29 protein-coding genes are annotated in these 57,128 nt (G+C 40.2%); 20 read left to right on the top strand and 9 right to left on the bottom strand.

The window, feature by feature from the left end; genetic code table 11:
• Positions 1-22: 22 nt before the first annotated feature.
• Entirely contained in the window at positions 23-10,120 is a 10,098-nt protein-coding gene (locus ESV85_RS20320; RefSeq protein ID WP_223276068.1) for an HYR domain-containing protein, read from the top strand.
• 208 nt (positions 10,121-10,328) lie between these two features.
• The gene (locus tag ESV85_RS20315; RefSeq protein ID WP_146920888.1) at positions 10,329-12,170 is read left to right on the top strand and encodes a M1 family metallopeptidase; all 1,842 of its coding nucleotides are present in this window, start codon (positions 10,329-10,331) and stop codon (positions 12,168-12,170) included.
• A 66-nt stretch (positions 12,171-12,236) separates the two neighbouring features.
• Here the strand turns inward: ESV85_RS20315 and ESV85_RS20310 are convergent, their stop codons facing one another.
• Both ESV85_RS20310 and ESV85_RS20305 read right to left on the bottom strand, forming a co-directional pair.
• Positions 12,237-12,413, bottom strand: coding sequence for a histone H1 (locus ESV85_RS20310; protein WP_146920886.1), 177 nt, complete (start codon positions 12,411-12,413; stop codon positions 12,237-12,239).
• Between the two features lie 101 nt (positions 12,414-12,514).
• Entirely contained in the window at positions 12,515-13,765 is a 1,251-nt protein-coding gene (locus ESV85_RS20305) for an aminotransferase class I/II-fold pyridoxal phosphate-dependent enzyme (RefSeq protein WP_146920884.1), read from the bottom strand.
• 178 nt (positions 13,766-13,943) lie between these two features.
• Here ESV85_RS20305 and ESV85_RS20300 point away from each other — a divergent pair, with 178 nt between their 5' ends.
• From ESV85_RS20300 to ESV85_RS20290, 3 genes are read left to right on the top strand one after another with little or no spacing between them, the layout of a single operon-like run.
• On the top strand, positions 13,944-15,440 hold the full coding sequence (locus ESV85_RS20300) for an acetyl/propionyl/methylcrotonyl-CoA carboxylase subunit alpha (RefSeq protein ID WP_146920882.1): 1,497 nt from the start codon (positions 13,944-13,946) through the stop codon (positions 15,438-15,440).
• A 1-nt stretch (position 15,441) separates the two neighbouring features.
• Complete coding sequence (locus ESV85_RS20295) at positions 15,442-16,752, top strand: DUF1015 domain-containing protein (protein ID WP_146920881.1); 1,311 nt, start codon at positions 15,442-15,444, stop codon at positions 16,750-16,752.
• Positions 16,721-17,308 carry a Maf family nucleotide pyrophosphatase gene (locus ESV85_RS20290; RefSeq protein WP_146920893.1) on the top strand — a complete coding sequence of 196 codons (588 nt, stop codon included), beginning with the start codon at positions 16,721-16,723 and terminating at the stop codon, positions 17,306-17,308. The genes ESV85_RS20295 and ESV85_RS20290 overlap by 32 nt, the downstream gene beginning before the upstream one ends.
• 106 nt (positions 17,309-17,414) lie before the next feature.
• Here the strand turns inward: ESV85_RS20290 and ESV85_RS20285 are convergent, their stop codons facing one another.
• From ESV85_RS20285 to sdaAB, 3 genes are read right to left on the bottom strand one after another with little or no spacing between them, the layout of a single operon-like run.
• Complete coding sequence (locus tag ESV85_RS20285; RefSeq protein WP_146920879.1) at positions 17,415-18,728, bottom strand: efflux RND transporter periplasmic adaptor subunit; 1,314 nt, start codon at positions 18,726-18,728, stop codon at positions 17,415-17,417.
• Positions 18,729-18,731: 3 nt separating this feature from the next.
• On the bottom strand, positions 18,732-20,069 hold the full coding sequence (locus ESV85_RS20280; protein ID WP_146920877.1) for a TolC family protein: 1,338 nt from the start codon (positions 20,067-20,069) through the stop codon (positions 18,732-18,734).
• 19 nt (positions 20,070-20,088) lie between these two features.
• Complete coding sequence (sdaAB, locus tag ESV85_RS20275) at positions 20,089-20,766, bottom strand: L-serine ammonia-lyase, iron-sulfur-dependent subunit beta (RefSeq protein ID WP_146920875.1); 678 nt, start codon at positions 20,764-20,766, stop codon at positions 20,089-20,091.
• 167 nt (positions 20,767-20,933) lie between these two features.
• Between sdaAB and ESV85_RS20270 the strand changes: the two genes are divergently transcribed.
• From ESV85_RS20270 to ESV85_RS20215, 12 genes are all read left to right on the top strand, one after another.
• A complete protein-coding gene (locus ESV85_RS20270) occupies positions 20,934-21,746 on the top strand; it encodes an aminotransferase class IV (protein ID WP_191322072.1) in 813 nt (270 codons plus the stop codon).
• Between the two features lie 118 nt (positions 21,747-21,864).
• Positions 21,865-23,508 (top strand): sodium/sugar symporter, encoded by a 1,644-nt coding sequence (locus ESV85_RS20265; RefSeq protein WP_146920872.1) that lies wholly within the window; start codon positions 21,865-21,867, stop codon positions 23,506-23,508.
• Positions 23,509-23,521: 13 nt separating this feature from the next.
• Positions 23,522-25,024, top strand: coding sequence for a xylulokinase (locus ESV85_RS20260; RefSeq protein ID WP_146920870.1), 1,503 nt, complete (start codon positions 23,522-23,524; stop codon positions 25,022-25,024).
• Positions 25,025-25,067: 43 nt separating this feature from the next.
• Positions 25,068-26,381 (top strand): xylose isomerase, encoded by a 1,314-nt coding sequence (xylA, locus tag ESV85_RS20255; RefSeq protein ID WP_146920868.1) that lies wholly within the window; start codon positions 25,068-25,070, stop codon positions 26,379-26,381.
• A gap of 152 nt (positions 26,382-26,533) precedes the next feature.
• A complete protein-coding gene (locus ESV85_RS20250; RefSeq protein WP_146920866.1) occupies positions 26,534-30,631 on the top strand; it encodes a two-component regulator propeller domain-containing protein in 4,098 nt (1,365 codons plus the stop codon).
• Positions 30,632-30,739: 108 nt separating this feature from the next.
• Positions 30,740-31,738, top strand: coding sequence for a glycoside hydrolase family 5 protein (locus ESV85_RS20245; protein WP_146920863.1), 999 nt, complete (start codon positions 30,740-30,742; stop codon positions 31,736-31,738).
• Positions 31,739-32,175: 437 nt separating this feature from the next.
• The gene (locus ESV85_RS20240; RefSeq protein WP_146920861.1) at positions 32,176-35,334 is read left to right on the top strand and encodes a SusC/RagA family TonB-linked outer membrane protein; all 3,159 of its coding nucleotides are present in this window, start codon (positions 32,176-32,178) and stop codon (positions 35,332-35,334) included.
• Between the two features lie 18 nt (positions 35,335-35,352).
• Positions 35,353-37,017, top strand: coding sequence for a RagB/SusD family nutrient uptake outer membrane protein (locus tag ESV85_RS20235; RefSeq protein WP_146920860.1), 1,665 nt, complete (start codon positions 35,353-35,355; stop codon positions 37,015-37,017).
• A 30-nt stretch (positions 37,018-37,047) separates the two neighbouring features.
• Entirely contained in the window at positions 37,048-38,313 is a 1,266-nt protein-coding gene (locus ESV85_RS20230; protein WP_146920858.1) for a glycan-binding surface protein, read from the top strand.
• Between the two features lie 184 nt (positions 38,314-38,497).
• Positions 38,498-41,785 carry a VCBS repeat-containing protein gene (locus ESV85_RS20225; protein ID WP_146920856.1) on the top strand — a complete coding sequence of 1,096 codons (3,288 nt, stop codon included), beginning with the start codon at positions 38,498-38,500 and terminating at the stop codon, positions 41,783-41,785.
• Between the two features lie 47 nt (positions 41,786-41,832).
• Positions 41,833-43,581 (top strand): glycoside hydrolase family 9 protein, encoded by a 1,749-nt coding sequence (locus ESV85_RS20220; protein ID WP_146920854.1) that lies wholly within the window; start codon positions 41,833-41,835, stop codon positions 43,579-43,581.
• Between the two features lie 188 nt (positions 43,582-43,769).
• Entirely contained in the window at positions 43,770-45,671 is a 1,902-nt protein-coding gene (locus ESV85_RS20215; RefSeq protein ID WP_146920852.1) for a sialate O-acetylesterase, read from the top strand.
• Between the two features lie 62 nt (positions 45,672-45,733).
• Here the strand turns inward: ESV85_RS20215 and ESV85_RS20210 are convergent, their stop codons facing one another.
• A complete protein-coding gene (locus tag ESV85_RS20210; RefSeq protein ID WP_146920850.1) occupies positions 45,734-46,801 on the bottom strand; it encodes an alpha/beta hydrolase in 1,068 nt (355 codons plus the stop codon).
• A 180-nt stretch (positions 46,802-46,981) separates the two neighbouring features.
• Here ESV85_RS20210 and ESV85_RS20205 point away from each other — a divergent pair, with 180 nt between their 5' ends.
• Positions 46,982-47,554, top strand: a complete 573-nt coding sequence (locus ESV85_RS20205) for a hypothetical protein (protein ID WP_223276067.1) — start codon at positions 46,982-46,984, stop codon at positions 47,552-47,554.
• A 598-nt stretch (positions 47,555-48,152) separates the two neighbouring features.
• Complete coding sequence (locus ESV85_RS20200; protein WP_146920848.1) at positions 48,153-53,504, top strand: CHAT domain-containing protein; 5,352 nt, start codon at positions 48,153-48,155, stop codon at positions 53,502-53,504.
• Between the two features lie 5 nt (positions 53,505-53,509).
• Here ESV85_RS20200 and ESV85_RS22605 read toward each other — a convergent pair whose 3' ends face one another.
• The 3 genes from ESV85_RS22605 to ESV85_RS20190 all read right to left on the bottom strand — a co-directional run bounded on the left by ESV85_RS22605 (position 53,510) and on the right by ESV85_RS20190 (position 54,823).
• Positions 53,510-53,782 carry a glycoside hydrolase family 99-like domain-containing protein gene (locus ESV85_RS22605; RefSeq protein WP_223276066.1) on the bottom strand — a complete coding sequence of 91 codons (273 nt, stop codon included), beginning with the start codon at positions 53,780-53,782 and terminating at the stop codon, positions 53,510-53,512.
• Between the two features lie 10 nt (positions 53,783-53,792).
• The gene (locus ESV85_RS22600) at positions 53,793-54,032 is read right to left on the bottom strand and encodes a hypothetical protein (RefSeq protein WP_223276065.1); all 240 of its coding nucleotides are present in this window, start codon (positions 54,030-54,032) and stop codon (positions 53,793-53,795) included.
• Positions 54,033-54,283: 251 nt separating this feature from the next.
• A complete protein-coding gene (locus tag ESV85_RS20190; protein WP_146920846.1) occupies positions 54,284-54,823 on the bottom strand; it encodes a GNAT family N-acetyltransferase in 540 nt (179 codons plus the stop codon).
• Positions 54,824-55,603: 780 nt separating this feature from the next.
• Between ESV85_RS20190 and ESV85_RS20185 the strand changes: the two genes are divergently transcribed.
• A partial coding sequence (locus ESV85_RS20185) for an MBG domain-containing protein (RefSeq protein WP_146920844.1) occupies positions 55,604-57,128 on the top strand: 1,525 nt, incomplete at its 3' end.

The following is a 57,128-nucleotide window of genomic DNA, read 5'->3' as shown; positions in this document are numbered from 1 at the left end:
CGCCACAGCAGGCTCACCAGCTTTGATTGCCAACAACCATATTCATTCGAAGGCGGGTAGCTATTCGGTGTACTTTGCCGCCAACCAGTACCAGAGTTTTTACCATAACAACATCAATACGACAGGCGGAGCTCAGGGGCTTTATTACAGTGGTTCGGGAGCAGCAGGCAATAAAATCAAGAACAACATCTTCAAGTCGAACACGGGTTATGCGGTGAACGTGGCCAACTCGACTGGTTTGGATGAGATGGATTACAATGACTTTTTTACCTCAGGTGTTTATCTGGGAAGATGGTTAACCAGCAACGTTTCAGATTTAACAGCTTGGAAAACCGCATCTAATAAAGACACAAATTCTTTAAATGTAGACCCGCAGTATGTTTCTGCTACCGATTTATTAGCCCAAAGCCCAAGTTTAACAGAAGCTGGAGTTGATCTTACGCAGGTTGTGTCTGTAGATATCGATGGCAATCCTAGAACAGCTCCAGTAAGTATTGGGGCAAATGAATTTGCGATAGCAGGGGAACCTTTGATAGGGGATTATACACTTGATCCTGCTGGAAGTGGGGCACGAAACTTCACTTCTTTTGCAGCTGCTTCAGAAGCTTTGACGCTAAATGGAATTGCAGGAGCGGTCCGTTTTTTAATCGCTGATGGTACTTACACTGGACAAGTTAATTTGGGATCGGTTTCAGGTACCTCCGATACTTTTACCATCACTTTTGAATCAGCAAATGAAAATCCAGACCTAGTATTAATCAGCCATACGGTGGACTATACCTTGAAACTTGATAATGGTGAACATTATATTTTTAGGAATCTGACTTTTGAAACTTCTGGAATAGCTCAGGTTATTCAAGTAAGAAATAGGGCAACAGATTTACTTTTTGAAGGATTAAAAATACAAAGCCCAGTTTCTACAGGAACCAGTACTTCAAAGAAGGCGCTTGATATTGCTCCTTCATTTGGTCAAAATATCCGGGTTTTAAATAACACGATAACGGGGGGAGTTTACGGTATTTATATCACCTCGAATGGTAGTAATAACCGAATGTCAGGAACACTAGTAAGCGGGAATACACTAAACGAAATAGGTTTTAGAGGCATTTATCTCAACAATCAGTTAAACCCAGAAATTACTGGAAATACGCTTAATACCAGCTCTACCGAGGATCAGATTTCAATTTATGCTGAAAATGTTTCGGAAGGATTATTGGTAAAAAATAACCGAGTTGTTAGCGGAAAAGGTAATGCCCTCAGGTTGGTAAATATTGCTGGTTCGGCTTCTATTTCAAATTTGGTTTATAATAATTTCTTCTACTCCGAGGGCCCAAATCGAGCAGTTTACTTGTCCACGTCAAGCTATCTTCAGTTCTATCATAATTCCATCTGGAATCAATCAGCAGGTGCAGCACTTGAATATGTCTCTGGAGGAAATAACAATAAATTCATCAACAATATTTTCCAATCTGGAACAGGTTACGCCTTGAAGTTGTCTACGATATCAGCTATTGAGGAAAGTAATTTTAATAACCTTTTTACTGCAGGAAGTAATCTGGGAATATGGGGAAATACCATAGTTTCTAATCTTGCTACTTGGAGAAGTACTTCTTCTAAAGATTTGAATTCAGTTACTGTTAATTCAGACTTTTTCTCTAGTTCTAATTTGATTCCTCAGAATGAGGCGTTGGCAGCTAATGGATTTGATCTGACTGCGATTGTTTCAGAAGATATTGAAAGTAATCCTCGGACCCTTCCAGTAAGTGTGGGAGCAGTGGAGTTTACTGCAGTTAATGGATTGGATATTTCGGTAAATGAGATAATTGATCCTTCATCTGATTGCACTTTGACAGCAGAAGAGGCTGTTTCTATCCGAATAGAGAATGTGGGGACTACTTTTGCCGAAAACTTAGTAGTAGCTTTTTCAATCAACGGAACTGAGATAGTCCAAGAGACTTTGCCGGTTGGAATAGTACTTTCTCCTGGTGAAATATATGCTTATACTTTCACTCAAAAAGCTGACTTAAGTTCAAAAGGAGATTATCAGATAGCCGCTTATCTGGTAGGTACAGATGAAAATTCGATTAATGACCGAGCTGAAAAGAATATTACGCATTACCCGGATATTGTAGCTTCGGTTACTCCGGATCAAACAATATGTAAGAATGTTACAACTACTCTAGTTGCAACTGGAGGAACATCCTATCGCTGGAGTAATGGAGCTACCTCCTCATCAATCATAGTAAGCCCAACAGAATCTACCGACTATTCGGTGATTGTCACCAATGGAAATGGTTGTTCGGTGGAATTATTTATTACAGTAGAAGTTGCTGATATACCAACTTTAGCATTTGTTGGGGATGAGGGATATGAGAGTGATTTTGTATCTCCAACAGTTGGAACTAACGAAACGGACTTTGTCTTCCGAGTAATGTATTCAGAGGTAAATGGATCTCTTCCTGATTCGGGTTATCCAAAAGTGGTGATGACCTCTGCTTTGGAAACGCTTGAATTTTCAATGCTAGAAGAAGATGCAGCGGATACCGATATCACAGACGGGAAGGTTTATACCGTAACCGTTTCTGGATTAACGAATGATGCGGATTGGAACACCCAAATTCGAGCTTCTAATGAAGGGGGTTGTTTTGCTTCTCCTCTGTTTAGTAACCGTCCATTAGTGACAACTGATTTCTTGGACATCGCAATTTTTGCAAATGATATTTTGTTCAGTGATGATGAGCCAGCTATAGGTGAGACTTTCACGATTACTGCCAAAATCACAAATACCTCTGATTACCTAGCTGAGAATTTCGATATCTATATTTTTGATGATCAAACATTGATCAAAACTGATCAGATTAGTTCAGTGGGAGCTCAGTCTTTCACAAACTATTCTTTTGATTATGCCTTTACAGGTTCTGGATTTCATGAAGTCAAAGTGGTGCTTGACTCTGCACAAAACTTACTGGAGAAAAACGAGCTAAATAACTTCGCAATTCGCTTCTATGCGCTTCCTGAAGGGATTTCAGTCTCTGCTAATACAAATAAATCGACTTATGTAGTAGGGGAGAATGTGACAATTACTGGCTTAGCTTCATTTATTGGTTTGGATCCAGCGGTTACACCAAAAGTTAAGAATGCAGTGGTTAGATGGGTAGTGAGCGACGGAAGAATCCGAACTACTTATACTTCCTCTCAGGGAACTTTCAATACCACTTTCTCAGGATTCCCTGTTACTGGAAATTATACTGTCAGCGGAGAAGTGGATGATGGCCGTTTTGTTAAGTCATTTGGACCTTTGGCTGTCTCAGTAGTTGAAGACCCGAATATTACTTTGAAGCCAGATCTTGTCAGTGACATTTCGGTAAATTTTGGTCCAAGAAATTATTTTCTGGCTGGAGAAACGGTCACTGGTACGGCAAAAGTGATTAATGAAGGAGATGCCATCGCGGAGAATTTTGTGGTAAGGTATAGTTCCTGTGACGGGCTTCTTGGGGAATTTGTGGTGACATCCTTGAATCCTGGTGAATTCATAGAATATCCATTTACCACGATTCTGACCACCATCAATGCCTGCTCAGGTCCTAATTGTTTTGTACAAATGATAGTGGATCCTTTCAATCAAGTCTCAGAAAAAATTGAATACAATAATACAACTACCCAAAGTTTCAGGAACTATAGCTCGACTCCAGAATTAAGCCCTGTCATTTATGGAAATACAACTTTCAACTTGGAGGACTCCTATGCGTTCAGCATTCGGGTAAATAATAACGGGGGAATTTCTACACCAAGTACGGTTAATGCGAACGTGTATTTGGATGGGGTTTTATTTGACTCTAGAGCGGTTCCAGTCATCAATCGATGTGGAGCTGCAAACTTTTCACTATCCAATCTTTTCACCACTACGGAAGATCATGTGATAGTAGTCAAAGTTGATGAGCCAATTGGATCTGGTGAAATAGTAGAAGGGGATGAGACAAATAATGTTTACACAAAAACCATAACCTACCTTCCCAAAAAGCCGGATTTAAGAACAAGCAATTATTTGCTTTCTGTCAGCCCAAAACTTCCGCTTCCGGGGCAAAGCTTTACGATTACAGCAAAATTCTCCAACAATGGATATACTGATGTGCTAGATTCATTCGAGAATAAATTTACGATTGTCGAAAATGGAATTGAGCGAACAGAAACTTCGATCTATTCGGGAGGAATGGCAAAAGGTAAGATTGATTCTGTTCAACTAGTTTCTTCAATAGCTGCCTATGGAAATCATAACTTGAGTTTTAAGACTGATAATCTGAACGAAATAGAAGAGGTGTCCGAATCTAATAATTTGGCCACCGTCCCTCTCTGCGTTGATTTGAGTCCTTCAATTATAAGTGTGTCTGGAGTTTGGAGAGGTGGTTTCCAAGTTTATACTGTTCAAAACCTGTATGCCTACATCCAAAACACCGGTTTATTTATTCCAAATAATGTAAATGTCAGGTTCTATTTAGATAATGACCTGATAGGGGAAACCTTCATCAATGAAGTTCCTTCTTCATATACGGGGTATGGAAATTTGGTATCTATACCTCACATATTTACAGAAGCAGGTACTTTTACCTTAAAAGTTGTGGTGGATGAGACAGGGGATTTCACCGAATGTAATGAAACTGATAACTCTTACTCAAAGCAAATCACGATCAACACACCGGGCCCTGATTTAAGGGTGTTAGTTCCATATATATCACCTTCTAAAATTAATCCTGATTTAGGTGAGCAAATCAATGTGTTTGTATCATTTGATAATATCGGAATTGTTCCATCGGGTCCATTCAAAGTTCGTTTGAATGTGGATGGAGTTCAGCTTGGAGATGATGTGTTAGTTTCTGGAGTTGCTGCAGGAGAAGATGGAACAGTTGCAATCACTCAACCATACAGCAGTGCTATAGGGGGCTTAAAGAACCTAGAAGCAATCATTGATGTCGAGGAAGTCCTAGATGATGCAAACAGGTTAAACAATACTGCCATACGTTCAATTTTTGTTGGAGATGCTCCAAACCTTTACTTCGAAGGTATAGTGTTAAGCAGTGATTGTCCTGCAAATGGAGAGTTAATTACTGTGGACTTAACAGTAGGAAACGAGGGAGACATTGGCACAGAAGGCACACTTATTTTGTACCATAAAATTGGCGCTGAGCTTCAGGAAATAGGAAGACAACAGGTAAACGTTGGTCCTAAGAGCACTGAAATTGCAATATTTGAAGTCACCGTCCTGAGTAACACATTTGAATTATATGCGGAAATAAGTGATGCATATCCTTACGAATATAATCTGGATGACAATTCAATTACCAAAGGCTATTGTGAGAATTTACAATTCACGCTGACCTCCTCAGTAGTCGGATCAGGTTTGATTAGAAGAAGTCCAAATGAAAATAATTTTGACGCTGATTCACAGGTTGTTTTAACAGCTGTTCCTGCAGTGGGTTGGATTTTCAAGCAATGGTTGGGAGATGCGAGTGGCACTTCAGATGAGGTCACTCTCACCATGGATTCCAATAAAGATGTGATCGCTGAATTCGAGGAGATTTTCAGAATTGATGTCAACATTACTAATGAATCCTGTGTAGATGCGGCTAATGGAAAGCTTGAAGTAATAGTTTTCGCTGGCACTGGGCCTTATACCTTTGAGTTGTACAAGGAAGCTATCCTAATCAGCACTTCAAGTTTACCATTATTTGAAAATCTATCTGCTGGTATTTATGAGGTAAAAGTGATTGATTCCAACGCTAACATAGTTTCGGAATTTGCTGAAATAGTTGTGAGTGATTTAGAAGCTCCAACTATCAATGTTAAACAGAATATAACGGTCTATCTCAATGATTTAGGTTCAGGCACTTTAACTGTAGCTATGGTTGAAAATGGATCCGTTGATAATTGTGGAATAGCTGAGTATTACTTTGGAGATGGTGTTAGTACAATTGACTTCGATTGCTCTAATGTTGGATCAGAGAATTTAGTGAATTACAAAGTCGTGGATACCAATGGGAATGTGACGACAAAGGTTGTTTCAATAATTGTATTTGATCAAGTATTGCCAACCATCACGAATGTTCCTGCAGACATTGTAGTAGACAATGATGCTGGAACTTGCGATGCAGTGGTCACTTGGACTGCACCGGATGCAACTGACAATTGTGGAATTGATACGTTCACTTCAAACATTTTACCTGGAGCGACCTTCCCAGTTGGAGAAACTACGGTAACTTATACTGCTACAGATATTCATGGCAATGAGGAAACTGCCAGCTTCACTGTAACTGTTACAGACAATCAATTACCGGTGATCACCACGAATGGAAATCAGAATCTGGTTACCGAAGCAGGACTTTGTGAAGCAAGCTTTACGGCAACTGCCTCTGCAGCGGATAATTGTTCTGTAGGCGAACCAACCGGTGTAAGAAGTGACGAACTTGAATTGACCGATGCTTACCCTGTTGGAGAGACTACGATCACTTGGAATGTGTCAGATGTAAATGGGAATGCTGCGGATGCAGTCATTCAGACTATTACTGTTACAGACAATCAATTACCGGAGATCACCACGAATGGAAATAAGAATTTGGTTGCTGGAGTAGGTCTATGCGAAGCAAGCTTTACGGCAACTGCTTCGGCTTCGGATAATTGTTCTGTAGGCGAACCAACCGGTGTGAGAAGTGACGAACTTGAATTGACCGATGCTTACCCTGTTGGAGAGACTACGATCACTTGGAATGTGTCAGATGTAAATGGGAATGCTGCGGATGCAGTCATTCAGACTATTACTGTTACAGACAATCAATTACCAGTGATCACCACGAATGGAAATCAGAATCTGGTTACCGAAGCAGGACTTTGTGAAGCAAGCTTTACGGCAACTGCCTCTGCTACGGATAATTGCTCAGTTGGTGACCCAACAGGAGTTAGAAGTGATGAACTTGAATTGACCGATGCTTACCCTGTTGGAGAGACTACGATCACTTGGAATGTGTCTGATGTAAATGGGAATGCTGCGGATGCGGTAATTCAGACTATTACTGTTACAGACAATCAACTTCCAGTTATTACTTGTCCAGCCGATATCAGTACCACGGTTGGATTTGGGGAAACTGGAAAAGTGATCAACTATGATTTACCGATAGCGACGGATAACTGTGGTATCGCTAGTTTAGAATTGATCAGTGGGCAAGCTACTGGTACTTTCTTCCCACTTGGATCTACAATAGTAATATACCAAGCAACTGATGTTTCTGGAAAAATAAGAGAATGCAGTTTTACAGTTAATATCACTGAAAGTGATGATAACGAGGATCCAATTATAAGTGATTGTCCTAGTGGAATCACTGTGAAGATAGATCCAGAGAACTGTGGAGCATTGGTTAGTTGGACTGAACCAACAGCTACAGATAACAGCGGATCAGTGATTTTGACTAGCAATTTAGAGCCAGGAACAATATTCCCAGTTGGAGTCACCACAGTAATTTACACCGCTATTGATGGTGCAGGTAATGAGGCTACTTGTAGCTTTAATGTCACTGTTACTGATTCCGAGATCCCTGTAATCACCACGAATGGAGATCAGATCCTTGTTGCTGAAGCTGGACTTTGCGAAGCAAGGTTTACGGCAATTGTTTCTGCTGCTGATAATTGCTCTGTCGGTGAACCAACCGGTGTGAGAAGTGACGAACTTGAATTGACCGATGCTTACCCTGTTGGAGAGACTACGATTACTTGGAATGTGTCTGATGTAAATGGCAATGCTGCGAATACGGTAATTCAGACTATTACGGTCACAGACTCAGAGAAACCTATGATTACGAATGTGCCTGAAAACATTGTAGTAAATAATGCAGAAGGAGCCTGTGGTGCAGTTGTTAGCTGGATTGAACCAGATGCATCGGATAACTGTGGAATCGAAACCTTTGAATCTAATCTGGTTAATGGATCTGTCTTTGATGTTGGAACTACTACTGTTACCTATTTAGCGAAAGACATTCATGGCAATGAAGAAACTGTAAGCTTCACAGTGAAGGTGAATGATGCAGAATTGCCAACAGTAATTACGCGAAATAGAACTTTCAATATTAATGAAGGAGAGACTTTAACACTTACTGAACAAGATGTAAATGATGGATCATTTGACAATTGCGGTATTCTGTCCTTAATGTTGGATAAGTATACTTTCTCAAGTCTCGAGGATGGTGATAATATAGTGGTACTAACTGCAACAGATGTTAATGGAAATGATAATAGTGCGACAGCAATCGTAACAATAACTCTAAACGAAATTGATTTAGATGGTGATGGATTTACTATTAGTGAAGGAGATTGTGACGATTCAAATAAAACAGTTTATCCGGGAGCACCTGAAGTATGCGACGGCATTGACAATGATTGCGATGGTTTTGTGGACGATGAAGATTCGGATGCTGTTGGGCTGACATATTACTTGGATCAAGATGGAGATGGTTATGGAGATGCGTCTAATTCAATTGAGTCTTGTGCTGTACCTCCAGGATATGTGGCCAATGCTGATGATTGCGACGATTCTGATGAATTGAAAAATCCAGGAATAGCTGGAAGTTGTAACTCAGATCCATGTTCCGAAGTGCTTGAAATCATAAGTATTTCTGGACCATTGGATCCAAATGCAGTAAATACTGAAATCCGAGTTTCTGCAATAGTCAATGGAAGCATAGTGGAAGCATATTGGGATTGGGATGATGGGACCATCACTAGCATTACTGACTTCAATTCAGATTTTAGTGCTGACCATAGTTATGTTGATGCTGGTGTGTATCAAATTACATTATTTGTAAAAGATGAATGTGGTAGAGAAATAGATCGCTCTACCGATTTGGCAGTGATCTATGATCCAGAGGGAGGGTTTGTAACTGGTGGAGGAACTATCTGGTCACCTAAAGGTGCATACCTTCAGGATTTGAATGCAGAAGGTAGAGCCAACTTCGGCTTTGTAGCTAAATACAGAAAGGGCAGTAACAAGGTTGATGGCAATACAGAATTCCAGTTTAAAAATGGTGGCCTGAATTTTAATAGTTCGTCCTATGATGATATGTCACTGGTGATTGCAGGTTACAAAGCCTTGTATAAGGGGCATGGAACTATTAATGGACAGACAGGCTATTCATTTATGGTTTCTACTGTGGATGGCGGCAAAAAAGATGTGACTGAAGTAGATAAATTTAGAATTAAGATCTGGCAGAGTGCAACTTCTGAGATTATTTATGATAATCAATTTGGTGCTTCAGATAAGGATGATGCTACAACGGATCTGACAGGTGGAAGTATTGTTATTCATAACCCTCAAAAAGGAAAGAACAAGTCAATCAATAGCTCTGAATTAGTTGTAGTTAATTGGAATACCTCACAAAAAGTTCTTGAAAATAAACTAGCTGAGATCTTAATAGAGTTTCCTCAAAAAACTGTGCTTTGGGACATGGATCAATACGATCCAATCCTAGAAGGAGTCCAATTTGTAGAAGGTGTCTTGACAGATTTGGAGCTAGATGGATTACCTGAAAATGTTCAGGTTTCATTGCTTGTTTTGGAGAAACCTTCCCCGACTGATATACTTCTATCTAATGTTATTATCCCAATAGATGTTGCAGAAGGTGATATAATTGCAGTTTTGGAAACTGTTGACTCAGCTGATGATATCCATACCTATGAATTAGAATCTGATTCAAACTTCAAAATTGAAGAGAATCGATTGATATGGAAAGGAGTGGAGGATGAGTTGAATTCTACCACTATTCAAATTTCAAGCAGGGATATAGTTGGTAATGTCTTCACCAAAGAGTTCGAACTATTTAAAGAAACTCAAGAAAATTCAGTGTTGGTTTATCCTAATCCTGCCACCACAGAAACCAATGTTAAAATCGATATTTCCCAGCCATCGATTATCCATTTAAAGGTGTTTGATGCAACAGGAAGATTAGTCTTTGAAGAGTCTGGAGACTACGAAAAAGGATTTATTAAAACGATAGATCTGCGTACGCTGAGTAATGGATTATATCAAATCCAGGTGCAGATTAACTTCCAAACAATAACGAGGAAGCTGATTAAAAACAATTAAAAAGGGTGATTTTTTAATTAAAAGCGTTTGGGTATTACTCAAGCGCTTTTCTTTTTTAAATGTATAGTTCTGAGAAAAGGAATGGAAAAAGCAGTTGGAGTATACTTGAGGATTTAGAATAATTACGAGTTTATTTTCGGTCCGTTTTTTTACTGATGGTTTGGGCTCGCTTTTCAATTTGGCTTTATTTGTAAAAAAACAATCAACTATGCGTATTAACTTGGCTAAGCCTTTCTTCGGGCTTTTTCTTTTAATGGTAGCATGTAGCGGTGTCTTCGCCCAAACGGGACGATTCCAGCAAGCAGCCAACTATCAAATGGACGTCAATATGGACGTCAACACAAATCAATACAGTGGAACTCAGGTATTGATTTATACTAATAACTCTCCTGATACTTTAGACCGGGTATTTTATCATTTGTACTACAATGCTTTTCAGCCAGGTAGCATGATGGATGAAAGATCCAGAAGTATAGCTGATCCGGATCGCAGAGTAGGAGATCGAATCAGCAAATTGAAGCCAGATGAGATCGGTTATTTGAGAGTGAGTAACTTGACGATGAATGGCAAGCCATTGAAATTTAGTGAAGTAGGTACTATCCTTGAAGTTGAACTTGCGGAGCCAATTTTACCAAATTCGGATGCTAAATTCGAAATGTCTTTCACTGGTCAAGTACCTGTACAGATCAGAAGATCAGGAAGAGATAGCGGTGAAGGCGTGAGATATTCTATGTCTCAGTGGTATCCTAAAATGTCTGAGTACGATGAGCAGGGATGGCATGCCAATCCTTACATCGGTCGTGAATTCTATGGTATTTGGGGAGATTTTGATGTGAAAATCACTATCGATAAAACTTACGTACTGGGTGGAACTGGTTACTTACAAAACCCTAATGAAATCGGTCATGGTTATGAAGAAGCTGGAGCGAAGGTTACTCAACCTAAAGGAGACAAGCTGACTTGGCACTTCAAAGCTCCACATGTTCACGATTTCATGTGGGCAGCGGATCCTAAATACCGTCACGATAAATTCTTAATGGAAAGTGGTGTAACTGTTCATCATCTTTATATTCCTACTGATGACGTTACCGAGAACTGGGTGAAGCTTATGGAGTACACTCCAAAGGCGATTGAGTTTATGTCAGAACATTTTGGACAGTATCCATACAAGCAGTTCTCTGTCATCCAAGGTGGTGACGGCGGAATGGAATATCCTATGGCTACGCTAGTGACTGGTGGTCGTAATTTAAATGGATTGGTAAGTGTAATGGCTCACGAGTTAGCGCATAGCTGGTTTCAGGGTGTATTAGCTACCAATGAGGCACTTTACCCTTGGATGGACGAAGGGTTCACTAGCTATGCTTCAGCGCTAACGATGTCATCTATATACAAAGCTAGCGAGGCACCTTTGACAGGGTCATATTCAGGCTATTACAGATTGGTGAAATCTGGCAAAGAAGAGCCTATGAGTACCCATAGTGATCATTATGATACGAATGGAGCTTACAGTTCTGCTGCATATTCCAAAGGAGCAGTGTTTATGGCTCAGATGGGTTATATCATCGGTGAAGAAGCTAGAGATAAAGGAATTCTAAGCTACTGGAATACTTGGGGCTTCAAGCACCCGAATGTGAATGACTTCATCCGTATTATGGAAAAAGAGAGTGGTTTGGAGTTGGATTGGTACAAGGAGTATTTTGTATATACGACCAAGACTATTGACTATGCAGTGAAGAAAATGACACCACAAGGTGATCAGACAGACATTACTCTTGAGCGAATTGGCCTGATGCCAATGCCTATAGACCTGGTCATCACTTATAAAGATGGAACTTCTGAGATGGTGTATTTGCCTCTGGAAATCATGAGGGGTGATAAAGCTGCTGAAGCTGGCGCACCAACTCGCGTGATTTCTGAAGACTGGCCTTGGACAAATTTGACTAAGACTATCAGAATCAATAAAAAATCAGATATGATCAAATCCATTGAAATTGATCCTAGCAAGAGGCTAGCTGATATAGATCAGAACAATAATAAATTGGAGTTTTAAGTTTCTCTAATAGTAAATCAGCATAAAAAAAGGTGACTAACTAGTCACCTTTTTTTGTTTTTGGAATTATCCTTGGTTCTTCTTGTCCTGAACTTCTTTGCGAATGTCCTGTGACATGTTTTTCAAGTCCTGCATTCCTTTTCTTACGCGAGTACCAGCTGCCTGATTTCCCTTTTCGTAGAACTTTTCAAAATCGTCTTTAAGAGAATTAATCAGTTCGCTTACTTCACTAAATTTGCTCATAGTAAAAGTGTTTTATTAAAGTTGATGATAAGTAATTTGCAATTCAATATAGCCCAAATACTTGCTAATTCAATCCTAAGGGCATTTTTTTTGAATTTTTTTTACTCACCAACAGACATTGCCAACTTGGAATTTTTATATACTCCGCTGGTTAGTTTTTCCTTAATTGCTGCAAAAGCAGTGATGGTCTCTTCCACATCCTCTAGTGTATGGACAGCCGTAGGAATTAATCTCAAGATTATCATTCCTTTAGGTATTACAGGGTAGATAACTACTGAACAGAAGATGCTGTAGTTTTCTCTAAGATCTTGAGTCAATGCAGCAGCCTCACCTACAGTGCCGTTGAGTACCACTGGAGTCACTGGAGAATTAGATTTTCCAGTACTGAATCCATTGTCATGAAGTCCTTTTCTAAGTGCTCCTACGATTTTCCAAAGGTTATCCTTCAGTTCAGGTTGAGTTTTCAATAGCTCAAGACGCTTCAATGCACCTGCAACCAATAGCATTGGAAGAGCCTTAGCGAAGATCTGAGAACGCATGTTATATCTCAAGAACATAATAACGTCTGGATCACCAGCGATAAATGCACCGATGCTAGCCATTGACTTCGCAAAAGTAGAGAAGTAAAGATCTACTTGATCCTGTACCCCTTGCTCTTCATCTGTTCCTGCTCCAGTTTTACCCATAGTACCGAAACCATGCGCATCGTCAATTAGCAATCTGAAATCAAACTTCTTCTTAAGCTCAACGATTTCTTTCAACTTACCTTGATCTCCTGTCATACCGAATACACCCTCGGTAATCACAAGGATTCCTCCGCCGGTTTCGTTGGCAAGTTTAGTCGCTCTTTCTAGCTGCTTTTCGCAATTTTGAATGTCGTTATGAGGGAAAACATAACGCTTACCCAAATGCATTCTAAGTGCATCGATGATACAAGCATGACATTCTGAATCATAAACTACTACATCTTTTCTATCAAGAAGAGAGTCGATCACAGACATAATACCTTGGTATCCGTAATTCAATAAGTAGGCTTTCTCTTTGTTGACAAAAGCGGCCAATTCATCCTCTAATTGTTCGTGAAGGCTGGTTTGTCCTGACATCATACGTGCGCCCATAGGATAGGCAGCGCCATATTGTGCAGCGGCATCAGCATCAGCTTTCCGTACTTCAGGATGATTTGCGAGGCCTAAGTAATTATTCAAACTCCAGGTTAGAACATTTTTCCCCTGAAACTTCATTCTCGGAGCAATTTCACCTTCTAGTTTGGGGAAGGAGAAATAGCCGTCTGCAAACTCAGAGTGTTTGCCCAAAGGGCCCATGTTCATTTTTAATTTTGCAAATAGATCCAAAGCTTTCGAATTTAAGTGTTTGTGGATTTAATGATCTGTTCATTAAAATCCGCCAAAAATAAAACTTTAATGCCTGCTATGCAAAAAACGTTTTGCGAAACCAACGATTCTTAACAAAGCTCGGATAAATTTCTTTATTTCGCCTAAACCCAAAATTCTAGCTTTAATATAAGAGATAATGTCCAAAATCAAAAAACTACTAGTAGCTAACCGAGGAGAGATCAGCTTGCGTATCATGCGTACGGCCCGAGAAATGGGGATTGCTACTGTTGCTGTTTATAGTGAGGCAGATAGGCTTTCTCCACATGTGCTTTTCGCAGACGAGGCAGTTTGCCTGGGACCTCCCGCATCTAATAAGTCATATTTACTTGGAGATAAAATAATTTCTTTCTGCAAAGAACTAGGTGTAGATGCAATACATCCTGGGTATGGTTTCCTTTCAGAGAATGCTGATTTCGCTAGAAAAGTACAGCAAGCAGGTTTGATTTTCATCGGGCCTTCACCGGAAGCCATAGAAATAATGGGAAGTAAACTTGCCGCTAAACAAGCTGTGGGGAAATATAATATCCCTTTGGTTCCGGGTACTGAAGAAGCTATTTCTGATATTCCTGTAGCAAAAGCTAGAGCATCTGAAATTGGATATCCTATTCTCATCAAGGCCAGCGCTGGTGGAGGAGGAAAAGGAATGCGAGTGGTGGAGAATGAAGGAGAGTTTGAAGAACAGATGCAACGGGCAGTTAGTGAAGCTCAATCTTCCTTTGGAGATAGTGCTGTTTTCATAGAAAAATACATCAGTTCCCCTAGACATATAGAAATACAGGTGTTGGGAGATCAGCAGGGAAATATTGTTTATTTGTTTGAGCGGGAGTGCTCCATACAGAGAAGACATCAGAAAGTCATAGAAGAGGCTCCCTCAGCGGTCGTATCTCCTAAGATGAGAAAGGATATGGGAGAAGCGGCGGTAGGCGTGGCAAAGGCTTGTGACTACTATGGGGCAGGTACAGTGGAATTCATTGTTGATGAACAATTGAATTTCTTCTTTCTCGAAATGAACACTCGCCTTCAGGTGGAGCATCCGGTGACAGAAATGATTACTGGAAAGGATCTGGTTCGGGAGCAAATTTTAATCGCCGAAGGAAAAGCCCTTTCTTTTACTCAGGATGAACTGAAAATAAATGGGCATTCACTTGAAGTTCGTGTATATGCAGAAGATCCAAGAAATAATTTTCTTCCAGATATAGGCAGACTTGAAACGTATCGACGTCCCCAAGGAGCAGGGATTCGTGTAGACGATGGATTTGAAGAGGGAATGGACATTCCTATCTATTATGATCCGATGATAGCCAAATTGATTACCCATGCTGAAAACCGCAGTGCTGCTATCGAGAAGATGGTGCGGGCAATTGAGGATTATAAGATTGTGGGAATTCAGACTACCCTTGATTTTTGCAAATTCGCGATTACACATGAAGCATTTGTGAGTGGAGCTTTTGATACCAAGTTCGTTGAGAATTATTTCAATCCATCTGTCCTGGATCAGGAATTTACAGATTCTGAACTCGAAGTGATTTCAGCCTTGGCGGTTGAGTTTTTTATCAAGAACAAGCCTTCAGGAATTTTGCAGTCTAAATCAGCTGACAATATAGAATCGGCCTGGAGAAATAGATTACAGTAATATGGCAGAGATATTACCAATAAAAGCTTGGCGTTATGCCGATGCTTTTACGCCGAAAATGGAAGAATTGACTGCACCATTATTTGATGTGGTTTCGGCACGACAACGACAATTACTGTATGAAAATCCCATAAACAGTATACATCTCTCCGTTCCTCAGGGAGACAATCCAGCTAGAAATGCCTTGGAAACCCTTAACAAATGGAAATCAGAGGGAATAATTAAACAGGATTTGAAACCTGGAATCTATGCGTATTACCAATATTTCCGCCTTCCGGGTGAGCATGACGAGCGCTGTAGAAAAGGATTTATAGCGCAGATAAAGGCCTATGAATGGAGTGAAGAAGTTATTCTGAGACATGAGAATACGATTGTATCTGCTGTGAATGACCGTATTGATTTATTGAAAACAACTCAGATTCAGGCGAGTCCTACGCATGGATTATATGAAGATCTGGATGAGCAGCTAGAGAAATACATGGATGAAGCTATCGCGAATCCTTTGTACGAGTTTGAAGATTACCAGGGAGTCAGAGAAGTAATGGGCGTGATTCAAGAGCCTGAAATTATCCGGCATTTTCTGGAAGTTTTAAAAGACAAGCAAGTAATCTTGGCTGATGGTCATCATCGACTCGAAGGTGCAATAGAATACCGAAAGTCTATGGAAGGAGAGTTGTCGGAGAATCGATGGAAAGGCCATGATTATCACCTAATGTACTTGACGAATACCAGTGGGAATCATCTGAAAATTTTACCTACTCATCGTTTGTATTATGGATTGGAACTATTGCAAGATTCATTACTTGAGAAAATCAAAGAATGGTTTGTTGTGAAAAAATTTGCGGATTCTGAAGAGCTAGGTACCTATGCTTTTCATAAACCTCATACCTTTGGATTAGTAATGGGAGAGGAGAGCTATACCTTGCAATTGAAAGCAGGTATGATGGATCATATCAATCTACATTTACCGGAAAGCATAAGACAGCTGGACTTAACAGTCCTTCATGAAGTGTTATTTGCAAGAATTTTGGGCATAGCAGTAGCTGATCAAAGGAGCTCAGATCAGATTGTATATGAGCGAAATTTCTCCAGGTGTATCCAAGAAGTCCGTTCAGGAAAAGCCAGTTTTGCAGTGATTACTCGTGAATTAGAACTTAGCCAAGTTCTAGAAGTATGTAAAAGCGGTGAAGTAATGCCACAGAAATCTACCTATTTCTATCCAAAAGCGTTAGGCGGATTGCTTTTCGCTAGTATTAAACAAGATGAATTTGATTTCGACTATGGATCCTTTTTTGAAAAATCTAACCAATAAGAAAATTATACTCGCCTCTAATTCCCCGAGGCGTCAAGAATTATTAAAGGGATTAGAGGTAGAATTTGAAGTAAGAGTGAATTCAGTGGACGAGACAGTCCCAAAGGATATTCAAGCTGAGTATGTAGCGGCATATTTATCTAAGTTGAAATCTGAATCTTTTGCAGCAGAGCTTGCTGACAATGAAATCCTCATCACTTCAGACACAGTAGTAATAGCTAATGGTCACGTATTGGGCAAGCCCAATACAGAAGAAGAAGCTTTTGATATGCTTAAAAGTCTTTCTGGCGCCACTCACACGGTGATGACAGCAGTAACTTTTCGAGATAAAACGAGACAAATCACGCTGGAGGATGAGACGATTGTGACATTCAGATTTCTGGAGGAGGAGGAAATCTGGCATTACATTCATCAATATAAACCAATGGATAAAGCCGGAGCATACGGAATTCAGGAATGGATTGGTTTTATGGGAGTAGAAAGGATTGAAGGTTCCTATTATAATGTGATGGGATTCCCGCTTCATTTGATCTATGCTCAACTGAAAAAGTGGTGAAGTAAAAGAGCATCATCTTCGACACTACTTAATGCAAAAAGCCCTGTGAAACTCAATTCACAGGGCTTTTTTAGTAGGAAAGTCAAGGGCTCATACCCTACACTAGTTAGTCCTTTTTGACGGCAGTAATCTTACCTTCAACTGGGGCAACTTTGTCACCTTCTTTCAACTCTTTACTTACAATGAAATAAGGTCCTGAGATGATTTGCTCACCTTCAGTTAACCCTTCCAAAACTTCAATATTTTGAAAGTCAGAAATACCAGTTTTGATTTCTTTCAATTTGGCAACTCCACCATCATTGACGAATACCAATTCCTTAGATCGAGTAGTGCCTGCTACCAATGTGTCTTGCTTATGCTCTCTAGTAGTCACAGCAGCAAGTGGAACCGAAAGTGCGTTGGATTTTGAATTTGTAAGAATTTCTACAGAAGCAGTCATTCCTGGACGGAAAGGATATTTCTTACCTTCTTCCACTAGGTCTTGGTATGAATCATTCAGGATTCTGATTTTGACTTTGAACTCCGTAACTGCATCAGAGGATGCTTTTGTATTAGCTGTGTTTGCAATACTCGTTACCACTCCTTTGAAAGTCTTTCCAGTGTAAGCATATGAATCCACATCAATAATAGTAGTGTCACCCAAACTCAATCTTACGATATCATTTTCGTTGACATCTACACGAACTTCCATTTTAGAAAGATCTGCAATAGTCAACATTTCAGTACCAGCCATTTGCTGAGTTCCTACTACACGTTCACCTTGCTCTACCAAGAGATTGGATACAATACCGTTTACTGGAGAATATACATTAGTCAGTCTCAAGTTCTCAGAAGCTTCGTCTACTGAAGCCTGAGAGCTTTTCACTACAAATTCAGAAGCACGAACACTTTGCTTTGCTGCTTCCAGATCTTTTTGGGAAGTTATATAATCTGCCTGAGCTTGCTCAAAGTCTGCATCAGAAATAGCTCTCTGCTCATAAAGACTTTTTTGTCTGTTGAAGTTCTGCTCCGATTGAGTGAATTGAGCCTCAGATCTTTGCAAGGAAGCACGGGATTGAGAAAGGTTAGCTTCCTGCTGACTGAAATTTGCTCTTGTTCTGTCCAATGCTGATATAAAGTTATCAGGTCTGATCTTTACCAAAAGCATTCCAGCAGCTACAGAATCTCCTTCTTTCACATGTAATGCGATGATTTCGCCAGCTACATCTGGACTTAGATTTACTTCTACCTCAGGCTGAATCTCTCCAGAAGCACTTACTTTTTCTATGATTGATGTTCTTTTTACTTTAGTGACTTCAACTTGCGTTTCTTTGTCTCCACCTACCCAGCCGGCATTTCGAGCGATCACTGCAAAAATAATTAGGACTACTATACCTCCAAGAAGGTAATACAATAGTTTGTTTGATTTTTTATTGGCCATGGTTTAGTAAAGATTAATTGGATTACCCAGGTAAAAATCAAGAACTTTTACTCTGAAAATATAAGTGTATTTATCGTATACGAGTTGTGATTGAGCTGAAAACAGATTGTTTTGAGCTACTTGAAAATCAACAGAATTGATTGCTCCCAATTCGAAACGTTGTTGTGAAATCCTGAAAGACTCTTCTAGGCTAGCGATTCGAGTGAGCGAAGCTTGATAGGATTGTTCCGAAGCTAAAGCGTTTGTAAATGCCGTTTCGATGTCTTGTCTAAGTTGGTTTCTTGCTTCTAGTTCAGTTACCTCAGCCAGTTTTTTCTGTACCGTAGCTCTCTGAACAGACGCTTTATTGTTCATGCGGGAAAATATAGGGACACTCAATTGTAACCCTGCAGATTGAGAAAAGTTACGGTCAATTTGGTCGCCGAATTGTAGCTCATAAAGATCCACGTAATTCGAACCTAAGTTTCCAAATAGTGATACCGTAGGAGAGTAACCCGCTTTGGCAATTTTGATACCGTAATCAGCACTTTGTACTCCCAGCATCGCTGCTTTAATTTCTGGCATTCTTTCTACTGCTGTTTGGAAAATGGTAGCAGAGGATTCTGACACCATAAATGTGTCATCAATACTTAATTCAGGTTTTTCGATTTGAAAATCAGCTGAAAAAGGAATTTGAAGCGCTTGGGCTAAACTAAGCATAGATCCATTCAGCGTTGATTTCGCATTAATCAAATCTACATTGTTAGTAGCTAGCTGAGATTGCAAATCAAGTTGATCAGAGAAAGGTAATGAGCCAGCATTCACCAGTTTGATTGTCCTATCTAATTGATCTTGAGTTGTCTTTAGCTGGTTTTCAGCGATTTTTACCTGCTCCTGATTGAATACTACATTTACATAGAAGTTAATCACGTTCAGCGTAATCGTGTTTTTGGTAGACTCAATGTTATATAGATTTTGCTCTAAAATAGTTTTAGTCTGATTTATGGTGTTGGTTAACCTTCCAGCATTAAATAAGGTAGCACTGGAAGATGCGTTCAGATTGATGTTACCGATTCGTTGAGTTTCGAATAAGTTAGTCGCAGGGTTAATGGATCTACCCCAGTTAAAGTTGCTAGAAGCTCCAGCTGTTAAACTTGGATATCTCGCCCCTTGGTTTTGTAAAAGCGTTGCCTCATTAGAGAGTCGGTTTAATTCACTTCTTTTTAGCGTAAGATTGTTTTCCAGAGCGATAGCTACAGCAGTTTCCAGATCGATAGGACCAGATGGAATAACTGTCTCTTGTGCAAAAGTTGAAAAACCAATCCCAGCAGCTAAAGCAAAGCCTAGTAGGAATTTTCTCATGGTGTAATTAATAGTGTAATTAAAGGTCAATGTCAGGTATATATATTAGTTCGGTAATCCAGGATAACGATTTCAGGTATTCTATAGTAATGTCCTTGATACCAGAGTCCATTTCTATCACGTGACAGGCTAGGTCATTTTTTCCTTTTCTGGAAACGGACATACTGGCTATATTGGCTTTCGATTGTGCGATCACTGCCGAGATAAATGCAATGGCTCCTGATATATCCTCGGCTTTAATAATAAGTGTATGATCTGCAGCAGAGAAATTCGCTACAAACCCATCCACCTCTGAAATATTGATCACTCCACCTCCAAGACTTTCGCCCACGACTTCTACCATTCTATCACCTTTTCTAAGGTTAAGCTTGATCGTATTTGGATGATGGATGGATGAATTACCAATTGATTTAAATCGATAAGTAAATCCTTTTTCCTTAGCTATGTCAAGTGAATTTTTAATATTAGCATCATCAGTTTTGAAATCCATCAATCCACCGATGATAGCTCGATCACTACCATGACCTTCGTACGTTCTTGCAAAAGAATTATAAAAAGTGATAGATGCATCTTCAGGTATTCCGCCCAAAACACGAACGGCGGCTCTTGCTATTCTCACTACTCCTGCGGTATGCGAGGAAGATGGCCCTATCATTATTGGTCCAATCATATCAAAAACGCTACTTTTATTTGCCATCTGGGTGTAATATTCCAATTTTGATGCTAAGGTAAAATCGTTGATACGATTTCGAGCAAAAATTAATATTTATTGTATTGAATGCTATTTAAGTGGTGTCATGTTTACAAAGTTTAACAAATCCTTAATTTGACAAATTGGTTTTATGGCCGATTATGAACAGTTTTATGAACGAAATCGAAACAATCTATCAAAAGTCATCTTCAAGCGGGACTTGGTTCTGCGAAGATTATATAAAGCTACCTAACCGAGCCACCAGTTATGGTGATGGTTTATTTGAGACGATGGTTTGGAGTCAGGATAATATTCGCTTTTTTGAAAAGCATCTGAAGCGTCTGTCAGAAGGAATGGAATTCTTAGGTATGGATGCTTCCATGATCAATTCAGAGGAACTGATTTCCCTTTTGAAAAAGACAATACCCGGTGAGCGAAAACGCATTCGATGGACTGTTTTTCGTGCTGGTGCAGGCAAATATACTCCTGAAGAATCTGCCGTGATTCAACTTCTCCAAATTGCTCCAGCCACTGTGGTATCTGAAATTAAACGGTATACAGACGTATCAAGGAATGTACAACTCTTTGCAAACCCTTGGTCGAAGTATAAGACTTTGAATGCTCTACCATATATTATCGCAAATAAAGAGAAAAGTGAAAGGGGATTAGATGAGATGATTCTATTAGATCATCGTGGCTATATCTCTGAAGCGAGTATTGCCAATATTTTCTGGGTGAAATCTGGTACATATTTCACACCGGCTTTAACTTGCGGATGTATTGACGGTGTTAGTCGTCAGGTTCTCATCGATTATTTAAACTCAAGCGAAATTCCATTGGAAGTAGGAGAGTTTAAATTGGATGAGTTGCATACTGCCGAGCAAGTTGTTGTCACTAACTCCTCAGGAGTCAGTTATTTAGAGCGCTTTAAAGACAGGATGTTTTCTACTAAGCCCATTGAGTTTTTGAAACTAATATTTGATTAATTTTAATTAGGTGCATTTTTTTACAGACGTTACTTTGAAAATATTATCTTTATCGGCCTATTCTAATAAGATTAGTCGTTTACCCAAACTAACTGCCCAAAATCTAACCTAACAATTTATGCTTTTAGAACCTTTAGACTTAGCCGTATTTGTCGGTTACTGTCTTCTCATCGTCGGGATGGGTTTATTTGTGTCCAGAGAGAAAAAAGGACACATTAAAGACTCCGCTGATTATTTCCTTGCCTCAAAAGCTCTCCCTTGGTGGGCAGTAGGTGCATCCTTGATCGCTTCCAATATTTCTGCGGAGCAGTTTATCGGGATGTCAGGTTCTGGATTTGCACTTGGACTTGCTATTTCTACCTATGAGTGGATGGCAGCAGTTACACTTTTGGTTGTAGCTATATTCTTCTTACCCATTTATATTAAAAAGGGAATTTATACCATGCCAGGGTTTTTGGCAGATAGATACGATTCACGTGTAAGAACGACCATGGCCGTATTCTGGCTGTTACTTTATGTATTCGTGAATTTGACTTCAGTATTGTACTTAGGTGCATTGAGTCTAAACACAATAATGGATATTCCTCTGGGATACGGAATCGCTGGATTGGCAGCTTTTGCCATGCTTTATTCTATCTATGGAGGTTTGAAAGCTGTAGCATGGACAGACGTAATTCAGGTAGTGTTTCTTATTGCCGGTGGTTTAGCTACCACTTACATAGCACTTCAGATGGTTGGTTCAGGAGATGCATGGGATGGGTTGAATTTACTTCGCAGAGAAGTTCCAGGTCACTTCTCTATGATATTATCCAAAGGAGAAATGATGATTCCTGATGGATCGGGTGGAACCCGTGATGCATATCTGGATCTTCCAGGCATATCTGTATTAGTGGGTGGCATGTGGATCACAAACCTTAGTTATTGGGGATTCAACCAGTACATTACGCAAAGGGCTTTGGCAGCAAAGAATCTAGATGAAGCCCAAAAAGGGATGATTTTCGCTGGTTTCTTGAAGTTGCTAATGCCTTTGATCGTAGTAATCCCAGGTATTGCAGCATATGTGATCGTAGAAAACGGTATAGACACAGGCTTTATTGAATCTATGAAAGATCCTGTTACGGGATTGATCAAATCTGATAGAGCTTATCCTACGCTTTTGCATTTACTTCCAGTAGGCCTGAAAGGACTTGCTTTTGCGGCTTTAACAGCAGCAATTGTATCTTCTCTGGCATCTATGGCTAATAGTACTTCTACTATTTTCACCATGGATATTTTCAATAAGCACTTTGACAGGAATGCAAGCCAGACTAAGCAAGTTCGTGTAGGTAGAATTACAGCAGTTGTTGCATTCGTCATTGCATCTGTAGTAGCTCCAGCACTTGGACAGCTAGATCAGGCATTTCAGTTTATTCAGGAATACACAGGATTCATTAGTCCAGGTGTATTTGCGATTTTCTTCTTCGGTGTATTCTGGAAGAAAACTACTTCAAATGCTGCACTTACAGGAGCCGCATTGAGTATTCCACTTTCTGTAGTCTTGAAAATTATTTTCCCTGCTTTACCATTCATTGATAGAATGGGAGTTGTTTTCTTGATTTTGGCAGCTTTGATGATTATCATTTCTTTGGTAGAAGGCAAAGGAAAAGATCATCCAAACAGTATTACTATTGATAAAGAGCTGTTCAGAACTAGTACAGCATTTAAAATTGGTGCTATTCTAATTGCAGGCATTACTGCTGCATTGTATATAGTATTTTGGTAAAAAATAACATTAGATGAGACGTTTATTATTAGGAATTGATATTGGAAGTTCCTCTGTCAAAACCTCCTTACTCGATGCAGATTCTGGTAAGGCTATACTTTCAAAGGCATTTCCTGAAGAGGAAATGTTGATTGATTCACCTGAAAAAGGGTGGGCAGAGCAGGATCCAGAAACATGGTGGAAATATGTGCAGCATTCTATCCGCTATGTACTGAATAAGACTTCAGTAAAGAAGGGCGAACTGAAAGGAATAGGCATCGCCTATCAAATGCACGGACTAGTATTGGTGGATAAGGATCAAAATGTCCTGAGACCATCTATTATCTGGTGTGATAGCCGAGCAGTTGGGATTGGAGAGAAAGCATTTAGAGAACTTGGAGAAGAGTACTGCCTGAAAAATTTGCTGAATTCTCCAGGTAATTTTACCGCTTCCAAGTTACGCTGGGTTATAGAAAATGAGCCAGCACTTGCAGCGAAAATTCATAAAATGATGCTTCCGGGAGATTTCATAGCGATGAGATTGAGCGGAGAGATTGTTACTTCTGAAACAGGTTTGTCAGAAGGTATATTCTGGGATTTTCAGAAAAATGGCCTGAGTGACAAAGTTTTGGACAACTATCAGATCTCCAAATCTTGGATTCCTGAGGTGGTACCATCATATTCAATTCAAGGCAGAGTTTCTGCATTTGCTTCCGAAGTAACTGGTCTAGAAGAAGGTATTCCTATTTCTTATCGTGCTGGAGATCAGCCTAATAATGCCTTTTCACTTCAAGCGCTAAAACCAGGCGAGTTGGCCACTACGGCGGGGACTTCAGGAACAGTTTATGGCGTTTCAGACAAGCCGCTTTATGACCCATTGTCAAGAGTGAATACCTTTGTCCATGTTAATCACTCAGTTGCGAATCCTTCTTATGGAGTGTTACTTTGTGTGAATGGTACTGGTATTCTGAATAGCTGGTTGAAAAAAATCATGGGTGCAGCGCATATAGAATATGATGAGATGAATAATTTGGCCGGTTCGGCCCCGATTGGTTCTGAAGGGTTGACTTTCATACCTTTTGGAAACGGATCAGAGAGAATTCTTCAAAATAAAAATATCGGAGCGCATATGTTAGGCTTGGATTTGCTCAAGCATGACAAGCGTCACATGATTCGTTCCGCTCAGGAAGGAATTGTTTCTGCTCTTACTTTTGGTTTCAGGATCATGCAGGATATGGGACTGGATCTCAAAACGGTCAAAGCCGGTAAAGCTAATATGTTCTTAAGTCCTGTTTTCCGAAAAACATTTGTTCATATGAATAAAGTAGTGCTGGAATTGTACGATACAGATGGAGCACAAGGGGCTGCTCGAGGAGCAGGCATAGGTGCGGGAGTATTTGCCAATGAGGCAGAAGCTTTTGCTGGATTGGAATTACTAGAAACAATAGAACCTAATGAGCATTTCTATGAGCCATATGAAGAGGTCTATTCTACCTGGAAAAACCATTTGGAATCAATCCAAAAAATGAATATTTAATTTAAATTCAAACCTATAAATACCAAATAAAACAAAAGTAAAAATGTCAAAAACTTATTTCTCTTCAATCGATAAAATTCCTTTCGAAGGTAAGGAAAGTGATAATCCACTAGCTTTTAGATTTTATGATGAAAATCGTATCATCGCAGGTAAAACAATGAAGGAGCACTTCAGGTTTTCCATAGCATATTGGCATTCCTTCTGTGGAACTGGCGGAGATCCGTTTGGACCAGGTACCATCGTTCATCCATGGGATGCAGCGGCAGACCCTATCCAAAGAGCCAAAGACAAAATGGATGCGGCATTCGAATTCATCACTAAAATCGGAGCTCCATACTATTGCTTCCATGATATTGACCTGATCGACGAAGGTCCTTCGCTGGGTGAGTATGAAAAAAGAATGCAGATTATCACCGAGTATGCTAAGCAAAAACAAGCAGATACTGGTGTGAAATTGCTTTGGGGTACTGCTAACGTGTTTAGCAATCCTCGTTATATGAACGGAGCGTCTACCAATCCTGATTTCAATGTAGTATCATGGGCAGGAACTCAAGTGAAAAATGCAATCGACGCAACTATTGCTTTGAATGGAGAGAATTACGTGTTCTGGGGTGGTCGCGAAGGTTACATGTCTTTGCTTAATACGGATATGAAGCGTGAGACTGAGCACCTAGCTCAATTCCTAACCATGGCACGTGACTATGCTAGAAAGAATGGTTTCAAAGGAACCTTCTTCATCGAGCCTAAGCCAATGGAGCCAACTAAACACCAGTATGATTACGATGCTGCTACGGTAATTGGGTTCTTGAGACAGCATGGACTTGATAAAGATTTCAAATTAAATATAGAAGTAAACCACGCGACTTTGGCTGGACATACTTTCCAGCATGAACTTCAAGTATGTGCCGATGCAGGTATGCTTGGAAGTATAGATGCTAACAGAGGTGACTACCAAAACGGATGGGATACAGATCAGTTTGCGATGAACTTGCAGGAAATGACTGAAGCTATGTTGGTTATATTGACCTCAGCAGGAATCCAAGGTGGGGGAGTGAACTTTGATGCTAAGATCAGAAGAAACTCAACTGATATGGATGATCTTTTCCTAGCACATATCGGAAGCATGGATACATTTGCGAGAGGTATGCTGATCGCTCAGGATATTCTGGACAAGTCTGATTACCTAGAAAGAAGAAAGAATCGCTATGCAAGCTTTGATTCTGGAAAAGGCAAGTCTTTCGAAACAGGACAGCTTACACTTGAAGACTTGAGAAACTACGCAGCTGAAGTAGGAGAACCTATTCAGACTAGTGGTAAGCAAGAGTACTTTGAAAATCTGTTGAATAGATTTATCTAAGCATCTTTTATAAAATATTTTCAAAAGTCCGGTTGAGATTCCTCAATCGGACTTTTTTAGTAAAAAAATATTTCGAGCATTTGTTAAATATCGATACAGAAATGAGATGTTTCCTTTAAATCTCATAATTTGGCGTTTATAGTTACTGTGGTATGAAAGGATATGTGGTAAGTGGAATAGCTTGTTTGATGATACTTTGGGTTGGTACAGTTTTGGGCCAAAACGAAGTAGAAAAACTGGTATTTCGAAATCTGGACGAAAGTCTGGGTTTATCCAATTCCAATATCCTTAGCATGGTAAGAGATGCTGATGGTATGATGTGGTATGGCACGGCTTACGGGTTGTACCGATACGACGGTACACGCACTAAGATTTTTTTGAATACCAAGGACTCCACCTCCATTTCCCACAATAACATTCTCAAGATGTATCTTGGGCCTGATGATAAGCTTTGGGTTAAGAATGTAAATGGAGTTTTTGATATCTATAATTCTGAAAATGAGCATTTCTCAAGAGGTGTTTCTGTTTATTCACCTATTTACCATCTAGCATCTGATTCAGTAGGAATGCTGATGAAAGACCGTCAAAATAGGTTTTGGTTTACACATCCAGCCAAAGGAATCAGTATATATGACGAAACCACCGGAAAAACTGTCTATGTTCAAAAAAACAGTGACAAAGGCAGTCTTTTTTCTAATGAAATAGCAGCTATATCTGAAGCACCTGATGGGTTGATTTGGGTAGTTCACCGTTCTGGAGTCATCGATCTGCTTGATCCTAATCGCCTGATCGTTACCAAGACATTGAGGCTTCCAAAGGATGAAATATCTGCGTCTGCTACTTATGAGATGATGATTGATTCAGATGGTGACGTGTGGTTGTTTGATCCTGAGAGGAATCTGGGTGTATTCCGTGTCGATGGGTTTACGCATGTGATCGAAGCAAACCAAGAAAATCGTGGTACTTATTGGCTGAATAACAATATGGTGAAAGCTATCGTGGAGGCTAAAAAAGGCCAGATATGGCTTGGTACCGACCACGGAGGAATAAATGTTCTCGATAAAGCTACAGGCAACGTCACGTACTTGAATGGTGAAAGTATCCAGGATACTTCCATGCCCCATAATGTGATTTATTCCTTGTATAAGGACAACGAAGATATTATTTGGGTTGGTACGCATAAAAAAGGTGTGGCCTATTATCACCAAGGATTGTTGCGATTCTCCCATGTGCGAAAAAACTTTGCAGACAAAAATTCTCTTCCATTTAATGATGTAAATGCTTTTGCAGAGGATAGTTTAGGTAATTTATATATAGGTACTAATGGTGGAGGATTATATTACCACAATAGAAAAACTAACACCTATAAACACTACAAACATAATCCAGACAATAAAAACAGCCTAATTGGAGACGTCGTGGTGGATTTGATGGTTGACCACGAAGGTGTGTTGTGGATAGGTACTTATTTGAATGGCTTGGGCAGCTTTGATGGGAAAGATTTTAAAAATTACCAGTACCAGCCTGACAATTCATCGGGAATTGCTGGGCCTAGCATTTGGAAACTTTTCGAAGACAGTTCTGGCAAAATCTGGATTGGTACGCTACGCTCCGGCATTTCTATGCTCGACAAGGATAGAAAGGGATTTCATAATTATCCGGCGGGAAGCGCTCCTTTTTTTACCAATAATCAGTACATCACAGGCTTTGCGGAAGATCGATCAGGTAATATTTGGGTTTCTGGTGGAAGTGGTTTGAATGTGTTCAATTACGAAACAGGTCAAAATTCTTTTTACTCAGAAACACAGGGAAATGGCCTGGTAGACTCTAACACGACCGATTTATTTATGGATGAAGAGGGCGTATTGTGGGTTACTGCCTTGAGTGGTCTGTACTATTTTAATACTTCCGATAGCTCTTTTGTACATTATGGAGAGGAAGAAGGATTGCCTACCTCATATCTTGTTGATATGCTCGAGGACGACGGTAGCAATTTATGGATTAGCTCGCAGATGGGTTTGATCTATGCTGAGATTAATAGAAATGTAAATCCCTTCTCAATTACCTTTCAGAATTTTGATCAGAAAGATGGCCTTCAAGCCGCTTTATTCAATAAAAATTCGGCTGTTAAGACAAGCAAGAATGAATTCATTTTTGGGGGGCCAAACGGCTACAACATTTTTAAATCTGAGAATTTTGCTTTTGAGCGAAATAATCCGGCAGTAGTTTTTACAGAGTTCCAACTTTTCAACGAAGAAGTGAAGGTAGGAGAGAAGGTGAGTAACCGAGTTCTACTTTCAAAATCATTGGATAAAATGGATCAGCTGGTGTTGAAACATGATGAGAATATTTTCTCTATTGGTTTCAGTGCCTTGAACTTCCTTTATCCCGAGAAAAATAAGTACCGATATAAGCTTCTTGGATTCAATGACGATTGGATATACCTGAATGATGATTTGGCCAAAGTGACTTTCACTAATCTTGACCCAGGAAATTACACATTGGTAGTGCAGCCAGGGACCGTATTGGATGGGTGGAGTCTGTATGAGTACAAATTGGATATTAAGATTCTGGCTCCTTTTTGGAAGACTCCGATAGCCTATTTTTTGTATTTAATGGCAATTCTAGGGATTATATTCTATTTCAGAAATCAACTCTTAACCCGGCAACGGGAGAAGTTTGATAGAGAACAAGCTATTCGTGAGTCAAAACGTGTGCAGGAGTTGGATCGGTTGAAGACCAAGTTTTTCACGAATCTAAGTCATGAATTCAGAACGCCACTTTCATTGATTCTGACTCCGACGGAGCATCTGATTTCTGAGACTGAAAACACTGGATTATTGAGTCAATACAAGATCATCCAGCGAAATGCAAGACGCTTGCTTAAGTTGATTAACCAGTTGCTGGATGTGAAGAATGTAGAAAATGGAGGACTCACATTTCATCCTTCTGAAGGAGATGTGGTTCAATTCATCAAAGACTGTGTAGCTGATTTCCATGAGCTTTCAGAGAATAAGCATATCCATTTAAATTTTGAAACAAATACACATGGACAGCAGGCGATTTTTGATCCTGACAAATTGGAGAAAGTACTATTCAATTTGCTTTCCAATGCATTCAAATTCACGCACGAAGATGGTGCGATCACAGTTACGCTAGAACTTCAACAGGAAAATGAAGAGAAGGGGATTTTGATTTTGTCTGTGTCAGACACTGGAGTTGGTATTTCGAAGGAAGATCAGCATAAGATTTTTGATAGATTCTTTACCACTGAAGGCCACAAGCAGCAGCTGAATCAGGGAAGTGGTATAGGTTTGTCTCTAGTTCAGGATTTTGCCCGAACGATGAAAGGTGAAATATCGGTAGAAAGTGAGCCGGGAATGGGTTCTGTCTTTAGTCTAAGCATTCCTTTGGTGTTGATTATACCGGAAAACTGGGAGGAAGATGAGGAGGATTTTGTACAGGAATCAAATGATTTGAAGGAAGTGATACTTATTGCAGAAGATCATGTGGAGTTCAGGAATTATTTAAAAGACTGCCTCTCTGATACCTATCATGTACTCACAGCTACTAATGGGCTTCAAGGTTGGGAACTAGCCCAGCAACATATTCCAGACTTGATCATATCGGATTTGATGATGCCTCAGATGGATGGCAAAGAATTTTGCCACAAAGTAAAAGGAGATATCAAAACTTCACACATACCGGTGATCTTGCTTACAGCCAAAAAATCTGAGGAGACGATGGTTCAGGGATTAGATAGTGGTTGTAACCTTTACCTGACAAAACCATTCAATTTGGAGATTTTGCAACTTAGCATCAAGAATCTGTTGCGTGAGCGAAATGTGATCCAAGAGCAAAATAGAAACAAAATCCAAATCAATGCTTCCGAAGTGAACGTAACTTCCTTGGACGATCAACTGATCCAAAAAGCCGTGTCACTGGTAGAAAAGCATATGGAAGATCCTCAGTTTTCTGTAGAATTCCTGAGCAAGGAGTTGGGGATGAGTAGAGTTCATTTGTACAAGAAGCTTCAATCCATCACAGGTAAAAGCCCTATTGAATTTATCCGTTTGATTAGATTGAAACGAGCTTCACAGCTTTTGGCGAAAAGTCAGCTCAACATCTCCGAAATCGCTTACATGGTGGGCTATAATAATGCGAAGTATTTTGCGAAGCATTTCAAAGCTGAATTCTCTATTCTTCCTTCAGAATATGCGGCGCGGCAGCAAGAAATTGCTGCAGAGTAGGATTTTTTCTCTCGATTTAACGAACCTTACCCTAATCGGAAACAATTGATACCCGAGTTTGAAATTCTGTTGGTGTAAAATTGATAACTCAATTAACAAACCCACAGAATGAAAAAACTTTTAGTGATTGCATGTCTGATTCTATCGTCATGTTCGGAAGCATCAGCTCCTGATCCAGGTACAAATCCCCCAGTTTCCAATCCAGATCCAGTCGGTGAAGTCAAATACTTTGGACAGCTTAAAGTAACTGACGGAAAATTGACCGATAGTGAAGGTAATGCAGTAATGCTTCGGGGCGTGAGCTTCGGCTGGCATAATTGGTGGCCTCGATTTTACAACACATCAGCAGTGAAGTTCCTTAAAAGTGATTGGAACGCAAACTTGGTTCGAGCCGCAATGGGAGTAGATCCATCAGGAGCGTATTTAGAAAATCCGGAATTTGCTATAGAGAAGATCAAAGCTGTAGTGGATGCAGCTATAGCTGAGAATATGTATGTGATCATAGACTGGCATAGCCATGATTTATATCCAGAGCAGGCAAAAGCATTTTTTGTGGAAATGGCACAGACGTATGGTGACAGTCCGCATGTGATCTATGAGCTGTTCAACGAGCCTGATTACGAGACTTGGGAAGAGGTGAAAGCTTATAGCGAAGAGATCATTACCGAAATCAGAAAATACGATCCCGATAATTTGATTCTGGTTGGCTCACCTACTTGGAGTCAAGATATACACCTGGTGGCTCAGAATCCTATACTCAATCAAAAGAACATCATGTATGTATTGCATTTCTATGCTGCTACTCACAAGGACTATTTGAGAGAAAGAGCCGAGAAAGCATTCAAGGACGGTTTACCTCTCTTCGTTACAGAATGTGCGGGCATGGAAGCAAGTGGTGATGGGCCTATTGATTCGGCTTCATGGAATGCTTGGCTTAGCTGGATGGAGAGCAGAAAAATCTCTTTTGCCGCTTGGTCTATTGCTGATAAGGATGAGTCTTGTTCCATGCTACTACCGGCAGCTTCTTCAGAGGGAAATTGGACTGATTCACAGATCAAACCTTGGGGAGAAGTGGTGAAAGGAGCGCTCAAAAAGAATCTGCAGTAGCTATTTGGGAAGGGTTTCAAAAGTATATCTTTTTTTCGCAGTTTTATTTACCTGAAAAGGAGAGAATGAAACAGTGTAAAACCTTCTATTTCAATCGATTTCATAGGGGTTAACATTTGATACCCCTATTCAAAACATTTGAATACCCTCCGACGAGATTACTAAAACTACATTTATTCGGATCAAAGCAATAAACCCAAAAATCTGATCCTATTCTTTTCAGATTGATTTCACCAGATCTCAATCTCCTCCGAAAATGCAAGTTCGGTGCTAGGAATACTTCTCAGTTTTTGGTGTTAGTCGTAATGATATTTTTCTAACAAAAACCCAAACTGAATGCAACAAATCCATTTAAAAAAACAAACAAGAACAACCTCGGGAAAATCTTTTCCTGCTCAAAACCTATATACCAATTTCTTACAATTAAACCCCTCATGATGAAAAAACTATTACCACTTTGGCTTATGCTTCTGGTAGGTGTGGTTCAAGCTCAGGTCACGGTCAAAGGTACCGTGAACGCTGCTGGCGATGGACTATCACTCCCTGGAGTAACAGTGCTGGTGAAAGGAACCACCACTGGTGTAGCAACTGAAATAGACGGGACGTATTCAATTACTGTTCCTTCTTCGCAATCCATCCTAGTTTATAGCTTTATAGGCTATAAGGCTCAGGAGATCGTAGTAGGTAACCAATCTACAATAAACATCACCATGGAAGAAGATATGTCTTCTCTGGACGAAGTAGTTGTAGTAGGTTATGGTACGATGAAAAAACGTGATATGTCCAGTGCACAGGTTTCTGTGACTTCTGAAGATATAGAGCGTACGGTCAACACAACTGTTGAGCAAGCACTTCAAGGTCGTGCTGCAGGTGTGTATGTCACACAAAACACAGGTGCTCCAGGAGGAGGTATCTCTGTAAATATTAGGGGTGTCAACTCAATTGGCGGAACCAACCAACCTCTTTATGTAATTGATGGAGTTCAGATTCAGCCTGCTGCTGTATCTTATGGTAACACTTCTTCGACTAACCCACTTGCAGGTCTTAACCCGAGTGATATTGAGTCTATGGAAGTATTACAAGGTCCTTCCGCTACTGCTATCTACGGTTCTAGAGGTACTAACGGTGTGATTATGATCACTACCAAGAGAGGTAAAAGTGGTGAAACTAAAATCACGTACAACTTCCTCTACACGCTTCAGGATAAGCCGGAAAATCTAGAAGTAATGTCATTAAGCCAGTACGCGACAATGACTAATGATATCCGTGAAATCACTGGTGGTGATCCTCCAGCAGCTTTCTTAGATCCTACACTTTTAGGAGCAGGTACCAACTGGCAAGACGCGCTTTTCAAAACTGCGCCTTTGAACAAACATAATATCACCCTTAGTGGTGGAGATGATAAAACTAAGTTTTATATCTCTGGGGAATATTTCAATCAGGAAGGTGTAGCGATTGGATCTTCATTTGATCGTTATTCAATCCGAACAAACATTGACAACCAGACTAGAAAATGGTTGAAGTTAGGTTTGAATCTTCAGCTTTTCCATACGGATGAGCAATTGGCTACGGGTAGCTCTGATGTAATCAATAATGCAATTCAAATGGCACCAAACGTACCAGTAACAAATCCTGACGGATCTTGGGGTGGTGCGGATCCTGTAAACGGATCAAGCTTGCAATTTACTCCGGCTAACCCTATTGCTTTGGCTAATCTATTGGATAGAAACTACAAAAGAAGAGGTGCTCAAGGTGGATTCAATATAGAAATCGACATCGTTAAAGGTTTGAAGTTCCGTACCATGGTGAACACAAACATTAACTATAATAACGGTCACTTCTTTACTCCAACTTACACGCTGGGTGTGGTGACAAACGATACAAATTCACTTTCACAAGAGTCTAGTAATAGCTTCTATTGGAACTGGAATCAAATGTTGACTTATAGCGCCGTTTGGGGTAAGCATGCGGTAGACTTAATGGCCAGCCATGAGGCTCAGGAATCTCAATATGAGTTCTTAAGAGGTGCTAGAGTGAATTTCCCTTCTAATGATCTGCAGCAGCTTGGTCTTGGTTCTGCTCAAGGTGCTACCAATAGTGGTGGAGCTAATCAGTGGGCAATGGAATCATACTTTGCGAGAGCAAATTATACCTTCAACGAAAAATACATCCTTTTGGCAGCCTTCAGAGCTGATGGCTCGGCAAACTTTGGTCCTGAAAACAGATGGGGTTATTTCCCTTCCGTATCGGCAGCATGGAGAGTTTCTGAAGAAACTTTCTTGCAGAGTGCTACTTGGTTAGATGAATTCAAAATCAGATTTGAAACTGGTCTTACTGGTAACCAAGGCGACGCTAATGCAATCTATGCACCACTTAGTTCACCAAGTATTCCTACTCCTTGGGGTGGTGGTTTCCTAGTTTCGAGATTTGGTAATCCAAATTTGAAGTGGGAAGAAACTTCTACTGTGAACCTTGGTTTTAATTTGAATATCCTGAACAACAGAGTTCAAATTGAAGGTGATTTTTACCTGAAGAAAACGGAGAACTTGCTTCTACCTAATCCGCTGCCTTGGTACATGGGTACATCTGCAGAAGGAAGCATTGGAACTCCTACAGTGAACATTGGAGCTTTGCAAAACAAAGGTTATGGCATCACTATTAATACCATCAACATTGATAATAGAGCTAGCGGATTCTCTTGGAGTTCTAACTACAACTTCTCTGGATTCAAAACTGAAGTGACCAAATTCTTCTCTGAAACTGCGTTCATCGATCGTACAGCTTGGTGGTTGAATAACTTTACTTCCAGAGCAATTCCAGGACAAGCACCTTGGTTGTTCTATGGCTATCAGGCTGATGGTTTGTTCCAATCAATCGAAGAAGTAGAATCAAGCGCAAGACCAGTAGATAACTCTGGAAATCCTATACAGGTGGATCCTACTAATGGCATCTATGTGGGTGATATCAAATACAAGGATCTGAATGACGATGGTGTAATAGATGAGAGAGATCAGACTTTCATTGGTAATCCATGGCCAAAATTCACTTTCGGTATGACGCAGCAATTCTCATACAAAGGTTTTTCTCTTGACGTATTGTTTACAGGAGCTCTTGGTGTAGATATCTACAACTATAACAGATTCCTAAACATCAACCCAAACAATGTAAACTTGGGTAGAAATATGCTTTTGGAAACTTATGATTATGCTAGAATTGAAATGGACCAAACGGGTAACCCTTTCATTGCCAATGCAGGTACAGACGTACCAAGAATCACAGGTACTGACCTAAACGGAAACGGAACTAGAATCTCTGACAAATTTGTAGAGGATGGTTCTTATGTAAGAGTAAAAAACATCAATCTTTCCTATGTAGTCCCTAATGAATTGCTTGGAAAGCAAAATGTAGTGAGAGGTCTGAAGCTAGCAGTTGGTGTACAGAATGCATTCACATTTACGAAGTATAAAGGATATGATCCTGAAGTAGGTGCTTCAATTGGTAACAACGTATCAGCGGGAAACCAATTGATCGGTGTAGACTACGGGAGATATCCTCAGACGAGAATGTACACATTCAGCTTAGGTGTTGACTTCTAATCCAAAAATCAAAAACAAATGAAAACAAACACGAAATTCCAAAAATTAGTCCTTGGAGCTACTTTGCTACTTGGAGGAATGGTGAGCTGTTCAGAAGATTTCTTGGATAGACCACCATTGGACGCGATTGTAGATGCTAACTTCTACAAAACTGATGATCAGATATTGGCTGCATCAGCACCGCTATACAACATGGTTTGGTTTGCTTACAATGATAAAGCAAGTCACGGTATTGGAGATGCCAGAGGTGGTACGCTTACCTCAGGATCTTATCAGCTCGAAAACGTACGATTCAATACTACAGGAGAAACTGCAGAAAATGGTACCTCATGGAGAGCTTTCTATAACGTAGTAGCTCAGTCAAATTCATTGATCAATAACATCAATGCATATGCTGGTGAAGAAGTAACAGATCGTATCAAAAATCACGGTATTGCAGAGGGTAGATTCATGCGTGGTCTAGCTTATTCTTACCTGGTTCAAAACTGGGGCCCTGTTCCGATTATTACGAACAATACTGCTCTTTTGCAGGATACTACTATTGCTAGAAATACGGAAGAAACCGTGTGGCAATTTATCATCAAGGATTTCCGGTATGCAGTGGACAACCTTCCTGAGAATTCAGTTTTGAATGGTCGTTTGACTAAGTGGTCTGCAGAAGGTATGCTTGCCAAAATGTACCTGACTAAAGCAGGTGTTTCTGGAAGCAGAAATCAAAGTGACTTGGATTCTGCTGCATATTTTGCTAAAAGAGTAATCGATAACAGCGGTGCATCATTGATGCCTGAATATGAAGACCTTTTCAAAACTGCAAATAACAACAACGTAGAGACGCTTGCTGCACTTCAGTGGGTGTATAATGCTGGTCAGGCTGGCCAGTGGGGTGCTCAAAATTCAGTACAGGCGTTCCTTGCATTTGGATCTGAAATCACTGGTTTCGGTGACGGATGGGGTGGAGATATCGGAGCATCTAAGTGGATGCTGGACATGTATGATGACCTAGTCTTTGACAAGAGAAGAAAAGGTAGTTTCATGTTCCCGGGAGAGCACTATTCATACATTACTCAAGTTCCTCCAGGAGGATCTGCTCAGCCACTAGAAGTGCCTGCACGTAGCCTTGATGGCAGCAGAGCATACAATTCTAGAGCTTGGGTGAAAAAGTATGTGGTAGGAAGACCTGAAGATAACGATGGTAAAGTCGTTCAGCAGGGTACTGAGATCAATACTTATATCCTTCGATTGGCTGATGTTTACTTGACTTATGCTGAGGCTGTTTTGGATAAAAATCCAGGAGAGGCTTTGAAATATGTCAATCTAGTTAGAAAAAGAGCTGGTGTAAATGCACTGACTTCTGTGACTTGGCAAGATGTGTTTGAAGAGCGAATCAAAGAGTTTGCAATGGAAGGTCAGGCTTGGTATGAGTTTACCAAACTTGAGTACTACGATCCAGCTAAAGCGTACAGCATACTTTCTAACCAAGATCGTGGAACGTTCAGAATCTATGCTGATCAGATTCCTGATCCTACGCTATGGGAAATTGAGATCCCTACGGATGACACTTCTCCAAGATTCTTTGCTGTGAGCGAATCTAATTTCAAGATTCCAATTCCTTCTTCGGAATTGTCAAGAGCACCAAACTTGAGAAAGCCTGCTGTACCGTATGATTTCTCGGCAGATAATTGATTTGTGGACTTACATTGAAATATTAAACACATGAAAATCATAAATAATATAAGATCCTCACACTCCCTACTTGTTGCGACAGCACTAGTAATGGTACTTGCACTGGGTGCATGTAAGGAAGAGGACGAAATAAACGTAGGACCGCCTACTATTGAGCGTGTTCGAAATACAGATCCTAGCACAGCAGATAGTGCATTTACTTCTGCTACTCTAGGTAGTACAATTGCTATTCTGGGTAATAATCTTTTGGGTACACAGCAAGTGTATTTGAACGACTATCCACTTGGAGTTAACACGGCCTATGTGACCAACAATACGGTGATCGTGACAGTAGGAGATTCTGTTCCTACAGTAGCAACTAATCCTAATGTGCCAAATACCTTGAGATTGGTAAACAAAGCGGGTGAAGCAATCATGGAATTCCAGACGCTTCCTCCAGCTCCACAGGTGCTTCAAGTAAAAAACCAGTATGTGAAATCTGGTGATGATCTTACCCTTTTTGGTAGATATTTTTACTTCGTTGATACTGTTTACTTCCCAGGTGAAGATGTGTTTGTGACTTCAGGATTTACTACCAACGCTGCAGGATCTACCCTTACAGTCAAAGTGCCTGATAATGTAGATTACTCTGAAGGTCAATCCATAAGGGTAGTGACCAAATCAGGAGGATCTGCTACCAATAGAAACACGCAGATCTATGCTGAAAAAGGTATGGTTGCTGATTTCGATACTAATGGTGCATTAGAGTGGCCTTGGAACTGGGGATGGGGAATATCAGGTGATATGATCCAGCCTTCCCAGCCAGGTATCTCTAGTTTAGAAGGTAGTTTCGCGGGAATGAATCAAGCTTTTCCTGGTGGTTATGGCTGGAACAACGATAAGGTTATCAACCTAGCAAACTGGGGTGGCGTACAAATCTTCCCTGTTGGTGAAGGATATGAGCCAAATACTCCAGCTACCAATTTTGATATACGTTTTGAAGTTGCAATCAACACTTCTGCATCTATTGCGGGACTAGAAATGCAAATTTGGTATCCAGATAGCCAAGGCAACGAGTTGAGTTATAACATCCCGATGAAAGATTTTATAAAAACTACTGATGGTTCCTGGTACACCTTGTCAGCTAATATGACAAGACTGACGAACGGTTCCACTAGACTAAACACTTACGGAGATTTCTTGAAAGGTGACGGTTCCACAAAACAACTAAGATTGGTGGTGACCAACACTACTTCAAATGATATCCAGGCTGTTCTAGGCGTGGATAATATTAGAGTGGTAAGAGCAGTTAATTAAATAGTATAGAATAAGAGGTTTATTAATCTGATCTCCGGGGTAAAGCGTTTTACCTCGGAGATTTTTTCTAAATCGTATTTTTGTAATTTACCGCAGAGTGCACAAAGGTTAGCGCAGAGAGCGCAATAACAAATTAGGATATCAAGAAGTAAAGCTTTCCTAACAGTCTAATTCATCCTTAAACTTGAACCCCCAACTCATATTTACAAACAATAAAGTAGTAAAATCACTCCAAGTCATTGCACTGGGAGCAGTATGCTTATTTGCTGGTTGTCAGGAAAAAATTGAGGATGCGACACCAACACTTTTTGAAGAGGTAAGCCCAGATTCTACTCACCTTACTTTTGCCAATCAAATCCAAGAAACAGAAGCTGCCAACATTCTTACCTATCAATATTTCTATAATGGTGGAGGCGTTGCGGTTGGTGATTTGAATAATGACGGTTGGGAGGATCTATATTTTACGGCCAATCAAGGTCAAAATAAGCTTTTTTTGAATCAGGGAAACCTGAAATTTAGAGACATTACCTTGGCTACAGGAACAGGCGGAAGAGATAACTCCTGGACTACAGGCACAGCCATCGTTGATATTAACGGGGATGGCCTTAAAGATATTTATGTATGTTATTCTGGAGATTTACCAGAAGAGCTGCGAAGAAATCAACTTTTTGTTAATCAAGGATTGGATGGACAAGGAATTCCATTTTTTAAGGAAATGGCTGGAGACTATGGATTGGATGATACAGGTTTCAGTACCTCCGCTTATTTTTCTGATCTAGATCTGGATGGTGATTTGGATATGCTCCTGCTCAATCACAACCCTAAACTTTTCAATTACCTAAACATCAATGCTTTCGAGACGATGCTGAATTCAGCTGACTCAATGAGCAGTACAAAGATTTATCGTAATGATAATGGGGTTTTTAAGAATGCCACCAAAGAGTCTGGATTGACTGAAACAGGTTTGAGTTACGGTTTGGGCGCTTCTATTGCTGATTTTAACGGAGATGGTTTTCCTGATATATATCTGGGAAATGACTATTCCGCACCTGATTACCTCTACATCAATCAGGGTGATGGCACTTTTGTCAATCAAGTGAAAGAGGCAATCGGCCATACGAGTCTATACACTATGGGAGTGGATGCCGCCGATATCAATCGGGATGGCAAGCTTGACTTGATCAGTTTGGATATGCTTCCAGAAGATAATGCCAGACAAAAGTTGCTTTTCACTCCTGAAAACTACGAGCATTACAATTTATTTCTAGAGGCTGGACTTCATCATCAGTTGATGCGCAATATGCTTCAGTTGAATAATGGAGATGGGACATTCTCGGAGATTGGTCAACTGGCTGGAATAAGTGCCACGGACTGGAGTTGGGCTCCATTATTTGCTGATTTTGACAACGATGGCTTTACAGATCTGTTCGTCAGCAATGGGTTTTTGAAGGATTTTACAAATCTTGATTTCATCAATTATAGAAATGAATATCTTCAAAACACTAAAGTCACAGCCAAAGGTATCAATGAATTGATCAAGAAAATGCCAGCTACAAAAGTTGGTAATTATGGCTTTAGAAATATCAACGGAATTCAATTTGAAAATCAATCCGAAAGTTGGGGATTGAATAATCCTGGCAATTCCAACGGAGCAGTTTATGCGGATTTGGATCAGGATGGAGATCTGGATTTGGTGATCAATAATCTGAATGAACCGGCGCAGATTTTCAAAAACCGAACTTCGGAAACTAGCAATTCGAATTACATACAGCTTAGACTAAAAGGCTTGGAAGGAAATTCCGACGGAGTAGGAGCTAAAGTAAGTGTCTATCAAAATGGCCAACTCAACTATCAGGAGCAGCAGATTTACAAGGGCTATCAGGGTAACGTAAGTGCTGTTTTGCACTTTGGTTTGGGAGAAGGAAAAGTGGACTCTTTAGAAGTACGCTGGAAGAATAGAAAGATCACAAGAATTAAGAATCCAGAAGTGAATCAGGTTCTTGAATTAATTGAAGCTGATGCTGTTAATGAAGTTTCTGAAGAAAATCTGAAACTTTACAAATTCACTCAGCTAGGGCAGTATACAAATGGCTCTAAAGCTGTGCTTCCGAATGATTTCAAGCGGCAGTCTCAGTTGCTCTATAGTCTTTCACAGGAGAAAGTGTCACTGATTGAAGCTGATTTGAATGGGGATAGAGAGTCAGAAGTGATTATCGCGAATGGTACGACAGTGATTTCTGTTTCGAAGGAAGGCATTTCAACTGGTAAGAATAATTACCAAATATATACTTCAGATTCTCCTACCATCACTTCCATTACGGCTTTTGATGCTGATGGAGATTCTGATTTAGATCTCTATGTGGCCAAAGGTGGATATTTTGATTTGGACGAAAGAGACTCCAGACAGCAAGATGTGCTTTTGATCAATGATGGAAAAGGAGTTTTCACCGAATCCAAGATGGATTTTGGTGTACTTCCTTCGGAGAATGTAACTGCATGGGATGCAAATGGCGATGGACTGGATGATCTATTTGTAGGTTCAGGCTATGTACCTGGAAGATGGCCGCAATCTGTTCCTAGCCAAGTTTGGATAAATGGAGGAAAGGGGGTTTTTACGCCTATTTCTCTTGAAAATATCTCCAGAGTGAAAGCTTCCCAAACTTATGATCTAGACCAAGATGGATTGGATGAGTTGATAGTAGCATCTGAGTTTGATAGAATCCGAATACTAAGCTTAATTGATGGGAAGATTCAAGATCGCTCAGAAGAATTTCTACCTGGGGGGAAATCTGGTCTTTGGTCATCTATACTCATTCAGGATCTGGATGAGGATGGGAATCCTGAATTGCTATCGGGGAATTGGGGCTTGAATTCACGGTTGCAAACTGATGCAAATAATCCAGTTCGAATCTATTTCGAAGATTTTGATACTAACGGATCCATCGATCCACTAATGACTTTCCCTGTGATGGGTGAGGAATATCCTTTCTTTTCCCGAGACGAGCTAGCAGCTCAGCTATATAAAAAGAAGGCGCTTTTCCCTACTCATGAAAAGTTCTCCAAAGCAAAGATTCAGGATATTCTGACTCCACAAGAGTTGGAAAAAGCTAGAAAAATAGAGGTGCAAACCCTTGAGACGAAAATGTACACTTTAAGGAATGGTGTTTTCGAGGAAGTAAGCTTACCAATACTTGTTCAATCTTCCCCAATTCAGGCGATTGCTGCTTTGAAGTCAGCCCAAGGTTTTGATTTGTTGCTTCTCGGAAATCAAGAAAATGCAAGGCTAAAAATCGGTAGACTAGATGCAAATCCGGGCTGGTTGCTACATAAGAATTCTCAAGGAAAATGGGATCTTGTTGAGCCGAATAAAGCGGGGATTCAGCTTAGATCTAATATTAGCGCTGTAGTTACAATCGGTAATCTAATCTGGATAGGTGTACCGAATGATGGCGTTTTTAAGTACGCGTATTGATTAAAATATTTACTAGTAAAAAATTGAAATTCAACTTGTTAAGTAATATGAAAAGTAGGTATTTAATATTCTTTGGTTTGCTTTTGATCCAATGGGCTTGTAAAGCTCCAATGATAGATGCAAATCTACCTGTTGATGAATCAATTCGTCTTAACCAGATTGGCTTTTATCCTGAGCAACAAAAAATCGCAGTGATCTTAAATCATGAAGATGTAGAAGACTTTGTGATTTGGGATTTAGATACAAGGGACGTTGTCTTCGAAGGGAAATTAGCCAAGAAGACTACCAAGACACTTTCTGGAAAAAGTTCGAGAGTGGCTGATTTCTCTGAATTTAGCCAAGCTGGTAAATATGTGTTTGTATTGACGGGAGTAAGTAAATCTTACCCATTTGAGATTGCTGAGCACGTGAATGAACAACTAGGGAAAGCTAGTCTTAAAGCTTTCTACTTCCAGCGTGCGGGTATTGAATTGGATAAAGCTCAGGCAGGAATCTGGGCAAGACGGCTAGGACATCCAGACGATCAGGTGATGATTCATCCTTCGGCAGTTTCAGATACTAGAAAAGCAGGGGATTTAGTTTCCTCGCCATTTGGCTGGTATGATGCCGGTGATTATAATAAATATGTGGTAAACTCTGGAATCACAGTCGGGACACTGCTGTCTCTTTACGAGGATTACCCAGGTTATTTTCAAAAACTAGAATTGAATATTCCTGAGTCCGGAAATCAGATTCCGGATTTATTGGATGAGATCCGATGGAATCTGGATTGGATGATCACCATGCAGGATGCAGGTGATGGAGGAGTTTATCATAAGCTTACCACTGCCAAATTTGAAGGAATGGTAGAGCCACATTTGGCTGTTTCGCAGCGATATATGGTAGCTAAAAGCACGACGGCAACATTGGACTTTGCTGCAGTGATGGCTCAAGCTTCCCGCGTTTACAAATCCTACTTTCCTGAAGAATCAGTCACCTATTTGAAAGCTGCTGAAAAAGCATGGAACTGGGCGAAAACAAATCCCGAAGTGCTGTACAACCAAAATGTAATGAACGAGGCTTTTGATCCAGATGTGGTAACAGGCGCCTATGGAGATTTTAGTGCGACAGATGAACGTATTTGGGCGGCCTCAGAGCTGTTTGTCACAACGCATAATTTGATATACTGGGAAGAATTGGCTGATGCAGATCAGAGCTTTAAACTCCCATCGTGGAATCAAGTCTCTTGGCTAGGTTACTATTCCTTACTCAGGCATCAAGACAGCATTACTCTTTTTCCTCAAGAATGGATGGCAGTTCTTAAAATAAATCTGCTGGCTGGCGCCAGAACTCAACTTGAGGGAGTAGCTAGTAAGGCATTTCAAAGTCCAATTGAGACTAATGAGACCAATTTTAAATGGGGCTCTACTGCTGTTGCTGCCAATCAAGGGATACTCTTGCTATATGCTTATAAGCAAAGTGGTGAGCGTGCATTTTTGGATGGTGCCTATGATAATTTGGATTATATTTTAGGGAGAAATGCTACAGGCTATTCTTATGTCACGGGCTTTGGAAGTAAAACACCTCTTCATCCTCATCATAGATTAGCTGTATCAAGACCTGATTTACCACCTTTGCCAGGATTTATTGTGGGCGGACCAAACCCTGGACAGCAAGATGGATGTACTTACAGCAGTTCCTTTGCTGATGAGTCCTATACTGACGAAAGCTGCAGCTATGCTTCCAACGAAATTGCAATTAACTGGAATGCTCCTTTTGCCTATTTAGCAAATTCATTAGAAGCCATAAGTCAGTAAGTTTCAAAAGGATTTCAATATCGCACTGGCACAATCTCGTAAGTCCCAAAGTTAGACTTCGGTCTTCCACCTAAAGTCTTCCTTTGGATAAAGCATAGAAATTAAGCTACTAGCTTCATAACGAACGGTATTATGCTTAGATGTTTCAGATTTTTTAGGCAATTTCCCACAAGAATTAATCTTGCCCTATGAAACATACCTGGAAACTATTTACCCTTCTTCTCCTTTTTGCCTGCGAGTCCTCAAAATTTGATTCACAGGTGTCCCTGCCTAAGCTATTTGGAGATGGAATGGTCGTACAGCGCGATGAGGCTATCTCTGTTTGGGGAAGAGGTATTCCAGGGAAAAATGTACGTGTAAGTCTTGCAGGAGCAGTGACCAGCGGAACTGTAGAGCCTGACAGTACTTGGATTCTTAAACTGCCTAAGTTACCAGCTGGAGGACCTTTTGTGCTGGAAGTAAATAAGCAAAAAGTCACCGATGTATATATAGGTGATGTCTGGGTGGCTGGCGGACAATCCAATATGGAATGGATTCTGAAATCCCAAGTGATAGGAGCTGAAAAGGAATTTGCTGAAGGAGGCAATCCTCAGATTCGTTTTTTCAAAGTACCACGATCTTACAGCGCTGTAAAACTAGACGATGTGGTAGGTGGAGAGTGGAAAGTAGCTGATTCAGTTAATATGAAGGATTTTTCGGCAATAGCATGGTTTTTTGCGAAGCTAAATAATCAGGAAAAGAAAGTGCCTGTAGGGATCATAGAGTCAAACTGGGGCGGGACTCCCGTAGAAGGATGGACAGATGTGGAAATCCTCGCAAAGATGGAAGGTTCATTTAATGAGCAAGCTAATGATATCATCAAAAACAACGAGAGTTGGGATGCTAAGCTGAAAGAGAATGAATCCAATAGTCAACTGCGTGATTCTATGGCGAAAACCCCGGATTCTCTGGCTGTATTGAAAGCTACTTCAATTTCCTATGACGATTCGAACTGGAGAAGTATCAGTCTTCCTCAGGGTAATCCCTTGCAACATATCGCATGGGTACGTAAGAAGTTCACGGTTTCTGATACTGAAAATGTATCGCTGCATTTGCCGTATTTGGATCAAATGGCATATGTGTACTTAAATGGAAAATTGTTGCATTTCAAAGACTGGGGCGCTTCCATGCCTGATGTGGAAATCCCAAGCGATATGCTCTTAAAAGGAAGCAATGTACTCTCTATTAGAGCGGTCAATACCTGGGATAATCAACCAAGAATAGGCCAAGAAGGTGAAATGTATTTGCTGGAGTCAGGAAATAAGATCTCTCTGGAAGGCACCTGGAAGTATTCTAATTCTACTGTTGAGCCTCATCTCCCTAAAGTGGAATGGTACAATTGGATGCCTGGTATGATGTATAATGCAATGATAGTTCCGATCACCAATTACTCTATTAAAGGTGCTATTTGGTATCAGGGAGAAAGCAATGCCGGACGTCATGAGGAATATAAAATGCTTTTCACTACCATGATTAAAAACTGGAGAGAGGACTGGGGTATGGGTGATTTCCCTTTCTTGTTCGTGCAGTTGGCGAATTTCATGGAGCGGAAAGAACTACAAGCAGAGAGTGATTGGGCATATTTGAGAGATGCGCAAACTCAGACTTTAGAACTACCAAAGACTGGAATGGCGACAATCATCGATATAGGAGAAGCCGGTGATATTCATCCCAAAAACAAAAAAGATGTAGCTGAGAGACTTTGGCTACAAGCTAAAAAAGTCGCTTTTGGTGATAAAAATCTTGCATCAGGTCCACAATTTGACTCACTTATTAGACAAGAAAATGTGTTGCTGTTAAAATTCAAATCTGTTGGGGATGGACTCAAATTGAATGATGGTGGTGCAGTGAAGGGATTTATAGTAGGAAAAGAAGGAGGGGACTTTCAACAAGCAGAGGCATCGATCTCAGACAAGGAATCAGTGAAGATTACGCTGCCAGCCGGAATGGAGTCTGGAGAGATTCGTTACGCCTGGGCTGATAATCCAGAAGTCAACCTGACAAATAATTTGAATTTACCAGCCGTACCTTTTCGAGCGAAATTTGAATGAGAGATTCGAAAAAACCCAGTAAAAAATAAAAGAGGTCATGTGTAAAACATGACCTCTTTTCATTACTTCAATTTCCCCATGGATTCTTGCACTTCCAACAACTCGTCTACTTTTTCCTCAAACTCAGGTTTGGCAGGGATTTTCACCACATTTTCTAAGAAATCTATTGTGCTGAAAAGTACCCCTTCCCAATCTCCTGAAGTGATAGAACTTCCTATCACGTGATCGCCAGCATTTGGAAATGCTTTCTCACGTTTCAATTCTGCAGGTGTAGAAATCTGCTCAAACATTTCCTTCATTTTGGGTACTGATACGACCATATCTTGGGTTTCATTGTCCTTATAATAGTAGGCTAAAAATAGAGGTTGCTTGATTTTTTTGAAGGTGTTTTCGTTCATGTTGCTATACATGACGATTGCTAGACTTTCATAAGCATTGATGTGATAGTCCTCAGACCAATACATGGCTTTCTCACCTTCCCGTGGCTGATGAATCATTTTCTTCTTCATCATCGTCATCTCCATCATTTTTTCCATCCAAGGTGAGAAAAATGCAGAAAGCTTTTCACCATAATCTCTCACGGCAGGAGAATAGACTGCTACTGCTTTGATGTCAGGCTGCTGACTAGCCAAAAGCAAAGTCAATGCTCCTCCCATTGATGTACCTACCACGATCACTTCATCTCCAAGGCTTTTACCAATCTGGTATGCTTCTCCGGCCGCATTGGCCAATGCCTGTGCGCTCATGTATTCCATCCCATTTTCTCTTCTTATTCCATGATCTGGGAGTCTTGTGACAAAAAGATTTGCTCCGAAATGAGCTGCAAGAAATCTATGTACGGGATCTCCTTCCATAGGACTTGCACCAAACCCATGAATATACACAATAGAGTAGGGCGTTTTTCTCTTATTTAAACTGTCTGCCCATACGATATAGGCTTCATTACCTTGTTTTAGGCCAATCACGGAGTCCTCTCTTTGCTGCACGTAGCTACGAAGTTCAGCCAGTCGAGTAGGCACCTCCGGGAATTCTATAGTGAGCTCTTGAGGTTGCACCTTCGGACCTAGCATATAAACAATTGCGAGAACCATTGCAGCAGCAAAGATGCCGAGGAGTATTTTTCGTAGCATATAATCAGTTTGTTAAAAGTACAGGAGAAGTTGATTCTAAAACTTTTTCGGTTCCGTTTTTAAGAGAAAGAATAGTTTTGGGCTAGTTAGACCTAAGAATGTGTAAAATTTAATCAAATCTAAACATCAAATTAGTTCGAAAAGCGTTAATTCGTATTAATTAATCTTAAACCAACTTTTATGAAAGCTCTATTATTTGCCTTCTTCCTTCTTCTTTTCGGCCAAATCGCACTTGCTCAGGATACTGAAACCAAACCAGCAACTCAAGCTATTTTTATTGAATTAGGAGGGCCTGGGCTTCCATATAGTTTCAATTATGATTTTCGCTTTGATAAAACCAGAATGGATTCATGGGGAATGAGACTTGGTTTTGGAGGATATGCATTGGAAGGAGATTCGTTTTTTTCACTTCCTGTAATGGTGAATAAATTATACGGAAAGGGTAATCATTTCTTTGAGATGGGTTTTGGAGCTACTTTCCTTGCCTTTAAGAATGAGGTTTATGAGTACAACAATTGCTACACAGATCAAAACGGTAATTACATCTGCAACCCAACCTCAAATAGTAATTCAGGAACAGCATTCATACTAGATATAGACGGATCTCCATCGGTTATGGGGGTTTTGAATTTTGGATACCGTAGAGTACCGACTGATGGCGGATTTATGTGGAAAATCAATCTGAATCCAATTTTCAACAACAATGGGTTTTGGCCTTTATTCGCTGGGGTAGGGCTAGGTTACTCTTTTTAGAATTTGGCAAGATCAAATACTTAATATTTAGTAGTAGATGTGACTTTATTTTTTGTGTGTATTCGCTTGAATGCACCTACCAAAATAATATTTTGAATACCTTTCCCTTCGAGTGCGCTCAGGGACCGAATTTAAGTTTAAAGTCTAGGGAGAGGGAGGGAATGCGGCACCGCCGCATTCCCTCCCTCTCCCTTTAAGCCAAAATTGACCGGAGGCTGAGCGCCGGTTGGTGAGCTCGTCGAACCAAGTCGAAGCCTGATTGAACATACGTGCAGGTGTCCGAATACACATATTATTTTTTGTGGACTAGTACCGTCCACCAAAGGAGATAGAAATATCCACATCACTGCAGAAAATTCTATATGCATCAGATTATTTGGTGTTTATGATTTTTTATGCCCAATAAATTTTAATTTGTAAGGAGTTTTCGGATTGACGTCACTAGCATGTAGGGCTAGACTGTCAATTGATTTTTGATAATTCCGAGATGATTTTTTCTCATCTCACTCTTAAAAATCTGGCAAAACCTCAATCTAAGAGCGTGCATAGCACTTCATTGTTAAAGGATATTTTACTATTAATCTAATAATTTTTACCTATGGCTACTTTGAAAATCAAGCTTAAAGGACAGGATCATTCTTCTTACCTCACTGGAGATGATCGGGGATTCGAACTTTACCAACTGGATCAGGCATATACGGTGGAAAGTCCCACTAGGGGAGATATACCCGAGCAAATTCTCGAAATAGATGATAATAAAATAGTTGAGTTTGAATTTGAAGACAATACCGTCTGGATGGCGGATAATGAATCCCTAACCACACTTTTTCAGCAGGAAATCAAACGCTCGGCAGATGGAGATGAACTCTATTTGCCAGATGAATTAGAATCTAGTGAGCAGGATCGGGGGATAATCAAAAAGATAGGTATTAAGCTGGTGAAGGTCTTTGTGAAAAAGAACATCATTAAGCCCAAAATGCTGGAAATGGCCACAAACCTGGAAAACAAGCAATTGGCCTTTCCCGCTGAAGATTTCAAAGAAGTTGAATATGGTGTACTGGCTGCTTGTTCTCCAGAAATAGAATTGGGTAAGCTAAAATTTAGCGAAACGAGCAAAGAAGCAGATCTGGATGTAAGCAGTCGCTATTTACTTCTATTGCATGGCACTGCTTCTTCCACGTTTAGTTCCTTCGGAGATTTGAAAGATTCTAAGGAATGGAAGGACTTGATTAAGGGCTACGGCAAGAATCATTTGCTTGCCTTCCAGCATAGAACACTGACTGCAAGTCCACTGGAAAATATTCTGGAATTAGTTAAAGTCCTCCCCTCAGGAATTGAATTGGATCTTGTAAGTCATTCACGTGGTGGTTTATTGGCGGATTTGCTGGCTCGATTTTCTACGGATTCCAGGGGATTTGATGAAACGGAGATTGAGCTTTTGAAAAAGCATGATAGAGTAGTTGATCAGAAAGTAATCAAGCAAATCAGCGATATTCTTAAAACCAAAAAAATCAAAGTTAAGTCTATGGTGCGGGTGGCATGTCCGGCCAACGGCACGACACTAGCTTCAAATCGACTTAATATCTTCTTGAACGTCACCTTCAATCTGGTAGGGCTGGCAGTAGGACAGGTAGGGAATCCTATTTTCGTTGCCTTCAAGGAGTTTCTTATGGAGGCGGTGGCCTGCAAAGATGATGTGGATGTTTTGCCTGGATTAGAAGCCATGAACCCGCAATCACCTTTCATCAAGGCGATGAATTACCAAGCTTCAGAAATTAAAATTGACTTTCCTCTATATGTAGTGGGAGGAAGTGGCGAATTGAGTCTAAGCTTTAAGACGCTTGTGGTGATTCTGGGTAAATTTTTCTTTATGAGGAAAAATGACTTGGTAGTAGACACCGAAAGCATGAAATGGGGTTCGAGACGAGTCTCAGGAAAAGTGTATGTCTATATAGAGAAAAGTGGTGATATCAATCATTTCAAATACTTCTGTACTCCAAACACCTTAAAAGCTTTGATAGCTGGTCTTTCTGCTGTTACGGATGGTTTTGAGTTGAAGCTTGCAGATAAAGAAAGAGGAATAGCAGGAATAGAGTCTGGCGCATACAAAAGTGATAATGTGTCCGGAAACCGTGCAATTGCTATTATTATTCCCGGTATCATGGGCTCAAATATTGGAGAGAAAGATGATTTGCTCTGGATCAATTATTGGCGCTTCCTAAAAGGAGAATTGAAGAATTTGGCCTATGATGCTGATGTGAAGGGAAAACTATCCCCTCATTCACTGATCAAAACTTCCTATGGAAATCTTGGAGACAAACTTTCCAGTAGTTACGATATAGTCACTTTTCAATTTGATTGGAGAATTACGCTGAAAGAATCCGCTGCTCTTTTTGAAGCTAAGATCAACGAACTTTTGCTTCACAAGCAGCCTATCAAAATCGTAGCTCATAGTATGGGAGGAGTCTTGGTTCGGGATTTTATAGTGTATCATAAGGCTACTTGGGAGAAACTTAATAGTTCAATCGGATTCCGTGCTGTATTCTTAGGATCACCTTTGGGTGGTTCCTATCGTATTCCTTATGTTCTTTTTGGTAAGGATAGCCTCATCCAATTACTTGGGAAAATAGACATCAAGCATTCCACCAAAGAGCTTTTGGAGGTATTCTGTAATTTCCCTGGAATTCTTAATCTTTTGCCAATCAGTAAAGATGCTAGACATGATTTCTCTGACAGGAAATTATGGGAAAGAATGCGTGCTGCATCCGGTGATAATTCCTGGCCAATACCTTCCCAAAAGGTACTTGATGAATTTGCCAAGCATCAAGAAGCTGTGTTGAAAGTTGCCGATAAAATTGACTATTCCAATGTAACCTATATCGCAGGTCAGAGTGGAAAGAAAAGCTTCACGGTTTCTAATCTGAATATTGAGGACGGAAAACTGGAATTCTATGCGACCAATTCTGGCGATGAGAGTGTTACTTGGGCATCGGGAATCCCAAAAGATTTCCATGACAAGAAGCAAGTTTACTATGCTAATGTGACACATGGAGGACTTTCTAAGGAAAAGAATCTGTTTGCAGGCATAGAAGATTTGCTGATTTATGGGAGCACGAAAAGACTTCAAAATAGCCTTCCAAAATCTAGAGGAGAGGAGCGCGAGTTTGCTCCTACAGAAACCGAGATTTTTGATATCAGTGAAGAGAAAGTGATAAATACCATTTTGGGTGTGGAAGAGGTAGAGGAAAAATGGCATGAAGAAAAGCCAATGCTGGTTTCGGTGAGTCACGGTGATTTGAAATACGCCAAATATCCAGTGCTTGCCGGTCATTTTCAATACGATGCTATTCTCACTACAGAGCTCGCGATTGATCGTCAGTTAGATGGTGAGTTGACGAGACTTCATGGCTTAGGTTTGTATCCAGGACCGATTGGCACAAATCAGATTATCCTTAACGAGGATTTGGCGAAACGTTCATTTAAAGGAGGAGTGATTGTAGGTTTGGGCGTTCCTGGGGAATTATCATCTTTTGCCCTAATGAACTCCATAGAGAAGGGTGTTGCTAGGTATCTGACTATCAAAAAAGAAGAAGAAAATAGAACTTCGCTGGATGAAAATAGCAGTCCTGCTATTAATGGTATATCTGTAATTGCAATTGCAAATGCCTATGGAGGCCTTTCCACGGAAAGCTCTGTGCGCGCCATTATTTTGGGTATTCAGAGAGCAAATAAAAGTATAGATAGAGTTTACAAAGGAGAGATTAAAGGGATTGAAGAAGTGGAAATCATAGAGATTTTCAATGATAAGGCACTTTCTATCCTAAAAACTATCCAGCGCTTAGAAGTGGATGACAGTAAGGAATTCAATATAGTATTCAATGAGAAGGGCCTGAATTATACCTTAGGCAAGCGCTGGAGAATCCCATATGATTATGCAAATGATTGGTGGACAAGAGTGAGCGTATGTCATGAATTGAAATTAAGAGAGACGGATGAGTTTGAGGATTCCATACGAATGTCCATCGCTTCAAATGGCGCTAGTGAGAAGGTAGAATACATGCCGGCTAATGATAAAACGCTGGAGGTGCTGCTAAAAAGGATGACGTTGGAAAATCAATATTCTCCCGAAATAGCAAAAACCATGTTTGAGCTATTAATACCTTATCAGTTCAAGGAGGAAGTGAAGCGCCTTAATAATGTCTCTTGGATATTGGATGTGGCCTCAGCGGAATATCCTTGGGAAATGATCCAAGAAGATGTAGATGCGGTGCCGCTCTGTGTACATACTGGGATGGTTCGACAGCTTGCTTCCATGCAATTCCGAGAAAAAATAGCGCGGGTAAGTGCCAAAACAGCGTTGGTAGTAGGAGATCCCATGCTCGATAAGTTTATGCCCCAACTTCCTGGAGCATTGCGAGAAGCGGAAACTGTAGTAGGCATACTCAAGAAAAATAATTATGAGATCCAAAGCTTAATAAGCAGTTCTGCAACAGATATTATTCTCAAGCTTTTCTCCAGAAATCATAAAATCATACACCTGGCTGGTCATGGCGTATACAGACATGGGCCAAACCGCTCTACAGGAATGGTGATAGGCAACGATACTTTTTTGACGCCAAGCCAGATAGCAGGGATGAGTTCTTCAGCTGAGTTAGTTTTTGTGAACTGCTGTTACCTTGGATTGATAGATAAGAAAGCAGAGGAGGGAAGCTTATATAGAAATAAGTTTGCTGCCAATATTGGAACCCAGCTTATCTACAATGGAGCCAGGGCAGTGATCGTGGCCGGATGGGCTGTGGACGATGCTGCGGCTCTGAAGTTTTCCCAATTGTTTTATAGTAACATGTTCGATGGGTTGGGATTTGGTGAATCCGTGAAGCGGGCAAGGAAAAGGATTTACGAAGAATTTGGCCATAGGACCAATACCTGGGGAGCCTTTCAGTGCTATGGAGATCCCTTTTATAAACTGACTGAAGACGGTTCGGGCCAAGGAAATGAAGATGATTTATTGGTGAGCGAGGAAGTGGAGATAGAGCTTCAGAATACCTTCGAGTCTATGGCTGCCAATAATTATGATCATGAATACATCCTTACACGGATTGATCTGGTTTTGGAAAAGATGAAAAACAGAAACATGCTCACTGATAGAATACAGGAGTTATCTGCAGGAATCTATGCTGGATTGCAGGAATATGAGAAATCATGTGACTGCTTCGAGAAACTCATGAAATCCAAAAAATCAGAATACACTATCAAGGGATTTGAGAAATACTGTAATATTCAAGCCAAACTTTCCCTTCAGAAATTTGCTGCTAAGAAAATTGACTTAAAGGAAGCAGTCAAAATGATAGACAAAGTAATCACTGATCTAGAGGGGCTTGGGAATCATTTTGGAGCAAGTGCGGAAAGATGGTCTTTGATCGGAAGTGCTTATAAACGTAAAATGCATTTGCTCAATGGCTCATCACAAAAAGATGTAATGGAAGCACTGGCGCAGTCGATCAATGCCTATAAGGAAGCCAGTATATCTTCTGAAAATAAAGATGCTTATCCATTGACCAATTGGTTGACACTTGCACGAATTCAGAGTTTACTACAAGGCAAAGACAGTATTCGATTAATTGATTTGGATGCTAGGAAGGCAATGCAGAAGATTTTCGATGGAATAAATGAGGACACAAAAAAGAAAGATGACTTCTGGATGATGTCTCATTATGCTAATATTATGTTGACTCAGTTTCTGTTGGGTATTACCAAGCCCAAGGATGGAGAAATTACTCATGAATACTTGAAGCTTTGGGATCTGGCTGGAAACAAGGGCCAAAAAGTAGCGGAACTGGAGCACTTTGAAATGATTGGTGCATTAATGGAAAATATCAAAACAGACGGTTTTTCTTCCGTCAAGGATGAATTCACTAAAATCAGGAAAGCACTTGAAGAAGCTCTTTAACTGGATTAGTTACCGAATGCGTTTTGTATAGCTTCTAAGTAATCGAATCCGTGTCCTTCGGTAGGCTCTATGTAATTACCTTCCAAATACTCGTTCCAGCAGCAGATCATTACTGTGTTTCCGTTGCTGGAACGATATTTCCTCGAGGTTTTCTGAGACTCCTTGAGCATGGCTGTGAACGAGTTTTTGTCGCTGTGAACTCTGTCTTTCTGAGGTTCACTTGGGGATCCAGATGGCTGAGGCCAAGTGCCGCCAGCAGGTCTCATGTCCCATCCCATAACTCTTCATTTACTCGAGTTGCTTTTTGATAACCTCCGGATCATCTTGCTTATAAAACCCCTTCAACTCTTTGATGGGGTTTCGCTCTAAATATGGGCCTTCATAGGGATTTCCAGCATTATAGATTCTTCCTTTTGGGCCCCATATTCCAGTGTTTTGTAAACTCGCACAGTCATCTTGACCCGTGAGGCAAGACCAGAAACTATCACGATCTACAGCTGGATTAGGTGGTGTATTCCATGATGGCATAAAATATACTCCCACCAATTGCTTTTCCTCCGAGTCATCAGCAAGACTGAATTAGGCAGATTGAGCCAATTGTTTTGATTTCGTTTCAGACTTTCCTTCTGAAAAAAATATGACAAGAGTAACGATGACTAGTGACAAAACAGAAAAGAGTATGGATTTCAGCATAGTTTCAATTTCTTAAAATTACTGATTCAATCTTCATGCTGAAATATGCGATTGTCAGTTCTATGTCTAAAATCCAATCTTCGATATTAGGTCAAGCTTTTTCTCAAGATTTGAATGCCTCGATACTTTGGAAGTAACTTTTTGTAATCTAAGTGGTAAGTGAAAATCCACTCAAAACCCATTTTCCTATAGAAACGCTGAGCCTGAAGCTGAGTGTCCATCACTTCTAGCCATATGTATTTCAAACCTCGTTCTCGCGCTATGGACTCAACCCTTTTCATAAGTTGGGCAGCTACTCCTTTTCCTTGGTATTCCTTGCTGATATAAATCCGGTGAAGATGTAGTGAGTTAGGGAAATCAATCAAAGTGGGCGATTCTGGATAGCTGTATTTCAAAATACCGATTTTCCAACCTTCATATAGCACGTAATAGTAGTGGCTTTTTGGGTTGTCTAAGTCTTTTTGAAATGCATCGGGATTATACATTTGTTCCAAATACCATTCCCCTGAATCAGACCAAATATGTTTGTAGGAAGGAATGTAAATTTCCTGCATCAATTCAATCAGCTCGGGTTGATCTGCAGCCGTGAGTTTTTGAATACTTAAGTCTTCTGAAAGTTTAATCATTGACAGTAGGCGAAGTGTTGGTATGTTAGACTGAAGGGTAATTTTGAGCGCGTAATCTGAGTAAACTCTTATTCAAAGAAATGTATTTAGATGTTCTCTCCAAAATAAAAGTGAATAGATTTCTGAGACATATCAAAGAAATTCAAAAACCAAAAATCATATCATAGTTTGAAGCACTGCTTTTTTGAAATAAAATCATGGATTGTGGTTATTGCGGTTCTATAAACTCCTTGATTAAGGCGAGCTCTGAGTTAGTAAATTTTAAGGCCTCATCAGACAAATGAACTAGGATTTATAGCCATGAATAGCAAAGGGTAGTCTAAGTTATAAGTGAAAATTCACTTTTAAGAGTAGTAGCTCGGAGGTAAAAACTACCTCATTCAAAAATTGTTTTCAAAGATTTAAAGGAGGGAGATGTTTCATGCATTTTTTGGTCAAGTACCTGGTAGATTTTTCTTTTTGATAATTGGCTATTATTCTATCACGACTTTTAGAAAAGGGATTAAAGTTTTGCTATAATTCATTACACGCGACGAAAGTATTGTGAAAGCATCATTAATTCGGTTTTTTCAATTTCCGAAAGTGTTTGAAAGTTAAATTTTGTCACGAAAAGCATAAAAAATTATATGTATTGCATAAAAGTGTTTTTAAATAACAATTTTTTTTCTTAGCTATGTTGTTAAATACGATTAATGATTCTAGTTAAGCCATTGAGGACTAGTGTTTTTTAGTAAGTGAGTTTAGTCGACAGCTTGAGTGGGATTTTTTAAGAAATAGCCTATGAAAAATTTATACAAAACCTCGGTTTTAGGGTTGTTGAGTTTGGTTTTCCTGTTTTTTCTTGGGAACACTTTTCCTGTAAATGCCCAAGGCGGTACCGCTACAGTTACTACGGATAAGAACGATTATTCTCCTGGATCTACTGCAATTATCACTGGTCTAGGATTCCAACCGGGAGAAGAAGTAGACCTCCATGTTTATCATGCTGATGGTGATCCCTTAGGGTCAGATCCTGGTTATCATGAACCCTGGACAGTTATTGCTGATGCTAATGGTGAGTTTACAACTTCATGGTATGTGCCTACAGCAGAAGAAGGTGATGCATTGGGTGCAACATTGAATTTGGAAGCTCATGGAAACATGGGGTCAGAGGCTAGCTGGACGTTTACTGATTCAGGTTCCTTTGGTTACAATACTACATCTAGCAAAAGTAATACGGTCAGTCTTTCACCAGGAGGGAGCAACAATACCACTCTTGGTGTTACCGTTGATGCACCTAAAAATAACGGAACTATTGCTGTTTCATTAACATTTATTAATACAGGTTCACCATCAATAACAATTGGTACTGGTACTAGTCAAATTAATTTAACAAGTTCAGTAATATCTTTTATTACAGGGAATTCTGGGATTGCCCATGATTTCCCTATTAGTGTGTCTGTAGGATCAAGTGTTGCTTCAGGAAGTTACTCATTTACTGCATATGCAAACGGTACTGGCGTTCAAAGCGCAGGTGGTTGGGGTTTTACTGTGGTTGTTGGTTCTACTGCAGGATCAATAGGAACTGTGTCTATAGGCTCTCAATCTGGAACTTCTACGTATGGAACAGCAAGTTCACCAACATACGCTGTTACTTCTACAAGAGGCAGTAATGGTACTGTCAATGGAACGTATAGTGTTTCAGGTCTTCCAGCAGGTGTTACTTCTGGTGGCTTTAGCCCATCTGAAACATTTAATTCAGCTGGTGGTGATGTATTCCCTGGAGCTACACTTACTTTAAATGTTGATGCTAATGTAGGTGCAGGTTCTTACAATTTTGATATTTTTTTAACTGATGGAGCGAGTCAAGCTTCAACGCAGGGCACTTTGTTTGTTTCAAAAAAGAATTTATCAGTAACTGCGGTAACTGGAGACATCACTTATGGAGATGCAGAACCAACTCCGACAGTTGAGTATGCTGGCTTTGTGAACGGTGACGATGCAGGTGATCTGGACAACGAAGGCTTTGCTTTAGGCACAGACTACAACCAGTTCGATGCAGTTGGAACGTACAACACGACCATTGCAATAGGAACAGCAACGGATAACAACTACAACTTCACTCCGCTTAACAGCAGCACCTTTGAGGTAGGCAAGTTGGATCTAGCAGTAACTGCGGTAACTGGAGACATCACTTATGGAGATGCAGAACCAACTCCGACAGTTGAGTATGCTGGCTTTGTGAACGGTGACGATGCAGGTGATCTGGACAACGAAGGCTTTGCTTTAGGCACAGACTACAACCAGTTCGATGCAGTTGGAACGT

The organism is Algoriphagus aquimarinus (genome assembly GCF_007997215.1).
Classification (GTDB): Bacteria; Bacteroidota; Bacteroidia; order Cytophagales; family Cyclobacteriaceae; genus Algoriphagus; species Algoriphagus aquimarinus_A.
Note: the sequence above shows the minus strand (reverse complement) of the source record. Positions and strands in the feature narration are given on the sequence as shown.

Bases quoted from the DNA above. Each gene is read 5' to 3' on its own strand.
- ESV85_RS20310 (WP_146920886.1), bottom strand. From the start codon at position 12,413: ATGAGCAAATTTAGTGAAGTAAGCGAACTGATTAATTCTCTTAAAGAC.
- ESV85_RS20300 (WP_146920882.1), top strand. From the start codon at position 13,944: ATGTCCAAAATCAAAAAACTACTAGTAGCTAACCGAGGAGAGATCAGC.
- ESV85_RS20220 (WP_146920854.1), top strand. From the start codon at position 41,833: ATGAAAAGTAGGTATTTAATATTCTTTGGTTTGCTTTTGATCCAATGG.
- ESV85_RS20230 (WP_146920858.1), top strand. From the start codon at position 37,048: ATGAAAATCATAAATAATATAAGATCCTCACACTCCCTACTTGTTGCG.
- ESV85_RS20250 (WP_146920866.1), top strand. From the start codon at position 26,534: ATGAAAGGATATGTGGTAAGTGGAATAGCTTGTTTGATGATACTTTGG.
- ESV85_RS20245 (WP_146920863.1), top strand. From the start codon at position 30,740: ATGAAAAAACTTTTAGTGATTGCATGTCTGATTCTATCGTCATGTTCG.
- xylA (WP_146920868.1), top strand. From the start codon at position 25,068: ATGTCAAAAACTTATTTCTCTTCAATCGATAAAATTCCTTTCGAAGGT.
- ESV85_RS20280 (WP_146920877.1), bottom strand. From the start codon at position 20,069: ATGAGAAAATTCCTACTAGGCTTTGCTTTAGCTGCTGGGATTGGTTTT.
- ESV85_RS20285 (WP_146920879.1), bottom strand. From the start codon at position 18,728: ATGGCCAATAAAAAATCAAACAAACTATTGTATTACCTTCTTGGAGGT.
- ESV85_RS20265 (WP_146920872.1), top strand. From the start codon at position 21,865: ATGCTTTTAGAACCTTTAGACTTAGCCGTATTTGTCGGTTACTGTCTT.
- ESV85_RS20295 (WP_146920881.1), top strand. From the start codon at position 15,442: ATGGCAGAGATATTACCAATAAAAGCTTGGCGTTATGCCGATGCTTTT.
- ESV85_RS22605 (WP_223276066.1), bottom strand. From the start codon at position 53,782: ATGGGATGGGACATGAGACCTGCTGGCGGCACTTGGCCTCAGCCATCT.
- ESV85_RS20240 (WP_146920861.1), top strand. From the start codon at position 32,176: ATGAAAAAACTATTACCACTTTGGCTTATGCTTCTGGTAGGTGTGGTT.
- sdaAB (WP_146920875.1), bottom strand. From the start codon at position 20,766: ATGGCAAATAAAAGTAGCGTTTTTGATATGATTGGACCAATAATGATA.
- ESV85_RS20205 (WP_223276067.1), top strand. From the start codon at position 46,982: ATGAAAGCTCTATTATTTGCCTTCTTCCTTCTTCTTTTCGGCCAAATC.
- ESV85_RS20200 (WP_146920848.1), top strand. From the start codon at position 48,153: ATGGCTACTTTGAAAATCAAGCTTAAAGGACAGGATCATTCTTCTTAC.
- ESV85_RS20270 (WP_191322072.1), top strand. From the start codon at position 20,934: ATGAACGAAATCGAAACAATCTATCAAAAGTCATCTTCAAGCGGGACT.
- ESV85_RS20190 (WP_146920846.1), bottom strand. From the start codon at position 54,823: ATGATTAAACTTTCAGAAGACTTAAGTATTCAAAAACTCACGGCTGCA.
- ESV85_RS20290 (WP_146920893.1), top strand. From the start codon at position 16,721: ATGGATCCTTTTTTGAAAAATCTAACCAATAAGAAAATTATACTCGCC.
- ESV85_RS20210 (WP_146920850.1), bottom strand. From the start codon at position 46,801: ATGCTACGAAAAATACTCCTCGGCATCTTTGCTGCTGCAATGGTTCTC.
- ESV85_RS20315 (WP_146920888.1), top strand. From the start codon at position 10,329: ATGCGTATTAACTTGGCTAAGCCTTTCTTCGGGCTTTTTCTTTTAATG.
- ESV85_RS20215 (WP_146920852.1), top strand. From the start codon at position 43,770: ATGAAACATACCTGGAAACTATTTACCCTTCTTCTCCTTTTTGCCTGC.
- ESV85_RS20235 (WP_146920860.1), top strand. From the start codon at position 35,353: ATGAAAACAAACACGAAATTCCAAAAATTAGTCCTTGGAGCTACTTTG.
- ESV85_RS20260 (WP_146920870.1), top strand. From the start codon at position 23,522: ATGAGACGTTTATTATTAGGAATTGATATTGGAAGTTCCTCTGTCAAA.
- ESV85_RS22600 (WP_223276065.1), bottom strand. From the start codon at position 54,032: ATGCCATCATGGAATACACCACCTAATCCAGCTGTAGATCGTGATAGT.